Genomic DNA, 57,671 nt, shown 5'->3' with positions numbered 1-57,671 from the left:
GCGCCTCAAACGCCGGCGGGGCTGGAATTCGGGGCTCCGCCCCGGACCCCGGTCCTCAAGCGCCGGACAGGCTGGATGTTGGGCTCCGCCCCGGACCGCGGTCCTCAAGCGCCGGACGGGCTGGATGTTGGGCTCCGTCCTGGACCGTGGTCCTCAAGCGCCGGACGGGCTGGGGGTGCGGTGGGGATGGAATTCGGGGCTCCGTCCTGGACCGCGGGCATCAAGCGGTGGTGGGGCTGGAGGCGTGGGCCCGGGCTGGGTGGTGCCTGCCGGGGCGGATGTTGTACCGGCGGTAACTTTCTGGGCGGGGGATCTGGTCACGGGTGCCGAGCTGTTCTACGCTCCCGATCGTGCCAGTGATTGCTGGCAGGGTCGTGGGAGGGTGGCGGCAATGGACGAGCACGTGCGGGTGGCGGTGGTCGGGTCCGGGTTCGGAGGGCTCGGGGCTGCGGTGCGGCTGCGGAGGGAGGGGATCACCGACTTCGTGGTGCTGGAGCGGGCCGACTCCGTCGGCGGGACGTGGCGGGACAACAGCTACCCGGGCTGCGCCTGCGACGTGCCCTCGCACCTGTACTCGTTCTCCTTCGCACCCAACCCCGACTGGCCGCGCACCTTCTCCGGGCAGCGGCACATCCGCGCGTACCTGGAGCAGGTCGCCGACACCTTCGGGCTGCGCCGCCACCTCCGGCTGAACACCGAGGTCCGGCTGATGCGCTGGAACGCCGAGGAGCTGTACTGGGAGATCGAGACCAGCACCGGCACCCTCCGCGCCGACGTGGTCGTCTCCGCCACCGGGCCGCTCTCCGACCCCAAGATGCCCGACATCCCGGGCCTCGCCGACTTCCCCGGCAAGGTCTTCCACTCGGCCCGCTGGGACCACGACTACGACCTGCGCGGCAAGCGGGTCGCGATGGTCGGCACCGGCGCCTCCGCCATCCAGATCGTGCCCGCCATCGCCGGCGAGACCGCCCGCCTGACGCTCTTCCAGCGGACCCCGCCGTGGGTGCTGCCCCGCACCGACCGGGCCATCTCCGGCATCGAGCGCTGGCTGCACCGGCAGCTCCCCGCCACCCAGGCCGCCCGCCGCGGCCTCCTGTGGGGTCTGCGGGAACTCCAGGTCAGCGCCTTCACCAAGCGGCCCGGACAGCTCGGGCTGATCGAGTCGCTGGCCAAGTCCCACATGGCCCGCGCCATCAAGGACCCCGCGCTCCGCGCCAAGCTGACCCCCGACTACCGGATCGGCTGCAAGCGGATCCTGCTGTCCAACGAGTACTACCCGGCGCTGGCCCGCCCCGACGTCGACCTCGTCGCCTCCGGCCTCACCGAGGTCCGCGGGAACACCCTGGTCGCGGCCGACGGCACCGAGACCGAGGTCGACGCGATCATCTTCGGCACCGGCTTCCACGTCACCGACCTGCCGATCGCCGACCGGGTGATCGGCGCCGACGGCCAGAGCCTCGCCGGGACCTGGAAGGACGGCATGCAGGCGCTGCGCGGCGCCACCGCCGCCGGCTTCCCCAACTGGATGACGATCATCGGCCCCAACACCGGCCTCGGGAACAGCTCGATGATCCTGATGATCGAGTCCCAGCTGAACTACATGGCCGACTACCTCCGCCAGCTGGCCCTCCTCCAGAGCAGCAGCCTGGGGGGCCGGGCGGCGCTCGCGGCCCGCCCGTCCGCCGTGAACACCTGGAACCGGCGGGTCCAGGACCGGATGAGCCGCACCGTGTGGAGCAGCGGCGGCTGCGCCAGCTGGTACCTCGACGCGAACGGCCGCAACACCACGCTGTGGCCCGGCACCACCGGCGAGTTCCGGCGCGAGACCCGCACCGTCGACCTCACCGAGTACGAGGTCATCCGGCACCGCGACCGGGTCCGCACCGCCGTGGCCGCAGTACCCGCCGCAGCGCCGCAGCCCGTGGCCGCCGCCGGGACCGGAACCGCAACGGAACCCGGAGCCGTACCGGAGCCCGGAGCCGTACCGGAGCCCGCCGCGGAGGGCGCCGCGTGAGCCGCGCCGCGGCCGTGACCACCGGCCCCTACGCGCCGCCCGAGCCCCGCCGCACCCATGTGGCGGTCTCCGCCGACGGCGCCCGGCTGCACGTCGAGGAGCACGGGCCCGCGGACGCCCCGGCCGTGGTCCTCGCCCACGGCTGGACCTGCTCCACCGCCTTCTGGGCGGCCCAGGTCCGCGCCCTCTCAGCCGACCACCGGGTCATCGCCTACGACCAGCGCGGCCACGGCCGCAGCCCGGCGGCCGCCGCCCACAGCACCACCGCCCTCGCCGACGACCTGGTGGCCGTGCTCACCACCGTCCTCGCCCCCGGCGAACGCGCCGTGCTCGCCGGGCACTCCATGGGCGGCATGACCCTGATGGCCGCCGCCGGCCGCCCCGAGTTCGCCGAGCACGCCGCCGCCGCACTGCTGTGCAGCACCGGCAGCTCCCGGCTGACCGAGGAGGCGCGGGTGCTGCCGCTGCGCCCCGGCGGCCTGCGCACCCGGCTCACCCGGGCCGTCCTCGGCGCCCGCGCCCCGCTCGGGCCGGTCACGCCGGTGGCCCGGGCCGTCCTCAAGTACGCCACCATGGGCCCCGGCTCGGCCCCCGCCAAGGTGGAGGCCTGCGCCCGGATCGTGCACGCCTGCCCGACCGGGGTGCGGCACGCCTGGTCGCAGGTGCTGGCCGCGCTGGACCTGGACGCGGGCGTCCGCGCCCTGCGGGTGCCCACCGCCGTGATCGGCGGCACCGAGGACCGGCTCACGCCCGTCGTGCACGCCCGGCGGCTGGCCGCCGCCCTGCCGCACTGCGTCGGCCTGACCGAGCTGACCGGCATGGGGCACATGACCCCCGTCGAGGCGCCGGAGGCCGTCACCGCCCAGCTCACCGCACTCGTACGCATCCACCTGACCGGCCCGTCCGAGCGCTCCGGGACGCCGTCCGCGCAGGTGCCCGCCCAGGAGGAGACGCCGTGAACGCACGCCACAGTCTGGAAGGCCAGGTCGCCGTCGTCACCGGCGCCGCCCGCGGGGTCGGCGAGCTGCTGGCCCGCAAGCTGTCCGCCCGCGGCGCGAAGATCGCCCTCGTCGGCCTGGAGCCCGAGGCCCTCAAAGAGGTCTCCGAGCGCCTGCACACCGACAGCCACCACTGGCACGCCGACGTCACCGACCACGAGGCGATGGCGCGGGTGGCCGAGGAGGTCAAGCAGCGCTTCGGCAAGGTGGACGTGGTCGTCGCCAACGCGGGCGTGGCCGGCGGCGGCCCGTTCGCCGACTCCGACCCCGACACCTGGCGCCGGGTCATCGAGGTCAACCTGATCGGCGGCGCCGTCACCGCCCGCGCCTTCCTTCCCGTACTCGCCGAGAGCCGCGGCTACTTCCTCCAGATCGCCTCGCTCGCCGCGATCACCCCGGCCCCGATGATGACCGCGTACTGCGCTTCCAAGTCCGGCGTGGAGGCCTTCGCGCACTGCCTGCGCGCCGAGGTCGGCCACCAGGGCGTCAAGGTCGGCGTCGGCTACCTGTCCTGGACCGACACCGACATGGTGCGCGGCGCCGACGCGAACGACGTCATGCGCGAGCTGCGGCAGCGGCTGCCGTGGCCCGCGAACCGCACCTACCCGCTGGGCCCGGCCGTCGACCGCATCGTCGCCGGCATCGAGCGCCGCTCCGCCCACGTGTACGCGCAGTGGTGGCTGCGCGGCATGCAGGGCGTCCGCGGCTACCTGCCCGCGGTCATCGCCGTCGGCGGCCGCCGCGAGATGCGGCGGTTCGCGGGCCGGCTGGACGGGGCGCCCACCGGGCTGGTCGGCGCCGGCGGGGCCGCCGACGAGGCCGAACGCACCCGGCCGGCCCGCTCCTGAGGCGCGCCCGGCGCTGATCGACATGCGGCTCAGGAGGCCGCGTGCAAGGCTGGTCGGGGTCCCGTCCCCTACCCCGCCAGGAGTGACCGGCATGGGTCTCAAGGATCAGTTCCAGGACAAGGCGCGGCGGCTCGAAGAGCAGGCGCACAAGGCTGCCGGCCAGGAACGGGAGAAGTCGTCCCGGGCCGGGGACACGGCACCGCGGTCCCCACGGCAGCAGCCGCTGGACGACATCCGCGACCAGTTCGACGACCGGTAGCCCCGGCCGCCGGACCGGCAGGACGACCGGACCGCAGGAAACCGCAGGAAACAGGAAGTACCAGCAGTACCAGCAGTACCAGCAGTACTCAGGAAAGGCGCCACACCCGACTGCTACCGGGTACGCACACAGCGCCGAGGGGCGCATCCGCCGGGAACGGTGGATGCGCCCCTGCTGTTGTGCCGCACCTGTCGTGCCGCCCGGACCTACTGCCGGGGCGGCAGCTTCGGCCGCCGGCGGTCCGGTACGTCGCTGTAGCCGGGCGGCACCGCTGCCGCGTTGCGCTCCAGCAGCTCCAGCGCCAGCACGACCGCGTCGTCCAGCTGGGCGTGCCGGCCCTCCGCCCAGTCGAGCGGGGTGCGCAGCACCGCGAGGTCCGGCTCCACGCCGTGGTTCTCCACCGACCAGCCGTACTCGGGGAACCAGGCCGCGTTCATCGGCACGGTGATCACCGTGCCGTCGCCCAGGGTGTGCCGGCCCGTCATGCCGACCACCCCGCCCCAGGTGCGCTGGCCGACCACCGGACCCAGTCCGAGCAGCTTGAACGCGGCCGTGATCATGTCGCCGTCCGAGGAGGTCGCCTCGTCGGCGAGGGCCACGACCGGGCCGCGCGGCGCGTTCGACGCGTACGACACCGCCTGTGCGTTGCGGGTCAGGTCCCAGCCGAGGATCCGGCGGCTCAGCTTCTCCACGACCAGCTCGCTGATGTGTCCGCCCGCGTTGCCGCGCACGTCCACGATCAGGGCCGGGCGGGACACCTCCAGCCGCAGATCGCGGTTGAACTGCGCCCAGCCCGAGCCGCCCATGTCGGGGATGTGCAGGTAGCCGCACTTGCCGCCGCTGAGCTCGCGGACCACGGTGCGCCGCTTGGCCACCCAGTCCTGGTAGCGCAGCGGCCGCTCGTCGACGAGCGGGACGAGCGCGACCCGGCGGGGCGGGCCCTCGCCCTCGGCGGGCGTGAACGTCAGCTCCACCGTGGTGCCGCCGGCCGCGGCCAGCAGCGGGTACGGCCCGGCGACCGGGTCCACCGGCCGGCCGTCGACGTGGGTGAGCACGGCGCCCTCGCGGATGCCGGTGCCGGCCAGCGGGGAGCGGGCCTTGGAGTCGGAGGAGTCGCCGGGCAGGATCCGGCGGACCATCCACTGCCCGTCCCTCGGCACGAAGTTGGCGCCGAGCAGGCCCATGGCCCGCTGGTAGTGCGGTGGTCCCTCGTTGCGGCGGGCCGGGGCGACGTACGCGTGGGAGGTGCCGAGTTCGCCGAGGACCTCGCGCAGCAGGTCCGCGAACTCGTCGGGGGAGGCGACCCGTTCGACCAGCGGCCGGTACTGGGCGAGGACCCCGTCCCAGTCGATGCCGCACATCTGCGGCTCCCAGAAGTACGCCCGGATCAGCCGGCCGGCCTCGTCGAAGGCCTGCCGCCACTCGGCGGCCGGGTCCACCTCGTGCAGGATCCGGCGCATGTCCAGGTAGACGGTGGAGTCCCCGTCGCCGGACTCGGTGGCGGGCACCGCCCGCAGGTCGCCGTCGTCGTTGAGCACCAGCCTGCTGCCGTCGCCGCTGACCGCGAACCAGTCGAGCCCGGAGGCGAGTTCGGTGCGCCGGGCCTTGGTGATGTCGAAGTGCTCCAGGGTCGGCTTGCCGGAGGTGTCGGCCGGGTTGGCGAAGGTCTCGCCGAGCGCGCCCGAGATGGGCCAGCGCAGCCACACCAGACCGCCGCCGCTGACCGGGTGCAGCGCCGAGTACTTCGAGGCGGTCACCGGGAACGGGGTCACCCGGCTCTCCAGCCCCTCGGCCTCCACGGTCACCGCACCGCCGTCGGAGTCCGACTCCACCGGGTCCAGACCGCCCGCCGCGGGCCGCCCGTCGGGGGAGAGCGCGAACGGGGAGGGGGTGGCCGAGGACAGCGGCACCAGGTACGGGCGGCAGCCCAGCGGGAAGGACAGGTCCCCGGTGTGCACGTCGTACACCGGGTCGAAGCCGCGCCAGGACAGGAAGGCCAGGTAGCGGCCGTCCCGGGTGAAGACGGGGTTCTCGTCCTCGAAGCGGCCGTTGGTGACGTCCACGATGGTGCGGGCGCCGGGGCCGGAGATCCGGGCCATCTTGATCTGCCGCAGCGAGCGGCCGACGCCCGGGTGCGACCAGGTCAGCCAGTCGCCGTCGGGGGAGAACGCGAGGTCGGTCACCGGCCCGTTGGTGGACCGGATCAGCTCGGTGACCTCGCCGGCCTCCGTCGCTTCTCCCGCTTCTCCCGCTTCTCCCGCCTCTCCCTGATCTTCCGTCTCTTCCGGCTCCGCCGCCTCCGTGGCGTCCACCAGCAGCAGCCGGCCGTCGTGGGAGGCGACGGCGATCCGCTCGCCGTCCGGGTCGGCGACCATCTCCAGCACCCGGCCCAGCCGTCCGGCGGCCAGCCGGCGCGGGGACCGGGCGCCGCTGGCCCGGGGCAGGTAGGCGATCTCGATCGCGTCCTCGCCCTCCGCGTCGGTCACGTACGCGACCTGGCCGCCGCGGCCGAGCATCTCGGGCATCCGCACCCGCACGCCGGGGTCGTCCGCGAGGGCGCGGGCCGGGCCGTCGCGGTGGGTGAGCCAGTAGAGGCTGCCGCGGACGGCGACCGCGCTGGCCCGGCCGGTCGCGTCCACGGACAGGCCGTCCACGTGGGCGGCGGCAGGCACCGAGTAGGTGCGGCGGCCGGCGCGCGGGCCGCCGAGCCGGACGTCCAGCCGGCGCGGCCCGGCGTCCGTGTCGAGCGATTCCACCAGCCAGGCCTCGCCGGCGCACTGGTAGACGACGCGGGTGCCGTCGCTGGCGGCGTGTCGGGCGTAGAACTCCTCGTGGTCGGTGTGCCGGCGCAGGTCGGTGCCGTCGGGCCGGCAGGAGTACAGGTTGCCGACGCCCTCGTGGTCGGAGAGGAAGGCGATCCGGCCGCCGACGAACATCGGCGAGTCGAGGTGCCCGCCGAGGCCCTCCAGCAGCCGCTTCCCGTGCAGCCACAGCCGGCCGGTGGCACCGCCGCGGTAGCGCTTCCAGGCGGCCGGCTCGTGCGGCGGCTTGCCGGTCAGCAGCAGGGTGCGGCGCTCGCCGTCCTGCTCGTGCACGGCGATGTCGCTGACCGGACCCCACGGCAGCCGGCCGCCCGGGCTGCCGTCGGTGGGCTGGCTGTAGGCCCAGGAGTAGTACGAGAACGGCTGGCCGTGCGAGGACACGGCCAGGATGTCGCTGCGGCCGTCCTCGCCGGGCGGGGTCCAGCCGCAGACCCGGGTGTCGGTCGAGCCCCAGTAGCTGAGCCGGCGGGCCGGCCCGCCGTCCACGGGGGCGAGGTGGATCTCGGGGTCGAGGCTGCGCCAGGTCGTGAAGGCGATGTGCCGGCCGTCGGGCGAGAAGCGGGGGTGGCCGACCCGGGTGCGGTCGACGGTGATCCGCCACGCCCGGCCGGGCGTCACCCCCTCGGGTGCCAGGGGCGCCACCCACAGATCGTCTTCGGCGGCGAAGCACAGCAGGTCGTCGTGCAGGTGCGGGAACCGGAGGTACGCGACGTCGTGGCTCACCCCCCAATGCTTTCCGCGCCAGGGGGGCCCGGCAACTCGTACTGGTGAGCCAGATCACCCGCAGCAGCTGCCAAAGTCGAAACGAAACGGTTTCGTTTCGCATGGGCTCCGAGGTATCGTCTTCATCGGTACGAAACAGTTTCGTTCGGATGGGAGTCCGGAGATGGCCGACACGGTCACGTCCCGGCGCAGCCGGATCACCCCGGAGCGGGAGGCCGAGCTGCACGAGGCGGTCCTCGACCTCCTGCGGGAGGTCGGCTACGAGGCGCTGACCATGGATGCCGTCGCCGCCCGCACCAAGTCCAGCAAGGCCACCCTCTACCGCCAGTGGGGGAGCAAGCCCGAGCTGGTCGCCAGGGCGCTGCGCTGCACCCAGCCGGTCTCCCTCCGGGAGATCGACACGGGCAGCCTCCGCGGGGACCTCGGCCGCATGGTCGACCTGTCCGACGACGCGCAGATGGCGAAGGACACCGCGCTCATGCGGGGCCTGACCCATGCGGTGCACGAGAGCCCGGAACTCCACCGCGCGCTCCGGGAACTCCTCGTCGACCCCGAGATCACCGGCCTCCAGGCGATGCTCCAGCGGGCCGTGGACCGGGGCGAGGTGGCCCCGGACTGCCCGGCCCTCCGGTTCGTGCCGCACATGCTCATCGGGACGTTCATCGCGCTCCCGCTGATCGAGGACCGGTCCGTCGACCGGGCCTTCCTCTCCGACTTCATCGATTCCGTGGTCTTCCCCGCCCTCGGGATCTGAAAGATCCGAATGCTCCACCCCAGCAGGACCACCTGACACGCCGCTCTCGTCGTCGGGCCGGCTTCCGCATGCCCTTCCCAACCACGACCTGAACGGGAGTACCACCCCGTGGCAACCTTCCTGTACCGACTCGGCAGGGGCGCCTTCCGGCGCCGCGGCCTCGTCGCCCTCATATGGGTGGCACTGCTGGTGCTCGCCGGTGTCGGCGCGTCCTCCGCAGGCACCCCGAAGGCCGGTTCGTTCTCGATACCCGGCACGGAGGCCCAGCGCGCCTTCGACCTGATGGAAGAGCGGTTCCCCGGCCAGCGCGCCGACGGAGCCACCGCCCGCGTCGTCTTCAAGGCGCCCGAGGGCAAGAAGGTCACCGACCCCGCCGTGAAGGCCGAGGTCGAGAAGACCGTCAACGGCCTGCGCGGCGGCTCCGACCAGGTGGCCAACGTCGCCGACCCGTACCAGAGCAAGGCGATCAGCCAGAGCGGCGACACCGCCTACGCGTCCGTCTCGTACAAGGTCAGCTCGATGGAGCTGACCGAGGAGACCCGGGAGGCCCTGAAGGACTCCGGGGAGGCGGCCCAGGAGGCCGGCCTGACCGTCGAGATCGGCGGTGACGCGCTGATGACCATGCCGGAGCAGGGCTCCGGCGAGATCATCGGCGTCGCGGTCGCGGCGATCGTCCTCGTCATCACCTTCGGCTCGCTGGTGGCCGCCGGCCTGCCGCTGCTGACCGCGCTGATCGGCGTCGGCATCGGCATCTCCTCGATCACCGCGCTGGCCAACGTCCTGGACCTGGGCTCCACCACCTCGACGCTCGCGATGATGATCGGCCTCGCGGTCGGCATCGACTACGCGCTCTTCATCGTGTCCCGCTACCGGGCCGAGCTGGCCGACGGCCGGGACCAGGAAGAGGCGGCCGGCCGGGCCGTCGGCACCGCCGGCTCCGCCGTGGTGTTCGCCGGTCTGACCGTGGTCATCGCCCTGGTGGGCCTGGCCGTCGTCAACATCCCGATGCTCAGCAAGATGGGCTTCGCGGCCGCGGGCACCGTGGTCATCGCGGTCCTCGTCGCCCTGACGCTGGTCCCGGCCATGATCGGCTTCGCCCGCAAGCGGGTGCTGCCGGCCGGCACCAAGTCCCGCCTGTTCGGCAAGGGCAAGCCGGCCGGTGCGGCCGACAAGCCCAACGGCGGCACCCGCTGGGCCCGCTTCGTCCTGCGCCGCCCGCTCGTCGTGCTGCTCGTCGGCGTGATCGGCCTCGGCGCGATGGCCGTCCCGGTCTCCAAGCTGGAGATGGGCCTGCCGGACGAGGGCTCCCAGCCCACCTCCACCACCCAGCGCCGGGCGTACGACCTGCTCTCCGACGGCTTCGGCCCGGGCTTCAACGGCCCGCTGCTGATGATCGTCGACGGCAAGGACGCAAAGGACCTGGACCAGGCCGTACGGAAGGTCACCGACACGGTCAAGGGCATGGACGGGGTCGCGGCCGTGGTGCCCGGCATGCCGAACAAGGCCGGCAACACCTCGACCGTCACCGTGATCCCCAAGGACCGCCCGTCCTCGGAGAAGACCGAGGCGCTGGTCCACGAGATCCGCGACGCGGGTCCCGGCATCAAGAAGGACACCGGCGCCCAGGTGCTGGTCACCGGCCAGACCGCGATGAACATCGACTTCTCGCAGAAGATGAACGACGCGCTGCTGCCCTACCTGGCGCTCGTCGTCGGCCTCGCCTTCCTGCTGCTGATGCTCGTCTTCCGCTCGGTCCTGGTCCCGCTCAAGGCGGCCCTCGGCTTCCTGCTCTCCGTGGTCGCCGCCCTCGGCGCGGTCGTCGCGGTCTTCCAGTGGGGCTGGCTCGGCTCGCTCTTCGGGGTGGAGCAGACCGGTCCGATCATGAGCATGATGCCGATCTTCATGGTAGGCGTGGTCTTCGGCCTCGCGATGGACTACGAGGTCTTCCTCGTGACCCGGATGCGCGAGGCGTACGTCCACGGCGAGCGCCCCGGCCAGGCCATCGTGACCGGGTTCCACCACGGCGCCCGGGTGGTCACGGCCGCCGCGGTGATCATGATCGCGGTGTTCGCGGGCTTCATCGGCTCCAGCGAGCAGATGGTCAAGATGATCGGCTTCGGCCTGGCGATCGCCGTCTTCTTCGACGCGTTCGTCGTCCGCATGGCGATCGTGCCCGCGGTGCTGGCGCTGCTCGGCCACAAGGCCTGGTGGCTGCCGGGCTGGCTGGACAAGCTCCTGCCCAACGTGGACGTCGAGGGCGAGGGCCTGCGCAAGCACCTGGAGTCCGGCGAGGCCGGCCGCGGCCAGGACGACCCGGACACCGACCGCCGGCTGGTCAACGCCTGACGGCGCTCAGCGCCTCGCCCGCGGCATCCCCTGCGCGGAAACCGGCGGCCCGTCCGTACCCCCATCCGGGTGGTGCGGGCGGGCCGCCGCGTACGTACGGCGCAGGAAGCGGCGCAGCGCCGCGCTGTCGAACTGGACCACGGCGACCCCCTCCGGCGAGTGGAGTTCGACCACGGTCTGCACCCGCCCGGCCGGCCAGACCCGGACGTCCCCGCTGCCGGTCGGCGACTGCAGGCCGGTCTCCAGCAGGGTCAGGGAGAAGACCCACTCGTTCTCCGTGCCCTCGGGGGAGAGCCCGGGCGGGAAGACGATGCGTACGGCCAGCGGCTCGGCCGGGGCGAAGCGGAGGGCGACCGGTATCGCGCGGTAGAGCGGGTCGTCGGTGATCACGCGTGCGCGCACCCGTTCTTCGATCGGCGCAGAAGTCACGGCCCGCTCCTCTGGTCCTCGGCCCCCCACTCGATCCTCTTTGCATATAAATGTTGCATATTGAGGTGATTTTTACCTCCGCTTTTGTGCGCCTCCTGTGCCACCCCTCCTGCTTTTCGTGATGTGGACGCTCTTGCATGTGGTTTGCAGGTGAGCACTATTCTTGAGCGGTTAAAGGTCCTGTAAGCAGCGCAGACCTCCGACACCGCAGGAAGCGGAGCCCTCCCCATGCATGTGCCCGACGGATTCATCAACACACCCGTCTCCGTCGCCGCCGGCGTCGTGGCCGCCGGCGCCGTCGCCGTCAGCCTGCGCGGCGCGCGCCGCGAACTCGCCGGAGCGGGCAGCGGAGCCCTGGCCGGCGCCGACCGCACCGCACCGCTCGCCGGCCTGGTCGCCGCATTCGTCTTCGCCGTCCAGATGCTCAACTTCCCGGTCGCCGCCGGCACCAGCGGACACCTGCTCGGCGGAGCCCTCGCCGCGATACTCGTCGGCCCCTACACCGGCGTGCTCTGCATCTCCGTGGTCCTCCTGATGCAGGGCCTCCTCTTCGCCGACGGCGGCCTGACCGCCCTCGGCGTCAACATCTCCGTCATGGGCGTGGTCACCGTCCTCGTCGCATACGCCGTCTTCCGCGGCCTGCTCGCGGTGCTGCCCCGCACCCGCCGCTCGGTGACCGTGGCCTCCTTCGCCGGCGCCCTGGTCTCCGTACCGGCCGCGGCCGCCGCCTTCACCGCCCTCTACGCCGTCGGCGGCACCGCCGACGTCTCGCTGGGCAAGGTCCTCACCGCGATGGTCGGCGTCCACACCCTCATCGGCATCGGCGAGGCCGCCATCACCGCCGCCACCGTCGGCGCCGTCCTCGCCGTCCGCCCCGACCTCGTCCACGGAGCCCGCGGCCTGACCGCCCCGCTCCGGCTCCGCGTCGGCGGCGAGCTGGTCGAAGCGCCCGCCGCGGCGCCCGCGCCCGCCGCCGCCCGGTCCACCCGCACCTTCCTGGCCGCCGGCCTCGGCACCGCGCTCGTGCTCGCCGGCATCGTCTCCTTCTACGCCTCCGCCAGCCCCGACGGCCTGGAGAAGGTCGCCGCCGACCAGGGCATCGACGCCACCGTCGAGGAGCACGCCGCCAAGGACTCCCCGCTCGCCGACTACGGCGTCAAGGACGTCGACGACGCCCGCCTCTCCGGCGGCCTGGCCGGCGTGATCGGCGTCGGCGCCACCGTCGTCGTCGGCTCCGGGATCTTCTGGGCGGTCCGCCGCCGCTCCGCCGACGCCCCGGCGCCCGCCCCCGCCGCCACCTCCGGCGGAGCCGCCTGACATGGGCGCCGGCCACGCCCACCGGCTCTACCGGTCCGGCAACTCGCCCGTCCACCGGCTGCCGCCGCACTGCAAGCTCGCCGCGGTCTTCGCCTTCGTCGTGGTCGTCGTCTCCACCCCGCGCGAGGCCGTATGGGCCTTCGGCGGCTACGCCGTGCTGCTCGCGGGCGTCGCCGCCACCGCCCGGATCCCGGCCGGCTTCGTGCTGCGCCGGCTGCTCATCGAGATCCCGTTCGTGGCCTTCGCCGTGCTCATGCCGTTCGTCGCCGAAGGCGAGCGGACCGAGGTCCTCGGCCTCTCCCTCAGCGTCTCCGGGCTCTGGGGCGCCTGGAACGTCCTCGCCAAGGGCACCCTCGGCGTCGCCGCCTCGGTGCTGCTCGCCGGCACCACCGAACTGCGCGAACTGCTGCTCGGCCTCCAGCGGCTGCGGCTGCCCGCCCAGCTGGTGCAGATCGCCTCGTTCATGATCCGCTACGGCGACGTGATCACCGACGAGATGCGCCGGATGTCGATCGCCCGCCGCTCCCGCGGCTTCGAAGCACGCGGCGTCCGGCACTGGGGCGTCCTGGCCAAGACCGCCGGCGCCCTCTTCATCCGCTCGTACGAACGCGGCGAGCGGGTCCACCTGGCCATGGTCAGCCGCGGCTACACCGGCACCATGCCGGTGATCGACGACGTGACGGCCTCCCGTGCGCAGTGGGCGCACGCGGCCGCCCTGCCCGCGGCGGCCCTGGCCGTCTGCCTGATCGGACGGACCCTGTGACCAGCACGCCCCCGCCCTCGCTCGACGTGACCGGCCTCGCCTTCGCCTACCCGGACGGCCACCAGGCCCTGTTCGGCGTCGACCTGACCGTCGGCCGCGGCGAGCGGGTCGCCCTGCTCGGACCGAACGGCGCCGGCAAGACCACCCTCGTGCTGCACCTCAACGGCATCCTCGGCGGCGGCGTCGGCACCGTCCGCGTCGCCGGCCTGCCCGTAGACAAGCGGAACGTCGCCGAGATCCGCCGCAAGGTCGGCATCGTCTTCCAGGACCCCGACGACCAGCTGTTCATGCCGACCGTCCGCGAGGACGTCGCCTTCGGTCCGGCCGCCGCCGGACTGCGCGGCGCCGAGCTGGACGAGCGGGTGCGCACCGCCCTCGACCGGGTCGGCATGGCCGGCTTCGCCGACCGGCCGCCGCACCACCTGTCGTTCGGGCAGCGCCGCCGGGTGGCGGTCGCGACCGTCCTCGCGATGGAGCCGGAGATCCTGGTCCTCGACGAGCCGTCCTCGAACCTCGACCCCGCGTCCCGGCGCGAACTCGCCGACATCCTGCGCTCCCTGGACGTCACCGTCCTCATGGTCACGCACGACCTGCCGTACGCCCTGGAGCTGTGCCCGCGTTCAGTCGTCCTCAGCGAAGGCGTCATCGCCGCCGACGGTCCGACCCGCGACCTCCTGTGCGACGAGGAGCTGATGCGCGCCCACCGCCTGGAGCTGCCGTTCGGCTTCGACCCGCGGACGGTGCCGGCCATCTAGGACCGACTCCGGGGAGGCCGCTCCCGACCCCGGAAGCACACGGATCCGTTCCACGTTGCACCATGTGGGTCGGCGCCGCAGGGGCGCCGGAGCGGTATTCCGAGGAGCACGACGTGGACGTCCAGGGCAGCGTGGCGGCCGGATACGAGCCGGTCAGGGACGCCTTCGTCCGCAACTTCGCCGAGCGCGGCGACCGCGGCGCAGCCGTCGCCGTCTACCGCGACGGACACAAGGTCGTCGACCTGTGGGGCGGCATACGCGACGCCGACGGCGGCCCCGGCACCGCGCCCTGGGCCGAGGACACCGCCCAGATCGTCCGCTCCGCCACCAAGGGCGTCGCCGCCGCCGTCCCGCTGCTCCTGCACGAACGCGGCCTGCTCGACCTCGACGCGCCGGTCGGCTCGTACTGGCCCGAGTTCAAGGCCGGCGGCAAGGACCGGACCCTGGTCCGCCACCTGCTCGCGCACCGCGCCGGCGTGCCCGCCCTCGACACCGGACTGACCCCCGCCGAAGCCGCCGACGGCACCACCGGACCGCGCGCCGTCGCCGCCCAGCAGCCCGCCTGGGAGCCCGGCACCGACCACGGCTACCACGCCCAGACCTACGGCTGGCTGCTCGGCGAACTGGTCCTGCGGGTCACCGGCCGCTCCCTCGGCAGCTGGCTCGCCGACGAGATCACCGGCCCGCTCGGCCTCGACCTGTGGGTCGGACTGCCCGCCGACCGCGCCCACCGGGTCGGCCGGGTCGCCGCCGTCGCCGCCCCGCCGGCAGCTGCGGGCGCCCTCAAGACCCGCCCCCGGCGCAACGTCACCGCCGCCTGGGACGACCCCGCCTCCCTCACCCGGCAGGCCTTCGCCGCGATCGACCCGCTGCCCGACGAGAACGACCCGGCCTACCGGGCCGCCGAACTGCCCGCCTCCAACGGCATCGCCACCGCCCGCGCCCTGGCCCGCTTCTACGCCGCCACCTTCGGCCCCGTAGACGGCGGCCGCCGGCTCTTCGCCCCGCAGACCACCGCCCTCGCCGGCACCGAGCAGTCCGCCGGCCCGGACCGGGTCCTCGTCGTCAGCACCCGCTTCGGCCCCGGCTTCATGCTGCACGGCCCGGCCTCCCCGCTGCTCTCCCCAGCCTCGTACGGACACCCCGGCCGCGGCGGCTCCCTCGGCTTCGCCGACCCCGACTCCGGCCTGGCCTTCGGCTACGTCACCAACACGCTCGCCAAGTCGGTCACGGCCGACCCCCGCGCCCAGGCCCTGATCCGCGCGCTGAAGTCCGTACCGGCGTAGAGCGGTCCGGGGCGGCCCGTCCGTCCGGAGGCCGGGCATGAGGGCCCCGGCGTGGAGGCCCGGGCTCAGCCCGCCCTGAGGACCGCGGCGACCAGCGGGCCCGCCGCCTCCGCGCCGTGCCCGCCGCCCGCGACGAACGCCGCGGCGGCCAGGTCGCCGCTGTAGCCGGTGAACCAGCTGTCCGGGTTCACCGCGCCGTCGACCTCGGCCGAACCGGTCTTCGCCCCCTTCGGCCCCGGCACCCCGGCCATCGCCGCGGCCGCCGTCCCGGAGACGGCGGTCTGCCGGAGCATCTGCCGCAGCTGCGCCGCGACCGCCGGCTTCATCCGGCGCTCCGCCACCGCGACCTGCCGACCGCCCAGCTCCGCCGGCACCAGCAGCGGCTGCCGGAACACGCCCGTCTGCGCGGTCGCGAGCACCGAGGCGACGGTCAGCGGGTTCATCCGCACCCGGCCCTGCCCGATGTACGCGGCGGCCGACTCGGCGCCCGTCGACTCCGGCACGTCGCCGTCGAAGGTGGACACCCCGGTCTGCCACTCCAGGCCCAGCCCGAACACCTCGCGGGCCTCCCGCGGCAGCGCCGCGTCGTCGTCGACCTGCTTGATCTGCTTGATGAAGGCCGTGTTGCAGGACCGGGCGAAGGCCGTCCCGAACGTCGCCGACGCCGGCAGCGAGAAACCGCCCTGGTTGCGGAACGACTTCCCGTACCAGGACACCGTCTCCGGGCACGGCGCCGGCCGCCCGGCCGCCACCAGCCCCCGGTCCAGCAGCATCGCCGCCGTCACGATCTTCAGGGTGGAGCCGGACGGCGTGGTGCCGAGCAGCGCCGCGTCGAACCCGTCCGCACGGTGGTTCGCCACCGCCAGCACGTCCCCCGTGCTCGGCCGGAGCGCCACCACCGAGGCGTTCGCCCGCCCGGCGACCGCCCGCTCGGCCGCCGCCTGCACCCCCGCGTCCAGCCGGGTCGGGATCCGGCCCGGCCGGCCCGGGTCCAGCGTCAGCAGGTTCCGCCGGGGCGCGTCCGCGGCGGCCGGCTCGATCCACAGCTCGCTGCCGCCCGACCCGCCCGCCTGTGCCGCGTACCGGCTGCGCAGCTCGTCCAGCACCCGCCGCAGCGACGGGTACCGCTCGGCCGTGAGCACCTTCCCGTGCCGGTCCGTGATCTGCACCGGCGGACTGGCAGGAGAGCCCGCGCGCAGCGACTCACCGCGGCGCAGCTGCGGGTGGATCACGGACGGCTGCCAGTCGACCAGCGGCGCCCGCGTGGTCACGCCCCGCGCCACCGTCAGCTCCGACGCGTACGACAGCGGCTTCGTCTTCCCCCCGAACGACACCTGCGCGCGGACCGTGAACGGCACCCTGGTCCCCACCGGCCGCCCCGCGGTGATCACGGCCCCGGTGACGTGCGCCTCGTCGCGGAAACCGGCGACCGCCACCCGCGCCGCCTCCTGGTTGTTCGTCAGCCGCGCCGCCCGGTCCGCGTCACCCGCCGCCCAGGCCGCCAGGAACTCCGTCGCCGTGCGCCGCGTCTCGGCCGCGTCCGGCGGTCCCGACGCGAGCTCCGCCTGCGCCCCGGCCGACCCCAGCGGCTCGTCCCACAGGCTGTACACCCCGTACCCGGCCCCGCCGGCCATCGCGAGGAACACCCCGCCCACGATCGCGGCCTTCGCCCCACCCCGCACCGCACTGCCTCCCCGTATTTTGAACGCGCTCAAAAAGCATGCCCAAAATACGGGGCCCGGCCGCTCCTGTCGTGAGTAGAACTACTCAGAAGCCCCGCAATGGCCGGAAACGCACGCCCGCCCGGTCAGATCCAGGTGTCGAACCACATCCGGTTCCGCCAGGACTCCATGGGGAGGGTCTGGCCGGTGTAGATCGGATAGAAGTAGATGAAGTTCCACACGATCAGCAGGACCAGGACGCCCGAGGCGATGGCGCCGACCGCGCGCCGGCGTTCCGAGGAGCCTGCCGGCCCGAGCAGGGCGCCGATCATCATCGCCACCGCCAGGCACAGGTACGGGACGAACACCACCGCGTAGAAGTAGAAGATCGTCCGCTCCTGGTAGTTGAACCAGGGCAGGTACCCGGCGGCCAGGGCGCACAGCACCGCGCCCGCCCGCCAGTCGCGCCGGAACAGCCACCGCCACAGCACGTACAGGACCGCGAAACAGGCCGTCCACCACAGCAGCGGCGTGCCCAGCGCCAGCACCTCGCGGGCGCACTTGGCCGTCTCCGTGGCCGGGCAGCCGTCCGTGCCGGGCGCCGGGGACTCGTAGAAGTACGAGACCGGGCGGCCCAGGACCAGCCAGCTCCACGGGTTCGACTCGTACGTGTGGCCCGAGGTCAGGCCCACGTGGAACTGGTAGACCTCGTACTCGTAGTGCCACAGGCTGGTCAGCCAGTCCGGCAGCCACGACACCCCGCCCTGCTGCGCCGACCAGTCCCGGAAGTAGCCGCCCTTGCCGTTGTCCGGGCTGAGGATCCAGCCCGTCCACGAGGCCAGGTACACGCCGATCGCGACCGGGACCGTCGAGAGGAAGGCCGGCAGCACGTCCCGCAGGAACGTGAACAGGTACGGCTGGCCCGCCCCCGCCACCCGCCGCGCCGACGCGTCCCACAGCACGGTCAGGATGCCGAAGAACGCCAGCACCACCAGGCCGTTCCACTTCGTGCCGAACGCCAGCCCCAGGCACACCCCTGCCACCAGCCGCCACGGCCGCCACCCCAGCCGCAGCGTCTCCGCCACGTGCGCGTCCGGCCGGGCCCGCCCGTCCTCGTCGAGCGGCAGCGCCGCCGCCAGCCTCGCCCGCGCCTTGTCCCGGTCGACCAGCAGCGCCCCGAAGGCCGCCAGCACGAAGAACATCAGGACCAGGTCGAGCAGTGCGGTCCGGCTCATGACCAGGTGCAGGCCGTCCACCGCCAGCAGCGCGCCGGCCAGGCAGCCCAGGAACGTCGAACGGAACAGCCGGCGGCCGATCCGGCACAGCATCAGCACCGACAGCGTGCCCAGCAGCGCGGTCATGAACCGCCAGCCGAAGGGATCGAAGCCGAACATCCACTCGCCGAGGCCGATCACCCACTTGCCGACCGGCGGGTGCACCACGTACCCGGGGTCGGTCGGCAGCGCCACCCCGTCCGGGTTGGCGATGATCGCCTTGTCGATGTCCTTGGGCCAGCTCGCTTCGTAGCCCTGCCTGATCGTGGCCCAGGCGTCCTTGGCGTAGTACGTCTCGTCGAATATCACCGCCTTCGGGCTGCCCAGGTTCACGAACCGGAGCACCCCCGCGACCAGCGCGACCAGCAGCGGACCCGCCCACGCCAGCACCCGCAGCAGCGGGGCCGCGGCCGTCGGAGAGACCCCGAACGCCGCCCACAGCTGCGGCGACGGCTTCGCATACGGCGGCACCAGGCGCGTGCGCACGTCCGCGCGCCCCGCCGCGGACGGGGTGTAGCCGAAGCGGCGGAGCCGGTCCGGCCACGAGGACGGCCCGTCGGCGCCCGGGGGGCCGGGCGGAGCCCCGGTGGGGCCGGTCGGGGGAGTCGCGGTTCTGGTCACCGGGTCATCGTAGGGAACGCGTCTGTGCGGGACAGGTGATCGGGGCTGCGAGGATGGACGGGTGACAGATCAGCAGCCTTCCCCCGTACCCGCCGCAGGCTCCGCCGGCGTGCTCGTCCTGGCCGGGACGCCCATCGGCGAGATCTCCGACGCGCCGCCGCGGCTGGCCGCCGAGCTGGAGACCGCCGACGTCGTCGCCGCCGAGGACACCCGGCGGCTGCGCGGCCTGACCCGGGCGCTGGGCATCCACACCTCGGGCCGGGTCGTCTCCTACTTCGAGGGCAACGAGTCGGCCCGTACGCCCGAACTCGTCGAGGCGCTGGAGAACGGGCAGCGGGTCCTGCTGGTCACCGACGCCGGCATGCCGTCCGTCTCCGACCCCGGCTACCGGCTGGTCGCCGCCGCCGTCGAGAAGGACATCAAGGTCACCGCCGTGCCCGGCCCGTCCGCCGTGCTGACCGCGCTGGCGCTGTCCGGCCTGCCCGTCGACCGGTTCTGCTTCGAGGGCTTCCTGCCCCGCAAGGCCGGCGAGCGGCTCGGCCGGCTCCGCGAGGTCGCCGCCGAGCGCCGCACCCTCGTCTACTTCGAGGCTCCGCACCGGCTCGACGACACCCTCGCCGCCATGGCCGAGGTGTTCGGCGCCGACCGCCGGGCCGCCGTCTGCCGCGAACTGACCAAGACGTACGAGGAGGTCAAGCGCGGCGGACTCGGCGAGCTGGCCGCCTGGGCCGCCGAGGGCGTGCGCGGCGAGATCACGGTCGTCGTCGAGGGCGCCCCGGAGGCCGGCCCGGCGGAACTGGACGCGGCGGAGCTGGTGCGCCGGGTGCGGGTGCGGGAGGAGGCAGGGGAGCGCCGCAAGGAGGCGATCGCGGCCGTGGCTGCGGATGCAGGCCTACCCAAGCGCGAGGTGTTCGACGCCGTCGTGGCGGCAAAGAACGCGGAGCAAAAGGTGCCATAGGCCGGTAAAGAGCTAATCTGAAGAGCAAAGATTAGGCCGCGCACCGGGCGCTTTGGGCATGAACTGTCCAAAGGCGGCTCAATACTCGACAGGGCCTGATGCGCTCCCGCCGGAACAGGCGTCCACTGGCAGCAGACTCCAGCGGACCGAAGGAGCTGGCATGAGTGAGATCGCAGAACCCCCCGTCCCGGCGCCGGCCGCCCCCCTCGACGCAGCGGTACACACCGTGCGCGAGGCCTATGCCTTCGCGTGCATGAAGTGCGGATACGGCTGGGAGCAGTCGTACGAGATCGAGCACCACGTGGACGGCAAGGGCCGGCCGTTCATCATGTACACCGTCAAGGGCGAACGGGTGCCGTCCCCGCTGTCCAGCCCCACCTGCATGAACTGCGGCGGGCACGTGGTGCGGATCATGCGGGAGGGTCAGGTCTCCTCGGTGCTCGGCGTGGTCGACCAGCTCTTCCACCACCGGATCGCGCCCGGCATCGCCGGCCCGGTGCCGTCCACCGGCGACGACCACGAGGGCCGGCGCAGGGCGCCGAAGCACGCCGTGCCCGCGCACGACTCGCCCGGACCGGTGGCCGTGGCGCAGGCGCCGCGCGAGGGTCTGCTCGCCCGGCTGCGACGGGTCCTGCGCGGCGGCTGAGCCGTTCCCGATCCTCATAAGATCGGATCCATGAGCTCTTCGAAGGACGCCCCGCCGCCGCTGCCCGAACCCCTGCGGGTGGCGGTGGCCGACTCCCACACCCACCTCGACATGCAGGCCGGCACGGTCGAAGAGGGCCTGCGGAAGGCCGCCTCGGTGGGCGTGACCACCGTCGTCCAGGTGGGCTGCGACGTGAAGGGCTCGCTGTGGGCCGCCGAGACCGCGGCGCAGTACGAGAACGTCCACGCGGCGGTCGCGCTGCACCCGAACGAGGCGCCGCGGATCGTGCACGGCGACCCAGGGGGCACCTCCCAGCCCCTTGGGGCTGGGGGAGGATGGTCGCGGCAGGGGGCGCGGGTCGCCGGCGGGCAGGCCGCGCTCGACGAGGCGCTCGCGGAGATCGAACGGCTCGCCGCACTGCCGCACGTCAAGGCCGTCGGCGAGACCGGGCTCGACTACTTCCGCACCGGGCCGGAGGGCATGGCCGCGCAGGAGATGTCCTTCCGGGCACACATCGAGATCGCCAAGCGGCAGGGGAAGGCGCTCGTCATCCACGACCGGGACGCGCACGCGGACGTGCTGCGCATCCTGCGGGAGGAGGGGGCGCCGGAGCGGACGGTGTTCCACTGCTACTCCGGGGACGCGGAGATGGCGCGGGAGTGTGCGGCGGCGGGGTACTACCTGTCCTTCGCCGGGACCGTCACCTTCAAGAACGCGCAGGCGCTGCGGGAGGCGCTGGCGGTGACCCCGCTCGAACGGGTCCTGGTGGAGACCGACGCGCCCTACCTGACGCCCGCGCCGTACCGCGGACGGCCCAACGCGCCATATCTCATTCCCGTCACGGTGCGCGCGATGGCGGCGACCCTCGGCCTCCCCGAAGACACCCTCTGCACGGCCCTGGCCGCCAACACGGCCCGCGCCTTCGCGTACTGACCCCGACCGCGCCCCCCTGCTGCGGGGGCCCCGCCGGGCGACGGCGCGCCCGACGGACGACACGCTCGGTAGCCGGGCGACTTTGGTCGGTGACGGTTGCTCCGCTAGTGTCCCCTGCCCGAAAGGCGGCCGGCCGGAGCAGGGAGCAACCGTCGTGAGCGAAAAGCAGCGCAGTCACCGGGCTTCCGGCCGACGACGCGCCGTCCCCGGCCAGTCCGGCCCCGCCGAACCGGCACCCCCCGGCACCGGCCGGCGCCGCGCCGACCCGCTCCCGCCGCCCGCCCCGCCCACCGCCCTCCTCGACGGCATCCCGGGCCCGCCCGGGCCCCCGTACCCGGACGACACTGCGTACGCGGAGCCCGGTTACGGCGGGGCCTGGGCCCCCGAGGCGTACGCGGCAACCGGGCACCCCGAGCCCGCCCACGCGGACCCCGCCCACGCGGACCCCGGGTACGCCGACCCCGGATACGCCGGGACCGGGTACGCCGACCCCGCCCACGCCGACCCCGGGTACGGCGGGACCGGCACCCCCGCACCCGGGTACGCAGGAACGGAGTACGAGCCCACCGGGTACGCCGGGCTTGGGCGGGCCGGGACCTGGCCCCCCGGCCCCGGGTACGGCGGGACCGAGTACCCGGAGGCCGGTCACGGCGGCGGCGAGGACCCCGAGGCCGACTACGGAGCGGCCGGTTCCGCCGAGGCGGGGCCGGCGCCCGGGCGGGCCGCCGGCCGGCGGGGGCGGCGGAAGCGGGGGAGCGGCCGGGGCGAGTGGCGGCGGATCGTGCCGCAGGCACTCGTGGTGGCGTTCCTCGCCGGCGGGACGTCCGCGTTCGTGGCCACCGACAAGGCCGTCCGCCTGACCGTGGACGGCGTGCCCCGCACCCTGCACACCTTCGCCGACGACGTCGGCGAACTCCTCGCCGCCGAGCACATCGCCGCCGGCGCCCACGACCTCGTCGCCCCCGCCCCCGGCGCCGGACTCGCGGACGGCGACGAGATCGTCGTCCGCTACGGCCGCCCCGTCCTCCTCACCCTCGACGGCCGCAGCCGCCGGGTGTGGACCACAGCCCGCACCGTGGACGGCGCCCTGCGCCAGCTCGGCGTCCGCGCCGAGGGCGCCTACCTCTCCACCTCCCGGTCCGCCCCCATCTCCCGCCGGGGCCTGACCCTCAGCGTCCGCACCGAACGCACCGTCACCTTCATGGCCGACGGCCGCGAACGGACCATCCGCACCAACTCCGCGACCGTCCGCGAAGCCCTCGAACAGGCCGGCATCAGCCTGCACGGCCAGGACACCACCTCCGTACCGCCCGAGACCTTCCCCCGCGACGGTCAGACCGTCACCGTGCTCCGCATCACCGGCAGCCGCGAGGTCCGCGAGGAGCAGATCCCCTACGACATCGAACGCATCCGGGACCCCGAGCTGTTCGCCGGCACCGAAGTCGTCGAGCGCGCCGGCCGCCCCGGCGCCCGCCGCGTCACGTACGCCCTGCGGACCGTCAACGGCGTACGGCAGAAGCCCCGCCGCATCACCGAGGAGGTCGTCCGCGACCCCGTCACCCAGGTCGTCAAGGTCGGCACCCGCCCGCTGCCGACCTCCGTGGCCGGCGCCGACGGCCTCGACTGGGGCGCCCTCGCCCAGTGCGAGTCCGGCGGCCGTCCCGGCGCGGTCGACCCGTCCGGCACGTACGGCGGCCTCTACCAGTTCGACGTCGGCACCTGGCGCAGCCTCGGCGGCAGCGGCCGCGCCCAGGACGCCAGTGCGAGCGAGCAGACGTACCGGGCCAAGAAGCTCTACGTGCAGCGGGGGGCGAGTCCGTGGCCGCACTGCGGCCGTAGGCTTTACCGGTGAGCACCGCAGAGCAGCACGACGCCCCCGACGCCCTTCTCGGCCCCGCCGACATCCGAGAGCTGGCCGCCGCCCTCGGCGTACGCCCGACGAAGCAGAAGGGCCAGAACTTCGTCATCGATGCCAACACGGTGCGCCGCATCGTGCGCACCGCCGAGGTGCGGCCCGAGGACGTGGTCGTCGAGGTCGGCCCCGGCCTCGGCTCCCTGACCCTGGCGCTGCTGGAGGCGGCCGACCACGTCACGGCCGTCGAGATCGACGACATCCTCGCCGCCGCGCTGCCCGCCACCATCGAGGCCCGGCTGCCCGCGAAGAAGGACCGCTTCGCGCTGGTGCACTCCGACGCCATGCTCGTCCGGGAGCTGCCCGGGCCGGCCCCGACCGCGCTCGTCGCCAACCTGCCGTACAACGTGGCCGTGCCGGTGCTCCTGCACATGCTCGACCGGTTCCCGACCATCGAGCGGACCCTCGTCATGGTCCAGGCCGAGGTCGCCGACCGGCTCGCCGCCCGCCCCGGCAACAAGGTGTACGGGGTCCCCTCCGTCAAGGCGAACTGGTACGCCGACGTCAAGCGGGCCGGTGCCATCGGGCGCAACGTGTTCTGGCCCGCGCCCAACGTGGACTCCGGCCTGGTCTCCCTGGTCCGCCGGACCGAGCCGGTCGCGACCACCGCCACCAAGGCCGAGGTGTTCGCCGTCGTCGACGCCGCGTTCGCGCAGCGCCGCAAGACGCTGCGGGCCGCGCTCGCCGGCTGGGCCGGGTCCGCCGCGGGCGCCGAGGCCGCGCTGGTCGCCGCCGGGATCTCCCCGCAGGCGCGGGGCGAGGCACTGACCGTCGAGGAGTTCGCCCGGATCGCCGAGCACAAGCCCGCACCCGAGAAGGCCGCCCTGTGAGCGTCACCGTCCGCGTCCCCGCCAAGGTCAACGTCCAGCTCGCGGTCGGGGCGGCCCGGCCGGACGGGTTCCACGACCTCGCCAACGTCTTCCTCGCCGTGTCCCTCCACGACGAGGTGACCGCCACGCCGGCCGACGAGCTGCGGATCACGTGCAGCGGGCCGGACGCGGCGCAGGTGCCGCTCGACCGGACCAACCTGGCGGCCCGGGCCGCCGAACTGCTCGCCGCGCGGTACGGGCTCGAACCGCGGGTCCACCTGCACATCGCCAAGGACATCCCGGTGGCCGGCGGCATGGCCGGCGGCAGCGCGGACGGGGCGGCGGCGCTGCTGGCCTGCGACGCGCTGTGGGGTACGGGTGCCAGTCGCGCGGAGCTGCTGGAGATCTGCGCGGAGCTGGGCAGCGACGTGCCGTTCTCGCTGGTCGGGGGAGCGGCGCTGGGGACCGGGCGGGGCGAGGTCCTGACCCCGCTGCCGACCGGGGGGACGTTCCACTGGGTGTTCGCCATGGCCGACGGGGGCCTGTCCACGCCGGCCGTCTTCCGCGAGTTCGACCGGCTGGCGGCGGGGACGGACGTGCCGGTGCCGGAGGCGTCGGAGGCGCTGCTCGCGGCGCTTGCGGCCGGGGACGGGGCCGCGCTGGCCGGGGCCCTCGTCAACGACCTCCAGCCCGCGGCGCTCTCCCTGCGGCCGCAGCTGGCGGCCACGCTGGACGCGGGGCTCGGTGCCGGTGCCCTGGCGGCACTCGTCTCCGGCTCCGGTCCCACGACGGCCTTCCTGGCGGCCGACCCCGAATCCGCCGAGAAGATCGCCGCGTCCCTCCTCGCTTCCGGCACGTGCCGCACCGCCCGCACCGCCACCTCCCCCGCCCCGGGCGCCACCGTCCTCTGACCGGGCCCGCCTCAAACGCCGGCGGGGCTTGGTCCGCCCGCCGTATCCAGCCCGCAGGCAAGGTCCGGGCAGGGGAAAATCCAGCCCGTCCGGCGTTTGAGGATCGGGGCCCGGGGCGGAGCCCCGATCTTCGGGCCCCGCCAGGGGGCACCTCCCAGCCCTCTGGGGCTGGGGGAGATTGAGGCGCGGGGTACGCGGGGCGGAGCCCCGGGGGCCGGAAGGATAGGCTGAGGGGCTGATCCACACCCGCAACCTGGAGCGCGTCTGATGGCCGTCAATCTGGTCAACGTAGAGGCAGTCAGCAAGGTGTACGGCACCCGCACCCTGCTCGACGGCATCTCCCTCGGCGTGTCCGAAGGAGACCGGATCGGCGTCGTCGGCCGCAACGGCGACGGCAAGACCACCCTCATCCGGATGCTCGCCAGGCTGGAGGAGCCCGACACCGGCCGCGTCACCCACACCGGCGGCGCCCGCATCGGCATCCTCACCCAGCACGACTCCCTCGACCCCGCCGCCACCATCCGCCACGAGATCATCGGCGACATGGCCGACCACGAGTGGGCGGGCAGCGCCAAGATCCGCGACGTGCTGACCGGCCTCTTCGGCGGCCTCGACCTGCCCGGCTTCGACCAGGGCCTCGACACCGTCATCGGCCCGCTCTCCGGCGGCGAGCGCCGCCGCATCGCCCTCGCCCGGCTGCTCATCGCCGACCAGGACCTCCTCGTCCTCGACGAGCCCACCAACCACCTCGACGTCGAGGGCATCTCCTGGCTCGCCGCCCACCTCCAGGAACGCCGCTCCGCCCTCGTCTGCGTCACCCACGACCGCTGGTTCCTCGACCAGGTCTGCACCCGCATGTGGGACGTCCAGCGCGGCGACGTGCACGAGTACGAGGGCGGCTACAGCGACTACGTGTTCGCCCGCGCCGAGCGCGAGCGGATCGCCGCCACCGAGGAGACCAAGCGGCAGAACCTCGTCCGCAAGGAGCTGGCCTGGCTGCGCCGCGGCGCCCCCGCCCGCACCTCCAAGCCCCGCTTCCGCATCGAGGCCGCCAACGCCCTCATCGCGGACGTCCCGCCGCCGCGCGACACCTCCGAGCTGATGCGCTTCGCCAACTCCCGGCTCGGCAAGACCGTGTTCGAGCTGGAGGACGTCAGCGTCCAGGCCGGCCCCAAGAGCCTGCTCAAGCACCTCACCTGGCAGCTCGGCCCCGGCGACCGGATCGGCCTGGTCGGCGTCAACGGCGCCGGCAAGACCTCCCTGCTGCGCGCCCTCGCCGAGGCCGCCCGCACGCAGGGCGACGTACAGCCCGCGGCCGGCACCATCACCGTCGGCAAGACCGTCAAGCTCGCCTACCTCTCCCAGGAGGTCGGCGAACTCGACCCGTCGCTGCGCGTCCTGGAAGCCGTCCAGCGGGTCCGCGACCGGGTCGACCTCGGCAAGGGCCGCGAGATGACCGCGGGCCAGCTGTGCGAGCAGTTCGGCTTCACCAAGGAGAAGCAGTGGACGCCCGTCGGCGACCTCTCCGGCGGCGAGCGGCGCCGGCTGCAGATCCTGCGCCTGCTGATGGACGAGCCCAACGTGCTCTTCCTCGACGAGCCCACCAACGACCTCGACATCGAGACCCTCACCCAGCTGGAGGACCTCCTCGACGGCTGGCCCGGCTCGATGATCGTCATCAGCCACGACCGCTTCTTCATCGAGCGCACCACCGACACCGTGATGGCCCTGCTCGGCGACCAGACGCTGCGGATGCTGCCGCGCGGCCTGGACGAGTACCTGGAGCGCCGCCGCCGGATGATCGAGACGGCCGCCCCGGCCCCCGCCCCGGCCGCCGCCGCGCCCGCCAAGGAGAAGTCCGCGGGTGACGCGCGCGCCCAGAAGAAGGAACTCCAGAAGATCGAGCGGCAGCTCAACAAGATCTCCGACCGCGAGACCAACCTGCACGCGCAGATCGCCGACAACGCCACCGACTTCGCGAAGGTCGCCACCCTCGACGCAGAGCTCCGGGAACTCATCTCCGAGCGCGACGAGTTGGAGATGCGCTGGCTGGAACTGGCCGAGGACGTGTAACCGTCCCCGCCGCCGGCCGTCCAACTGGCCGGATCACAGCGGTGTCACGGGCCGGTCCACCCTTGGGAACAGGGGCTGGACCGGCCCGTTCTGCGTCGTCCCCGAGTGATAGAAAGAACGTCCTTGCCGTCCGACAGGGGCGGCGGACCGCCCGAATCGCCGACGAAGCAAAGGTACCGAGCTGTGACTCAGCCGCCGAACGAGCCGACGAACCAGCCTCCCGTACCTCCCGGTTACGGCCACCTGCCCGGCCCCCCGCCGCAGCCCGGGTACGGCTACCCCCAGCAGCAGGGCCCCAACCCGTACGCCCAGGCCCCGCAGCAGGCCCCCGGCCCGTACGCCCAGCAGCCCCAGGGCTTCAACCCCTATGCCCAGCAGGGCCCCGGCGGCTTCCCGCCCGCGCCCCCCGGCGCCCCCGGACCGCAGCCGGGCGGCAAGGGCGGCGGCCGCAAGCCGCTCGTGCTCGGCGCGGCCGTCCTCGCCGGCGTCCTCGTCCTCGGGGGCGGCGGCTGGTTCGCGTACGCCGCCCTCACCGAGGACGACCCGAAGAAGCCCGTGGCCCAGCCCACCGCCGACCCGAAGCCGGCCGGCAGCCCGACCGTCGACGACGGCGACGGCAGCGGCGACGGCCGCAAGGAGCCCGGCCTCAACGACAACCGCAAGCCCGGCGAGGACCGGGCCCTGTGGCTCAAGATGAACGAGACCGACGTCCCCGGCAGCGGCGCCACCATCAGCGGCATGTGGGTCGCCGGCGACACCGTCGCCAAGGTCGGCTACAAGAGCATCACCGGCTACGGCGTCGCGGACGGCAAGCCGAAGTGGACCGTCCCGCTCGGCGGCGAACTGTGCGGCGCGACCCGCAAGGCCAGCACCACCGGCAAGATCGTCGTCGCCTGGGAGAAGGGCGCCGGCAGCAACGCCGAGTGCAACCAGCTCAAGCAGGTCGACCTCAAGACCGGCACCGTCGGCTGGGACCAGGAAGTGGCCAAGGAAGGCCTCTTCGACATCATGACCAACCTCCGCATGACGATCAGCGGGGACACCCTCGTGATCGCCCGCACCGGCCCCACCACCGCCGTCAAGGTCAGCGACGGCAAGAAGCTGTGGAAGCAGGAGGGCAATGCGCAGTGCTCCCCGTACGAGTACGCGGGCGGCAGCCGGCTGCTCACCGTCACCACCTGCTTCAAGGCCGAGACCGAGCAGCTGGAGGGCGTCGACCCGAAGACCGGCAAGATCCAGTGGTCGTACAAGTTCGGCAAGACCTGGAAGATCAACCGGGTCTACTCGGTCGACCCGATCATCGTGGACGCCTCCAGCGAGGAGCAGAGCAAGCGCGCCGTGGTCGTGCTGAACCCCAACGGCACCGAGAAGCTCCGCCTGCACGGCCAGGGCAAGTTCGCCGCGAGCTGCGCCTGGGACGCGTGGGGCCGCGGCATCGAGGGCTGTGACGGCGCCTTCGTGGACGGGAACACCTTCCACTTCATGACCGAGGGCAAGACGGCGATGCGCAACAACGAGATCGTCGACTTCAGCCTCACCACCGGCAAGGTCATCCGCCGCACCCCGGTCCCCAAGGACCGCTTCGTCACTCCGCTGAAGGCCGAGGGCGGCCGGGTGTACGGCTACCTCGACGCCAGCGTCAACGGCCTGCCCGGCGGCATCGTCTCCTGGCCGTCGAACGGCCCCGGCGCCATGAAGCACGAGCTCCGCTTCCCGACCCCCGCCGCCGCGGTGGAGCGGACCTTCTACAGCGCCCAGTTCGCCTACGAGGACGGCCGCTTCTTCATGGGCTCCACCTCGCTCTTCGGCAAGGACGGGGCCAAGGAGAAGCTGATCATGGCCTTCGGCAAGTAGCCCCCGCCGGCACCCCCGTCCCCTCCCCCCACCCGCCCCGAGAGGCAGAGACCACCCCATGACCACCCCGCCGCCACCGCCGCCCAACCAGCCCCCGCAGGGCGGCTTCGGCGCACCCCAGGAGCCCGAGCCGCCCCAGCAGCCCCAGCAGCCCGGCCAGGACCCCCGGTCCGCCGGCTTCGGCGCCCCCCAGCAGCCCCCCGCGGGCGGCTTCGGTGCCCCGCAGGAGCCCCCGGCCGGCGGCTTCGGCGCCCCCCAGGACCCCCGGTCCGGCGGCTTCGGCGCGCCCCAGCCGCCGCCGGCCGCCCCGTACGGTGCCCCCCAGCAGCCGCCGGCCGCCCCCTACGGCGCCCCGCAGCCGTCGGCCGCCCCGCAGGGCTACGGCTACCCGCAGGCCCAGCCGCCCGGCTACGGCTACCCCCAGCCGCCCACCGCGCCCATGTACGGCCCCGGTGCGCCCGCCCCGCAGCCGCCCGGCGGCGGCAAGGCCAAGCGCAACCAGCTGCTGATCCTGGCGAGCGCGTTCCTGGCGATCGCGCTGATCGTCGTGGGCGGCTTCTGGTACGCCTCCCGCCCCGCCGACCCGGACGCACCGAAGAAGCCGGTCGCCGAGGGCAAGAACGGCGGCTCCACCGGCTCCACCGGCGGCTCCGGCACTGCCGAGCCCGCCCCGGTGGCCTCCGAGAAGGCCCCGTCGAACCCGAAGTCCACGAAGCTGGTCAGCGTCCCCCAGCCCAAGATCGAGCGGCTCCACAACGTCGCCGGCTCCTGGCTGACGGACTCGGTGTACGTCAAGAGCGACATCCTCAAGGTCGTCGGCTACGACCTGGCCACCGGCAAGTCCAAGTGGTCGATCCCGCTCCCGGGCCAGGTCTGCGCCGCCACCAAGCGCAGCAGCGGCGACAAGGCCGCCATCGTGTACGAGCCGGCCAAGCGCACCGGCAAGTACGCCCACCAGCCCTGCACCGAGGTCGCCGTGATCGACCTCAACGCGGGCCGGCTGCTGTGGCAGGGCTCCGCGAAGAGCAGCGCCGGCGGCGACGAGAAGGTCGAGTTCAAGGAGATCACGCTGGCCGGCCAGACCGTGGCCGCGGCCGGTCTCCAGGGCGGCGCCGCCTGGGACCTCGCCACCGGCAAGTCCCGCTGGATCCCGAAGGTCGACTCCGAATCCTGCTACGACGCCGGGTACGCGGGCGGGGCCGGCCTCGCCGTCATCCGCAAGTGCGGCGAGTACAACGACCGCTACCTGATGGCCCAGGCCCTCGACCCGGTCACCGGCGCCCCGCTGTCCTCGTACAAGCTGCCCCAGGGCATCCAGTACGCCAGCATCATCTCGGCGAAGCCGCTCGTGGTCACCACCGACCTGGACAACGGCGGCGGCATCACCGACATCTTCTCCGTCGACGAGAAGACCGGCACGCTCAAGGCCCGCATCGGCCTGCCCAAGGACACCTACGCGCCGAACTGCTCCACCAGCACCGGCGTCGAGGTCTGCGACAAGGTCGTCGTCGGCAACGGCCGCGTCTACCTGCCGTCCGAGGAGCACGAGGACACCGCGGGCGAGAAGTACGACGAGACCAACGAGATCGTCTCCTTCGACCTCGCCACCGGCAAGCAGACCACCGACCGCTTCGACGCGGGCAGCCGCTTCACGATGTTCCCGCTGCGCATGGACGGGCCGAACATCATCGCGTACAAGTGGCCGCCGTACGACAAGGGCGGCCAGGTCGTCAGCATCGACACCAAGACCGGCAAGCAGACCCTGCTGATGGACAACCCCGGCGACGAGGCCAGCCGGAACGTGGAGACCAGCTTCTCCTCGAACTTCTCCGAGATCCGCTACCACAACGGCCGGTTGTTCGCCTCCGAGGTCCTGATCGACAAGCCGTTCCGTCCCGAGGACGCGAAGCGGGACTTCCTGTTCGCGGGCTTTGCCGCCAACTGACCGAACAGGCACTGCATATGCCCGAAGGGGGCGCCATCCGGCAACGGAAGGTGCCCCCTTCGGCCTTACGAATGGCTTCTCCCCGGTAACCCGCCCACGGTGTCGAACAAGCGTGTAGCTTGCCGGGGCAGTGAGGGAGCGGCGTTGGGGGCCTGATGGGCGTACGGGTCATGGTGGTCGACGAGCACCGGCTGCTGGCCGAGGCACTGGCGTCCGCGCTGAAACTGCGCGGGCACCGGGTGCTGGCCGCGGCCGCACCGGCCGCGGGCGCGGCCGAACTCGTGATCAGCCGCGCCCCCGAGGTGTGCCTCATGGGCACCGCCTCCCCGGCCGAGCCCGGTGTCTTCGAGCCCATCGTCCGGATCAAGAAGGAGCGGCCGCAGATCGCCGTCGTGGTGCTCGGCCCGGTGCCCAGCCCGCGCGGGATCGCCGCCGCCTTCGCCGCCGGCGCCTCCGGGTACGTGCGGCACGACGAGCGCATCGAGGGCGTCGAGCGGGCCCTGGCCAAGGCGCGGGCCGGAGAGGCCGCGGTCTCCCCGCAGCTGCTCCAGGGCGCCTTCGCCGAGCTGCTCAACCCGGCCGCCCAGCCCGACGACGAGGGCACCCGGCTGCTCCAGCTGCTCACCCCGCGCGAGGTCGAGGTGCTGGTGCGGGTCGCCGAGGGCGAGGACACCCGGCTGATCGCGGCCGGCATGAGCATCGCGCCGAGCACAGCGCGCACACATGTCCAGCGGGTACTCATGAAGCTGGGCGTCGGCTCCCGGCTGGAGGCGGCCGCGCTGGCCGCCCGTACCGGACTGCTGGACCGTGCGGTGATCCCCGCCCAGCCCGGGCCCCGGGAGTAGGGCGCGCGAGCGCACGTTCCCCCGGGTGCGGACTTCACCGGACCGCGGGTTTGCGGCAAGGTGCTGTTCGCCGGGCCCACCGGATCCGGTAAGAGCGTGTCATCCACAGACCTGGACAAGGCGAGCGAGGCGGCAAGTGAACAAGTACCTGGTGACCGGCGGAGCCGGATACGTCGGCAGCGTCGTGGCGGCGCACCTCCTGGAAGCCGGGCACGAGGTGACCATCCTCGACGACCTCTCCACCGGCTTCCGCAAGGGCGTCCCGGCCGGTGCCGCGCTCATCGACGGCCGGATCCAGGACGCGGCCCGCCACCTGGACCCGTCCTACGACGCCGTCCTGCACTTCGCCGCCTCCTCGCAGGTCGGCGAGTCCGTCGCCGACCCCGGCAAGTACTGGGCGAACAACGTCGGCGGCACCCTGGAGCTGCTCACCGCCATGCGCACGGCGGGCGTCCGCAAGCTGGTCTTCTCCTCCACCGCCGCCACCTACGGCGAGCCCGTCGACGGCCGCCTCACCGAGACCTCCGTCACCGCGCCCACCAACCCGTACGGGGCGTCCAAGCTGGCCGTCGACCACATGATCGCGGGAGAGTGCTCGGCGCACGGCCTGGCGGCGGTCTCGCTGCGCTACTTCAACGTGGCCGGCGCGTACGGGGAGTTCGGCGAGCGTCACGACCCCGAGACGCACCTCATCCCGCTCGTGCTCCAAGTCGCCTTGGGGCAGCGGGAGTCCATCTCGGTGTTCGGAGACGACTACCCGACCCCGGACGGCACCTGCGTGCGCGACTACATCCACGTGGCCGACCTCGCCGAGGCCCACCTGGCCGCCCTCGGTGCCGCCGCGGCCGGCGAGCACCTGGTGTGCAACCTCGGCAACGGCAACGGCTTCTCGGTCCGCGAGGTCATCGAGACGGTCCGCAAGGTCACCGGCCGGGAGATCCCCGAGGTGACCGCCGCCCGCCGGCCCGGCGACCCGGCCGTGCTCGTCGCCTCCGCGGAGACCGCCCGGCAGCGGCTGGGCTGGACCCCGACCCGGTCCGACCTCGCGGGCATCGTCACCGACGCCTGGCAGTTCGCCCTGCGCCGGGAGGCGGAGAAGAACGACGGGGCGTGAGCCGCGCGCGGTGACCGAACGGCTCCGGAGGGGATGGTTCCGGGCAGGCGTTTTCCGGCCATGCGCCGCGGGCGCCGGACCGCTCGTTCCATCCCCATACCGTGCGGTACGCGGGAGTTGCCGAGGTCGCGGAAGAAAACCGCGGGGAAAACTTCTGAGATTCGGCCAACCGCGGTGCACCAACCCCCGTACGCTGATGCTCGACACCGGTGGGGGCCGGTGTTGATTCAGGGGTCGAGACAGTCGGATACGACGTCCGGACCGGGGTAGCAGTCCAGTTGCGGCGGCGGCCGCGGCCGCTGCCGATCCCACTCCGATCCGGGCGTCGTGTCACGGCCGTCCGTTCCCCGACCCTTGGGGGTGTCTGTGGTTCGTATCCGGGTTCTCGTGGTCGACGATCACCGCATTTTCGCCGAGTCGCTGGCCGCGGCGCTCGCCGCCGAGCCCGATGTGGAAGTGTCCGCGGCGGGCAGCGGGCCGGCCGCGCTGCGCTGTCTCGAACGAGGCGCGGCGGAAGGCCGCAAGTACGACGTCCTGCTGGTCGACGCCGATCTCGGGGTGGCGGGCGGGGCGGGTTCCGGCGGTGCGTCCGGGGCCGGCCGGATCCCCGAGCAGCCCTTCGGCTCCGGGGCACCGGCGGCCGGGGTGCCCGCCGACGGGATCGCCCTGGTGGCCGGGGTCCGGGCGGGCCGCCATCCGGTCCGTACGGTGGTCCTGGCCGAGCGGGACGATCCGCGCCGGGCCGCGCTGGCCCTCCAGGCGGGGGCCTCCGGCTGGGTCGCCAAGGACTGTTCGCTGTCCCGGCTGCTCGCCGTGATCCGAGGCGTGCTCCGCGAGGAGACGCACCTGCCGCCGGCCCTGCTCACCGGCGTGCTGAGGGAGTTGACGGCGGCCCGCAAGAACCGCACCGACAGCGAACGGCTCGTGGAGTCCCTGACCCCGCGCGAGCACGAGGTGCTGCGCTGCATGGTGGCCGGGCTCAACCGCAAGGACGTGGCCGCCCGGCTGTTCCTCTCCCCGCACACCGTCCGGACCCACATGCAGAACGTGCTGGGCAAGCTGGGCGTGCACTCCACCCTGGCCGCCGTGGCACTGGCCCGCCGGGCCGGGGTCCGCCCGGTGGACCTGGGGCCCGCCCTACCCGGGGATGTTGTCGAACGGAGCGGTCAGCTGGCGTAGCAGCTGGGCCAGCTCCGTGCGCTGGGCGCGCGGCAGCCGGCCCAGGATCGCCCGCTCCTGGTCGAGCAGGCCCGCGAGCGCCTGGTCGGCCCGGTCGCGGCCCTCCGGGGTGAGGCGCACCAGCACGCCGCGGCGGTCGTTCGGGTCGGGGAGCCGCTCGACCAGGCCCTTCTTGGTGAGCCGGTCGATGCGGTTGGTCATGGTGCCGGAGGTGACGAGCGTCTGCGTCAGCAGCTGGCCGGGGGAGAGCTGGTACGGGTCGCCGGCCCGGCGCAGCGACGTCAGGACGTCGAACTCCCAGGGCTCCAGGCTGTGCTCGGAGAAGGCGAGTCGGCGGGCCCGGTCGAGGTGGCGCGCGAGCCTGCTGACCCGGCTCAGCACTTCGAGCGGTTCCACGTCGAGGTCAGGGCGCTCCCGCCGCCATGCCGCGACCAGTCGGTCGACCTCGTCCTCCATGCCGATCAGTGTAAGGGGTCTGTCGACATGAAGTCTCTTGACGTCAAGATACTTATGGGCGGATCATGGCAGCAGAGCACGGAAGAACTGCCGGGCCGGCGTGCTCCGCCGTGCCCGCGCACGCTTGCAGAAAGGCTCGGCCATGCACGACACCACTCCGCGCTGGGACCCCGGCCAGTACCTGCGGCACGCAGGCCACCGCACCCGCCCGTTCCTGGAGCTGCTCGCCCGGATCCCGGACCCGGCCGGGGCCGCCGGCGCCGCCCCGCGCGTCGCCGACCTCGGCTGCGGCGCCGGGAACGTCACCGCGCTGCTCGCCGACCGCTGGCCGGACGCCCGGATCACCGGCTACGACCTGTCCGAGGAGATGCTCGACCGGGCCCGCCGGGACCACGCCGGCCCCACCCCCGGCGGCGGCAGCCTCGATTTCCATCCCGCCGACCTGGCCGACTGGCGGCCGGACGAGCCGTACGACGTGATCGTCTCCAACGCCGCCTTCCAATGGCTGCCCGGGCACGCGGACTCCTTCGCCGCCTGGACCCGGACCCTGCGGCCCGGCGGCGCCTTCGCCTTCCAGGTGCCCGGGAACTTCTCCGCCCCGAGCCACCGGCTGCTCGCCGACCTGTGCAACGGCCCGCGCTGGCGCGGCCGCCTCGCCGGGTACGGCGAGCGGGCCGCCGCCGTCCTGGAGCCCGCCGGCTACCTGGAGCGGCTCGGGGCGCTCGGCCTCACCGCCGACGTGTGGGAGACCACCTACCAGCAGCTGCTGACCGGCCCCGACGCCGTCCTCGACTGGGTGAAGGGCACCGCCCTGCGGCCGGTGCTCACCGCGCTCGCGGGGGACCCGGAGGCCGCCGACGCCTTCCTCGCCGAGTACCGCGGGCTGCTGCGCGAGGCGTATCCCGCGGGCCCGCACGGCACCGTCTTCCCGTTCCGCCGCATCTTCGCCGTCGCCGCCAAGGAGGCCTGACCCGATGCTCGTATCCGTCGACCACGTCCAGCTCGCCGCCCCGCCCGGATCGGAGGACCTGCTGCGCGGCTACTACACGGCCGTCCTCGGCATGACCGAGATCCCCAAGCCGCCGGTGCTCGCGGCCCGCGGCGGCTGCTGGTTCGCGGCCGGGCCGGTGCAGCTGCACCTCGGCGTCGAGGCGGACTTCCGCCCCGCAGCCAAGGCCCACCCGGGCCTGCGGGTCCGCGGGATCGAGGCGTACGCGGCCCGCCTGGAGTCCCACGGCGCCAAGGTCGTCTGGGACGACAACCTCCCCGGCCACCGCCGCTTCTACTCGCAGGACCCGGTCGGCAACCGCCTGGAGTTCCTGGAACCGTCGCCCTGACCGGGGGGCAGGACGACGACGGCGCCCCGCCACCGGATTCCGGTGACGGGGCGCCGCTGTGTGCGATCCGTGTCAGGCCGTGGCCTAGTACAGGTTCTTGTAGATGCCCCAGCCGTTGCCCAGCGAGACCCGCTTGGACAGGGTGGCGGAGCCGCCCAGACCGGTCGCGGAGTAGCGCCAGAGGTTGCCCGCGGAGTCCGTGCCCACCAGGTCGGCACGGCCGTCGCCGGTCATGTCGCCGGCGGCCGCCATCTTGTTGTAGATGCCGAAGCCGGTGCCGATCTTCACGCGGGTCTTGAAGGGGGCCTTCGCAACGCCGGTGCCCGGGTACAGGTAGAGGGTGCCGCCGGAGGTGCGGGCGATCAGGTCCGCCCGGCCGTCACCGGTGAAGTCACCGGCGCCCAGCAGCTTGTTGTACGCGCCCCAGCCCGCGCCGATGCCGGTCTTGCTGCCGAGCGCGGTGCCGGCGCCGTTGCCGTGGTACAGGTACAGGGTGCCGCCGGAGGTGCGGGCCAGCAGGTCGCCCTTGCCGTCACCGGTCAGGTCGCCCACGCCGACGAGGGCGTTGAAGCCGCCCCAGCCCGCGCCCAGGTCGGACTCACCGTGGTACAGGCGGCCCTGGTAGACGTACATGAAGGAGCCGAACGGGTTGTCCGTCAGCGAGGACGCGAAGGTGATCGGGGCGAAGTCCGGCCAGCCGCCGTCGTCGCTCCACTTGTAGCGGGAGTAGAACTTGCCGTCCGCCTTGCTCACGTACCGGAACAGCGTGTTGCCGGTGCTCCGGGCCGCGATGCCCGCCTTGCCGTGGTCGGCGATGCCGCCCTGGCCGGCGAACAGGTCGGTGTGCTGCCAGTTCGTGCCGGACTTCAGGCGGCCGGCGACGGTGCCGCCGGACTTGCCGGGGTAGAACCAGTTGGTGCCGGACAGGTCGCGGGCCAGGTAGTCCGCGAAGCCGTCACCGTTGGCGTCGCCCACGGCCAGCATCTGGTTGTAGACCTGGTAGCCGTAGCCGATCTTCGCCGCGGCGCGGAACGGGGCGGAGGCGTTGCCGGTGCCCGTGTAGCGGTACAGGTTGCCGCTCGGGGTGCGGGCCAGCAGGTCGCCGATGCCGTCACCCGTGACGTCCGAACCGCCGACGAGCTGGTCGTACGCACCCCAGCCGGCGCCGATCTTCACGGCCGCGCGGTACGGCGCGTACAGGTTGCCGGTGGCCGCGTACAGGTACAGCTCGCCGTTGTGCTTGCGGGCCAGCAGGTCCGGGCGGCCGTCACCGGTCAGGTCGCCGGCGCCGACGACCTTGTTGTAGATCGTCCAGCCGCGGCCGCGCCAGTTCGAGGACCAGACGCCGTCGGTGGAGGAGACCTCGTGCAGCGACAGCTCGCCGGTGACGCTCAGCGTGAGCAGCTCCGGGTTGGCGTTGCCGTCCATGTCACCGGCGGGGATGACGTCCTTGTACGCGGAGTCCTCGCCGATCTGGAGGGAGAACTCGGCGTCGTCGTCCTGGAAGTCCTTCAGGTAGTGCTTGGTGCCCGACCGGTACAGCAGGTCGTGCGTGCCGTCGTGGTTCACGTCGAAGAGCGGCGGGGCGACGTCCTTGACGCCGGCGGTGGCCAGACCGGTCCGGGTACCGCCGGGAATGACACCGGTCGGCTGGGGCGCGGCGGGCTGGACGTTCTCGCTCGGCGCCTTCGGCGCGACGGGAGCGTCGGCCGAGGCCGGGCCCGCGAGGGCCATGCCGGCGGTCAGGGCGATGGCGGTGCAGGCCGCGATACGGCCGAGGCGCTTGTGGCGCACGATGTTCAAGGTCCCCCCTGGGACGGAAGAAGTGCTGCGCGGGGACACGGGGTCGCGGGCTCGGGCGCGCATCAGGGGCGCGGAGCGGCGTCATCCCCCCCGGGAATTGTCCGTGCAGAGTACATCTGCAAACCGGAGTGAGGGAAGTGGTTAACCGTCATGTCCAGGATGGGTTGCTTCAGCACATCTGGAGCCCATCTGGCACGGTGTAAGGGAGTAAACGGAAGCGCCCCGGCACCCTCCGCTGAGGGTTCCGGGGCGTCGTGCGCCGTCTGCCCGTCAGTACAGGTCCGGATAGATCTGCCAGCTCGTGCCGATCTTTGCGCGGGCCGTGAGTTTGCCCGGGCCGTAGGACGTGTAGCGCCAGAGGTTGCCTGCGGAGTCGGTGGCGACCAGGTCGGCCCGGCTGTCGCCCGTGAGGTCGCCGGTGGCGACGAGGTTGCGGTAGATGCCGTAACCAGTGCCGATCTTCACGCGGGGCTTGAAGGGGGCGGCGGAGCTGCCCGTACCGGGGTAGAGGTACAGGTTGCCGGAGCCGTCGCGGGCGATCAGGTCCGCGCGGCCGTCGCCGGTGAAGTCCCCGGCGCCGGTCAGCTTGTTGTACGTGCCCCAGCCGGTGCCGATCTTCTGGCGGGCGGCGAAGCCGGTGGCGGCGCCGTTGCCGCGGTAGAGGTACAGCGTGCCGGAGGTGTCGCGGGCCAGCAGGTCGCCCTTGCCGTCACCGGACAGGTCGCCGGGGCCCACCAGCGCGTTGTACGCGCCCCAGCCCGCGCCGATGTCCCGGCCGCGCAGGAACAGGTGGTTCTGGAAGACCTCCAGGCTCTCCGCGTAGCTGTTCGCGTCCAGCGAGGACGAGCGGATGTACCGGAAGCCCTTCCAGTCGCCCACCGGGCTGATCCGGGTGCGGGCGCTGAGCGTGCCGTCGTTCTTCGACCAGTACCACCACAGCGTGCCCGCCGTGTCCCGGCCGACCACGTCGCTGCGGTCCCAGGCCGGCAGGCCGCCCTGCGCGCCCAGCAGCAGGGCGTAGTTCCAGCCGGGCGAGGAGGTCACGCGCGGCTTGAAGCCGCCCGTGCCGTCCGCCTTGTACAGGTACAGCCGGCCCGCCGGGTCGCGGGCGATCATGTCGCCGCGGCCGTCCCGGTCGATGTCGTCGGCACCGGCGAGCTGGTTGTAGACCTGGTAGCCGAAGCCGATCTGCCGGCGCTCCTTGAACGGCGCCGCCGGCTGCCCGGTCCCCAGGTACGCGTACAGCCGTCCCGAGCCGTCCCGGGCCGCCAGGTCCGCCCGGCCGTCGCCGTCGGTGTCGTTCAGGCCCACCAGCTGGTCGTACGCCTGCCAGCCCGACCCGATCCGCACCCGGGCCCCGTACGGGCTCGCCGCCGAGGGCCCGCTCGGGTACAGGTACAGCACCCCGTCGTAGGTGCGCGCCAGCACGTCGACCCGCCCGTCGCCGGTCAGGTCGCCGGGCGCGAGGAGCTTGTTGTAGACCTGCCAGCCGCGCCCGGACCAGCTCGGGTTGTACGACGTGCCCGTGCCGTCGGCCCCGTTGAACAGGGCGAGGGTGCCGTCGGCGGTCAGGGCCAGCAGGTTGCTGCGGCCGTCCCGGTCGAAGTCGCCGACCGGGAGCACGTCCTTGTAGGCGAAGGACCCGTCCTCGGTGGCCTGGCCGACGCCGTACTCGAAGTGCTCGTCGGCGCCGCCCGGGTTCACGAAGTACTTGCCGTTGACGGCCTGGTACAGGGTGTCGGCGATGCCGTCGGCGTCGCCGTCGAAGCGGGGCGCGAGGGCGGCCGCCGCGGCCTGCCCGCTGCGCGCGCCCTGCGGCAGCACCGGCCCCGGCCGCCCGGCGGACGGCGGCGCGGCCTGCTCCGGCTGCACCCGCGGCCGCCCGTCGGCCGCTGCGGGCACGGACATCAGGGTCCCCGCGGCGAGGGCGGCGACGGCGGTGCAGGCGGCGAGACGCCCGAGGCGCCGGTCACGTGAACGCGAACTGTTCAAGGTCCCCCCTGGGACAGAGAGCTGCACGGGGGCGACACGGCCGCACCCGCACCCACTCCGACCACACCGACGGCGCGCAGCGGCGTCATCCCCCCGGGACGTGTCCCAGCAGCGTATCCCCGAGCCGCGAACCCCAGAAGTGCTTCTCCGTCACTTCCCGCCCGGATCGGGCCACATGACCGGAAGGGCGTGCGGAGAGCTGCGTGTTTCGGATAGGCATAGGGGGACTGTGTTGCATACGGGGGTGGTGGGGCGTGAAGAAGCGGACCGTCGGAGCCCTGTTCGTTGCCGGAGCACTGGTGCTGGGAACCGGTTGCTCGTCCGGCGGGGACGGGCCGGAGTCCGAGCGGGCGGCGGTGGACGCCTACGTCGAGGCGCTCAACTCCCGCGACGCCGACGCCATGGCGGACCTGGTGACGCCCGGGAACGAGGCCGGTGACGAGATCGCCACCCTCATCAAGGGGCACGGCGGCCTCGGGCTCAAGGTGGCCAAGGCCGACATCCGGCACGAGTTCGGGCCCGACTTCGCCAGCGCCGATGTGGTGGCGCGCGGTAAGGGCGGCAAGGAGTACAAGGCGAAGCTGACCCTCGACCGCGAGGGCGGCAGCTGGTACGTCGCCCTGGGCGAGGCCCCGGGCGGGGCCTCGCCGAAGCCCACCTCGGCCTGACGGCACGGGGCGGACGACGGCCCCGCCGGGCGGCCCGGACGCGCCGATGCCCCCGGCACGCCGAGGCGGCCGGGGGCATCGTCAGGTGGTGACCGGTACGGGTGGTGACTAGTACAGGTTGCCGTAGATCTGGTAGCCCGTGCCGATCTTGGCGCGGGCGGTGAGCTTGCCCGAGCCGTACGAGGTGTAGCGCCAGAGGTTGCCCGAGGAGTCGGTGGCGACCAGGTCGGCGCGGCTGTCGCCGTTCAGGTCGCCGGTGACGACGAGCTGGCGGTAGGCGCCGTAGCCGGTGCCGATCTTCACGCGGCCGGCGAAGGGGGCCTTCGCGTTGCCGGTGCCCGGGTACAGGTACAGGTTGCCGCGGCCGTCGCGGGCCACCAGGTCCGCGCGCCCGTCGCCGGTCATGTCGCCGGCGCCGGCCAGCTTGTTGTAACCGCCCCAGCCCGCGCCCACCTTGATGCGCGGGGCCAGCTTGCCGCCCTGCGTCTTGTACAGGTAGAGGTTGCCGCTGCGGTCGCGGGCGAGCAGGTCGCCGCGGCCGTCGCCGGACAGGTCGCCGACACCGGCGAGCGCGTTGTACACGCCCCAGCCGGCACCCATGTCCGTGGCCTCCTTGAACAGGTGGCCGTTCCAGATCTCCACCAGATCGCCGTCGCTGTCGTTGTCCAGCGAGGAGACGTAGTTGACGTTGGCGCCCAGCCAGCCGCCGTCCTTGCTCAGCTTCTGCCGGGCGCCCAGCGTGCCGTTGTTCTTGGAGAAGTACCACCACAGCGTGCCCGCACCGTCGCGGCCCACGAGGTCGTTGCGGCCGAAGCCGGGAACGGCGCCCTGGGCGGCGAAGTTGGTGGACACGTTCCAGCGGTCGCCGGCGTAGGAGCGGGCCTTGAAGCCGCCCTTGCCGTCCGAGTGGTACAGGTAGGCCGAGCCGCCGACGGTACGGGCCATCAGGTCGCCCAGGCCGTCGCCGTTGCGGTCGTCCACACCGACGAGCTGGTTGTACGTCTGGTAGCCGAAGCCGACCTTCTTGCGGGCCCCGAAGGGCTCGGAGGCCTTGCCCGTGCCCGGGTAGCGGTACAGGTCGCCGCCGGGCGTGCGGACCACGAGGTCGGCCCTGCCGTCCCCGTCGGTGTCGCCCGCGCCCACCAGCTGGTCGAACGCCTGCCAGCCGGCGCCGACCTTCACCGGAGCCTTGAACGGGTCCGAGGCGTTCCCGGTGCTCGGGTACAGGTACAGCACGCCCGAGTGGGTGCGCGCCAGCAGGTCGGCCTTGCCGTCGCCGGTCAGGTCGCCGGGCGCGATGATCTTGTTGTACATCGTCCAGCCGCGGCCCGACCAGCGGGCGGTGGTGGACGTGCCGGTGCGGCCCGCGCCCGGGTAGAGCGTCAGGGCGCCGTCCGGGCTGAGCGTCAGGAGCTCGGTGGACTTGTCGCCGGTCAGGTTGCCGACCGGGATGACGTCCTTGTACTCGAAGTTCGTCGCCGGGCGGCCCACCTTGTAGGTGAACGGGCTGGACCCGCTGCCCGGGTTCACGAAGTACCGGCCGTCGATGGCCCGGTAGAGCACGTCGGCCTTGCCGTCGCCGTCCGCGTCGAAGCGCGGGGCGGTACGGGCGCCGGCCGCGGCGGCGAAGGTGCCGCGCGGCGCGGCGGCCTCCGGAAGCGGGCCGGGCTGCACGACCTGCTGCTGCGGGCCGAGGTGCTCCGTGGTGTCGAACCCGCGGTCCGGCCGGTCGCCCGCGGCGGACGCCGGGCCCGCCAGCAGGGTGCCCGCGGCCAGTGCCACGGCGGTGCAGGCCGCGATGCGGCCCAGAGTCTTATGGTGCGTCTGCGTCTTCTGTGACACGTGAATCCCCCAGTGGTTTCCCCCGAGAACACGAAGAGGCGCCCCGTTCCGGTTCCGTTCCGGATCAGGTCCGGAACCGCGAACGGGGCACCCCCGAGAAATTAGTACAGGTTCGAGTAGATCTGGTAACCCGTTCCGATCTTCGTGCGGGCGGTCAGCTTGGCGTTGCCGTACGAGTCGTAGCGCCACAGGGTGCCCGCGGCGTCGGTCGCGAGCACGTCGGCGCGGCCGTCACCGGTCAGGTCCCCGGCCACGACCAGCTGCTTGTAGATGCCGTAGCCGGTGCCCGCCTTGATGCCCTTCTTGAACGGGTAGCCCGCCTGCCCGGTGCCCGGGTAGACGTACAGGTCGCCGTTGGCGGCCCGGGCCAGCAGGTCGCCGCGGCCGTCACCGGTCAGGTCCCCGGCGCCGGTGATCTTGGTGAAGCCGTTCCAGCCCGCGCCCACCTTCACCCGGGTCTTGAAGCCGGTGCCCGCGCCGTTGCCCTGGTACAGGTACAGGACCCCGTTCTTGTCGCGGGCCAGCAGGTCGCCCTTGCCGTCACCGGAGACGTCGCCCGGGCCGACCAGGTGGTTGTAGATGTTCCAGCCGGAGGTGAGCGCGTCACCGTTCACGTACAGCTTGTCGTTGGCGATCTGCAGCAGGTCGCCGCTGTTGTTGTGGGCGAGCGCGGAGGCGAACGTGATCCGCGCGTCCTTCCAGCCGCCGGTCTTGCTGATCTGCTCGCGCTTGCTCAGCGTGCCGTTGTTCTTGGAGTAGTACCAGAACAGGGTGCCCGCGGTGTCGCGCGCCAGCAGCTCGGTGCGGCCGAAGTCCGGGACCCCGCCCTGGGCGGCGAACTGGGTGATGTAGTTGAAGCCGGTGGCGCCCGCCAGACGGGCCTTGAAGCCGCCCGAGCCGTTGGCCGCGTACGAGTAGATCTGGCCGGAGGTGGTCCGGGCCATCAGGTCGCCCAGGCCGTCGCCGCTGATGTCCTCGACGCCGACGATCTGGTTGTAGATGCCGAAGCCGGTACCGGTCTTCAGGGCGGGCTTGAAAGGCGCCGCGGCCTGGCCGGTGCCCAGGTACGTGAAGAGGTTGCCGGTGGTGTCGCGGGCCACCATGTCGGCGATCTTGTCGCCGTTGACGTCGTTGGTGCCGACCAGGTGGTCGTAGTACTGCCAGCCCCCGCCGATCTTCAGCGCGGTCTTGAACGGCGTGGTGAGGCTGCCGGTGCCCTGGTACAGGTACAGCACGCCGTCGTGGGTGCGCGCCAGCACGTCGGCCTTGCCGTCGCCGGTCAGGTCGCCGGGCGAGAGCACCTTGTTGAAGCCGTGCCAGCCGCCGCCCGACCACACCGGGGTGAAGTCCGTGTTCGCGGCGGACTTGCCGCGGTACAGGGACAGCCGGCCGTCCGTGGTCAGGGTCAGCAGGTCGCCGTAGCGGTCGGCGTCCACCCGGCCGACCGGGATGACGTCCTTGTAGTCCACGTTCTCGTTCTCGCCGAGGGTGAGCTCGACGTCGTCGATCCCGAGGTGGGGACGCGCGATGTAGTAGTGGCCGTCGATGGCCCGGTACAGGATGTCGGCCTGCCCGTCGGCGTCGAAGTCGTACCGCGGGGCGGCCCCGTCCGCGCCGGCGGCGAAGGTGCCGCGCGCGGCCCCCTGCGGCAGCTCCAGCTTCGGCCGGGCGTCGAGCGAGGGCACCGACCGGTCGGCCGCGGCGTGCGGCCGGTCCGCGGACCCGGCCGCGGTGGCCGGCCCGGCGAGCAGGGCACCGGCGGCGAGAGCGACGGCAGTGCAGGCCGCGATGCGACGGAGCTGCGCGGGACGCGAAGTGTTCAAGGTTCCCCCTGGAGACGGCGTACGGAGATGGAGCAGCGTGCGGAGCGGAAGAGAGAGGAAAGAGCAGGGCGGTACGGGGGCACGCCGGCGGCGCGCCCCCGTACACCCGTGCGGGTGAGGCTCAGCGCAGGTACTTGACCGGCCAGTCGCCGGCCAGCTTGACCGGGGCGGAGAGCAGCGCGGTGCCGGTCAGGCCGGTGGACGTCACGCGGTACATGACGCCGTCCTTGGCGGTCACCAGGTCCGCGCGGCCGTCGCCGTTGATGTCACCGGGGGCCGCGAGGCTGCCGGTCCAGTTCGTGGCGATCTGGACGCGCGGCGCGAACGGCGTGGCGGCCGTGCCGGTGCCCTTGTACAGGAACAGGTTGTTCGACTTGTCGACGGCGACCACGTCGGCACGGCCGTCACCGGTCAGGTCACCGGAGCCGGCGATGCCGCGGTAGATGCTCCAGCCGCTGCCGACCTTGACGGTCTGCGTCATCCGGGTGCCGGTGCCGTCGCCCGCGAACAGGTAGAGCACCCCGCTGTGGACCTGGAGGACGTCGCCCTTGCCGTCGCCGGTCAGGTCGCCCGGACCGAGCTGCCGCTCGCCCGACATCATCACGCCGTCCTCGCCGGGGATGAGGATCGTGCCGCTGCCCGGGACGCTGGCGTTGAACAGGGAGTCGTTGTCGATGAGTGCGTGCGGGGTGTTCGTGTCGTCGAGGCCGGAGGCGTACGCGACGAAGCCCACTCCGTCCACGTGGCCGGTGGTGATCGACTCCTCGGCGGGCAGGAACTCGCCGTTGGTCAGCGCGAGGTGCGTGAACAGCTGGGTGGTCTTCCCGTCGTCGCCGCCTTCGCTGGTCTCGACGGAGTACGCCAGCGCGCCCTTGCCGTAGTCCGGGACACCGCCCTGGCCCACCATCAGGTTCACGAACTCCATGCCGGTCGCCAGCTCGCTGCGCGCGCCGAACAGGCCGCCGCCCTTGGACGGGTACAGGTAGAGCTTCCCCGCGTGGGTGCGGCCCGCGATGTCCGCGCGGCCGTCACCGGTGACGTCGTCGAGCGCGGTGACCTGGTTGAACATGTTCCAGCCGGCGCCGACCTTCAGCCGCGGCTTGTACGGGGTGGCTGCGACGCCGGAGCCCTTGTACGAGTACAGGTAGCCCTTGACGTCCTTGGCCACGAGGTCGCCGAGGCCGTCGCCGTCCATGTCGCCGGTGCCGACGATCTGGTCGTAGATGTGCCAGCCGGTGCCGACCTTCACCCGCGCCTCGAACGGCTTGCCGGACAGCTGCCCGGTGCCCTTGTACAGGTACAGGTCACCTGAGGGGGTACGGGCCAGCAGGTCGGGGCGGCCGTCCTTGGTGAGGTCGCCCGGGGAGACCACCTTGTTGTAGATGCTCCAGCCGTTGCCCGACCAGGTGGCCGCGCCGGTGCCGGCCGGGCCGTTGCCCGAGACCAGCGAGAGACGGCCCGACGCGGTCAGCGTCAGCAGCTCGGGACGGGCGTCGCCGCCGAGCTGGCCGACCGGGATGACGTCCTTGAACCCGGGCGTCGCCGAACCGGCGATCAGGAACTCGGACTCCTCGCCGTCGTTGCCCGGCAGCACCGCCAGCGAGCCGTCGACGTAGCGGTACAGCATGTCGTTCTTGCCGTCGGCGTCGAAGTCCAGCCGCGGCTTGGCCTTGACCAGCGCGTACGAGGCCGGCTGCGCGGCCTTGGGCCGGGTGACCTCGGGCTGCGGCAGGGACTTCCCGGCAGCGGACGCGGGAACGGCCGACAGCAGGGTGCCGGCGGCGAGCGCAACGGCGGTGCAGGCGGCGACGCGGCCCAGGCCGCGGCGCGTGGCACGGGTGGAGTGCAAGATTCCCCCAGGGAAATCGGTCTCGGCGGGGGAGTGCCGTGTGCTGGCAGGAACGCGCGCGTGGCGTCAGCGCGCGTGAGGAGTCCCCCGGAACGTATTCCGAGGTTAGCCAGCCGGAACCGGAAAAAAGAAGATCAGCCGCGTACAACCTTTCGGCCACTCGGGCATCCGGCCGCCGGAGCCGGCCGGGGCCCGGCGGCGCACCGCCGCGGCCGGAAAAACGGAGGGCGGCCCCGGGCCCGCCGGGACCCGGGGCCGCCCCCGTCGTGCACGCTCCGCTCAGTTCTTGCGGTGCCCCACCAGCCGCGGCTTCGCCTCCAGGCCGTCCAGCCCGTGCCACGCCAGGTTCACCAGGTGAGCGGCCACCTCGGCCTTCTTCGGGCGCCGGGTCTCCAGCCACCACTGGCCGGTCAGCGCCACCATCCCCACCAGCGCCTGCGCGTACAGCGGCGCCAGCTTCGGGTCGAAGCCGCGGGCCTTGAACTCCAGGCCCAGGATGTCCTCGACCTGCGTGGCGATGTCACTGATCAGCGAGGCGAACGTGCCCGTGGACTGGGCCACCGGCGAATCCCGGACCAGGATCCGGAAGCCGTCCGTGTAGTTCTCGATGTAGTCCAGCAGAGCGAACGCCGCCTGCTCCAGCAGCTCCCGCGGATGCCCCGCGGTCAGCGCCCCGGTCACACCCTCCAGCAGCTGGCGCATCTCCCGGTCGACGACGACCGCGTAGAGGCCCTCCTTGCCGCCGAAGTGCTCGTACACCACCGGCTTCGACACCCCGGCCTTGGCCGCGATCTCCTCCACCGACGTGCCTTCGAAGCCCTTCTCCGCGAACAGCGTGCGACCGATGTCGAGAAGCTGCTGGCGCCGCTCGGCGCCCGTCATCCGCACCCGGCGGCCCCGCCGCGGTTTGTCACTGCCTGGATTGCTGCTGCCGTCGATCGCCACGTCACCCATCATGCCGCGTTCGCGGCTTTCTCCTTGCGCCGGGCATCGATCCGCGCGTCCGACGGCCACCGCACGTCAGAGGCCCAGCCCGCCAGCTCGAACCAGCGGATCAGCCGGGCGCTGGAGTCGATCTGCCCGCGCAGCACCCCGTGCCGCGCCGACGTCGGGTCCGCGTGGTGCAGGTTGTGCCAGGACTCCCCGCACGACAGCACCGCCAGCCACCACACGTTGCCCGACCGGTCCCGCGACTTGAACGGCCGCTTGCCCACCGCGTGGCAGATCGAGTTGATCGACCAGGTCACGTGGTGCAGCAGCGCCACCCGGACCAGCGAGCCCCAGAAGAACGCCGTGAACGCGCCCCACCACGACATGGTCACCAGACCGCCCACCAGCGGGGGGATCGCCAGCGACAGCATCGTCCAGTAGATGAAGTCCCGGGAGATCCGGCGGATCGCCGGGTCCTTGATCAGGTCTGGCGCGTACTTCTGCTGGTCGGTCTGCTCCTCGTCGAACAGCCAGCCGATGTGGGCCCACCACAGGCCCTTCAGCAGCGCCGGCACCGTCTCGCCGAACCGCCACGGCGAGTGCGGGTCACCCTCCGCGTCCGAGAACTTGTGGTGCTTGCGGTGGTCCGCCACCCACCGCACCAGCGGCCCCTCCACCGCCATCGACCCCGCGACCGCCAGCGCGATCCGCAGCGGCCGCTTCGCCTTGAACGAACCGTGCGTGAAGTACCGGTGGAACCCGATGGTGATGCCGTGGCACGCCAGGAAGTACATGAACACCATCAGGCCCAGATCCAGCCAGCTCACCCCCCAGCCCCACGCCAGCGGCACCGCCGCCAGCACTGCCAGGAACGGCACGATGATGAAGATCAGCAGCGCGATCTGCTCGATCGACCGCTTGCTCTCACCACCCAGCGTGGCGGACGCCGGCGTATCGCCGGCTCCCTCCGGGGTCTCTTCGAGCACGTCGGGGCTGATGGTCATGAGGTGTCCCCTGAGGGTGAGGGAATCGGCAGGCGCCGAGGCTACGGATCCGTAACCTACGGCATCGTAAGTATCCCAGCGTCACTCCCTCCGGCAAAGGGACCCGTCCGCACCCCGAGACATGCGACCGGTCCGCGAGCGACGACACCTATCCTTGGACCCGTCGGACAGCGCGGTCCGCACGGGCAGCCCGGGGCTGCGCGCACGGGGAACCCCCGGACAGCCGTCCGGAGGCCGCCGCCGTACGCCCGCACCCGGAAGCCCACCTCCCAGTAGCGCTCGAAACACTGCAAGGAGCCGCACCTGTGAGCAGTGCCGACCAGACTCCCGCCACCCGGGGCACCGACGCCCCGGCCCAGGCCGCCAACGCAGAGCTGCGCGCGGACATCCGCCGCCTCGGCGACCTCCTCGGCGAGACCCTCGTACGCCAGGAGGGCCAGCACCTCCTCGACCTCGTCGAACAGGTCCGCGCACTCACGCGCACCGACGGCGAGGCCGCCGCCGAGCTCCTCGGCGCCACCGACCTGGAGACGGCGGCCAAGCTGGTCCGCGCCTTCTCCACGTACTTCCACCTCGCGAACGTCACCGAGCAGGTGCACCGCGGCCGCGAGCTGCGCGCCCACCGCGCCGCCGAGGGCGGCCTGCTCGCCCGCACCGCCGACATGCTCAAGGACGCCGACCCCGAGCACCTGCGCGAGACGGTCAGGAACCTCAACGTCCGCCCGGTCTTCACCGCGCACCCCACCGAGGCCGCCCGCCGCAGCGTCCTCAACAAGCTGCGCCGCATCGCCGCCCTCCTCGAAGAGCCCGTCTCCGGTGCCGACCGCCGTCGCCACGACCTGCGGCTCGCCGAGAACATCGACCTCGTCTGGCAGACCGACGAACTGCGCGTCACCCGCCCCGAGCCCGCCGACGAGGCCCGCAACGCCATCTACTACCTCGACGAACTCCACGCCGGAGCCGTCGGAGACGTCCTGGAGGACCTCTCCGCCGAACTCCAGCGCGTCGGCGTCGAACTGCCCCCCGGCACCCGCCCCCTCACCTTCGGCACCTGGATCGGCGGCGACCGCGACGGCAACCCGAACGTCACCCCCGAGGTCACCCGCGAAGTCCTGATCCTCCAGCACGAGCACGGCATCACCGACGCCCTCGAACTGGTCGACTTCCTGCGCAGCCTGCTCTCCAACTCCATCCGCTACGCCGGCGCCACCGAGGAACTCCTTACCTCCCTCCAGGCCGACCTGGAGCGCCTCCCGGAGATCAGCCCCCGCTACAAGCGCCTCAACTCCGAGGAGCCGTACCGCCTCAAGGCCACCTGCATCCGGCAGAAGCTCGTCAACACCCGCGAGCGCCTCGCCAAGGGCACCCCCCACGAGGACGGCCGCGACTACCTCGGCACCGCCGAGCTGCTCGCCGACCTCACCCTCATCCAGACCTCGCTGCGCGAGCACCGCGGCGCCCTCTTCGCCGACGGCCGGATGGACCGCACCATCCGCACCCTCGCCGCCTTCGGCCTCCAGCTCGCCACCATGGACGTACGCGAGCACGCCGACGCCCACCACCACGCCCTCGGCCAGCTCTTCGACCGCCTGGGCGAGGAGTCCTGGCGGTACGCCGACATGCCGCGCGAGTACCGGCAGAAGCTCCTCGCCAAGGAGCTGCGCTCCCGCCGGCCGCTGGCTCCCGTCCCGCCGCCGCTGGACGCCGCCGGCCTCAAGACCCTCGGCGTCTTCAGCACGATCAAGGACGCCTTCGAGAAGTTCGGCCCCGAAGTCATCGAGTCCTACATCATCTCGATGTGCCAGGGCGCCGACGACGTCTTCGCCGCCGCCCTCCTCGCCCGCGAGGCCGGCCTCCTCGACCTGCACGCCGGCTGGGCCAAGATCGGCATCGTCCCGCTCCTGGAGACCACCGACGAGCTGCGCGCCGCCGACGTCATCCTCGACGAGATGCTCGCGGACCCCTCCTACCGCCGCCTCGTCTCGCTCCGCGGCGACGTCCAGGAGGTCATGCTCGGCTACTCCGACTCCAGCAAGTTCGGCGGCATCACCACCAGCCAGTGGGAGATCCACCGCGCCCAGCGCCGGCTCCGCGACGTCGCCCACCGCTACGGCGTCCGGCTGCGCCTCTTCCACGGCCGCGGCGGCACCGTCGGCCGCGGCGGCGGCCCCTCGCACGACGCGATCCTCGCCCAGCCCTGGGGCACCCTCGAAGGCGAGATCAAGGTCACCGAGCAGGGCGAGGTCATCTCCGACAAGTACCTCGTGCCGTCCCTGGCCCGCGAGAACCTCGAACTGACCGTCGCCGCCACCCTGCAGGCCTCCGCCCTGCACACCGCGCCGCGCCAGTCCGAAGAGGCCCTCACCCTCTGGGACGGGGCCATGGAGATCGTCTCCGACGCCGCCCACGCCACCTACCGACGCCTGGTCGAGGACCCGGACCTGCCCGCGTACTTCTTCGCGGCCACCCCCGTCGACCAGCTCGCCGACCTGCACCTGGGCTCCCGGCCCTCCCGCCGTCCCGACTCCGGCGCCGGCCTCGACGGCCTGCGCGCCATCCCGTGGGTGTTCGGCTGGACCCAGTCCCGGCAGATCGTCCCCGGCTGGTTCGGCGTCGGCTCCGGCCTCAAGGCCCTGCGCGAGGCCGGCCAGGAGGACGTGCTCACCGAGATGGGCGAGCGCTGGCACTTCTTCCGCAACTTCCTCTCCAACGTCGAGATGACGCTGGCCAAGACGGACCTGCGGATCGCCCGCCACTACGTCGACACCCTCGTCCCCGACGAGCTCAAGCACGTCTTCGCCACCATCGAGGCCGAGCACGAGCTGACCGTCCGCGAGGTCCTGCGGATCACCGGTGGCGAGCAGCTGCTCGACTCCCAGCCGGTGCTCCAGCAGACCTTCGCGGTCCGCGACGCCTACCTGGACCCCATCTCCTACCTCCAGGTCTCCCTGCTGGCCCGGCAGCGGGCCGCCGCCGCCCGCGGCGAGGACCCCGACCCGCTGCTCTCCCGGGCCCTGCTGCTCACCGTGAACGGCGTGGCCGCCGGCCTGCGCAACACCGGCTGACCCGGCGCCCGCAGCGTGACGGAGGCCCCCGCACCGTGCCGGTGCGGGGGCCTTCGTCGTGCCGTACGGCTGCGGTGCCGGGCGGGATCAGCCCTCGGTGCCGGTCCGGCGGCGGCGGATCACCAGGACCGCACCGGCGGTGATCAGCGCACCGGCCATCGCGGCCAGCAGCCCCACCGGGGTGCTCGAACCGGTCTCGGCCAGGTCGCCGCCGCCGGTGCCGCCCGTGGAGCCGGCCGTGGCGGCTGTACCCGAGGGGGAGGCGGAGGCGGAGGCGGAGACCGACGAGGACGGCTCGGTCGACGTGCTCGCGGACACCGTGCCCGACGGCGTCGCGCTCGCCGAACCGCTCGCGGTCGTCGACGGGGTGCCCGACGGGGTCTGGCTCGCCGTCCGGGACGGCGTGCTGCTCGGCGTACCGCTGGGCGTGGCCGACGGGGACTGGCTCGGCTTCACCGTGGCCGGGCAGGTGTGGGACAGGTTGAACCACTTCACGCTGCCGCCCTCCACCTCGGCGGAGGCGGCCGTCAGCGTGGCACCCGGCGCGGAGGCCGCGTACGCGTGCTTCTCGGTCGGCGGCCCGAAGACGGTGATCTCCTGGGTGCCGCCGGGCTGGAAGGTGACCGTCAGCTTCACGAACTCGGTGGAGTTGCCGGGCAGCACGAAGTGCCAGCCGTCCTGGTTCGCGGGGATGTCGGCACACTTCGGCTCGTGCGAGACGCCGGCCGAGGTGGCCGTGACGGGGAGCGCCTGGTGCATGGGGACGGTGTACGTGTCGGCGGCGGCGGCGGGGGCGGCGCCGGCGGCGAGGAACAGGGAGGCCGCGAGGGGAAGGGCGGCCACGGCCCGACGGTTCCGGGACATGGGCATGGTGTACCTCTGGCAGAGAGCGGGGGGATGTGCCGTGGGAGGTGGCGGCTCAGCATGCTGAGCCCGACTGTCCACGGTCAAGAGGTACGCGTCAGTATTCGTACGGGAATGCCGTCTCCCGCACCCTTTGTCCGGTGTAACGATCCGGAACGGCGGCGACCGGTTAGGCCGCCGCCGCCCGCAGTTCACGCGAGGTGCGCCGTCACGCGACGTGCGCCGTCACGAGTTGTACGTGGACTGGGCCCGCTCCAGGCCCTCCAGGACCAGGCACTCGACGGCGTCCGCCGAACGGTCCACGAACCAGTCCAGCTCCTTGCGCTCCGTCGACGAGAAGTCCTTCAGCACGAAGTCCGCGACCTGCATCCGGCCCGGCGGACGCCCGATCCCGCACCGCACCCGGTGGTACTCCGCGCCCATCGACTTCGTCATCGACTTCAGGCCGTTGTGCCCGTTGTCCCCGCCGCCCAGCTTCAGCCGCAGGGTCGCGTAGTCGATGTCCAGCTCGTCGTGCACGGCGATGATCCGCTCCACCGGCACCTTGTAGAAGTCCCGCAGCGCCGTCACCGGGCCGCCCGACAGGTTCATGAACGACATCGGCTTGGCCAGCACCACCCGCCGGTTCGCCGGCCCCGGCGGGCCGATCCGGCCCTCCAGCACCTGCGCCCGCGCCTTGTGCGCCTTGAACTTGCCGCCCATCCGCTCGGCCAGCAGGTCCACCACCATGAAGCCGATGTTGTGGCGATTGCCCGCGTACTCACCGCCCGGATTGCCCAGGCCCACGACCAGCCACGGCGTCGTCGCGTCGTCCGCCATCAGAAAAAGCTCCTTCAATGGGACGACCGCCGTCCCGCTCCAGTGGAGCAGGACGGCGGTCGGTCGGCAAAAGCCAGGGGGCAGAGGCTCAGGCCTCGGCGCCGGCCTCGGCCTCGGCGGCCGGCTCCTCGGCCTGCGCGGCCAGGACCTGCAGGACGACGGCGTCGGCGTCGGTCGCCAGGGAGACACCGGCGGGCAGGGCGATGTCCTTGGCGTGCACGGACGCGCCGGCCTCCAGGCCCTCGACCGAGACGGTGATGTTCTCGGGCAGGTGGGTGGCCTCGGCCTCGACCGACAGGGTGCTCAGGACGTGCTCGAGCAGGTTGCCGCCGGCGGCCAGCTCGCCCTCGGCGATGACCGGGACCTCGACGGTGACCTTCTCGCCCTTCTTGACGACCAGGAAGTCGACGTGCGAGATGGTGCGCTTCAGCGGGTGACGCTGGATGGCCTTCGGGAGGACCAGCTCGACGCCGTCGCCCTTGATGTCCAGGGAGATGAGGGCGTTCGCGGTCTTCAGGGCCATCATCAGGCCGTGGGCCTCGACGTTGACGTGCTTCGGGTCCTGGCCGTGGCCGTAGATGACCGCGGGGGTCAGGGCGTCGCGACGGGCCTGGCGGGCGGAGCCCTTGCCGAAGGTGGTGCGGAGCTCGGCGGAAAGCTTGATCTCGGACATGCTCACTCCTCGTGGGGTGACGGAACGGACAGGGTCACCCGGCCAACCAAACGGCCTGCTACGAAGAGCGCGTCGATAACGGAGCCCCGCACGCAAAAGTGCGGCCTCCCTCGCCGAGCAACTTGATGAGTCTACCCGGCGCGGAGGCCGCACCTCAAAACGATCTAGCGGACCGTTTCCGCGACTACTGCTGCTCCTCGAACAGCGAGGTCACGGAGCCGTCCTCGAACACCTCGCGGACCGCGCGGGCGATCGTCGGCGCGATCGACAGCACCGTGATCTTGTCCAGCTCCAGGTCCGACGGGTCCGGCAGCGTGTTCGTGAACACGAACTCGCTCACCTTCGAGTTCTTCAGGCGGTCCGCGGCGGGGCCCGACAGGATGCCGTGCGTCGCCGTCACGATCACGTCCTCCGCGCCGTGCGCGAACAGCGCCTCGGCCGCGGCGCAGATCGTGCCGCCGGTGTCGATCATGTCGTCGACCAGGACGCAGACCCGGCCCTTGACCTCACCGACGACCTCGTGGACGGTCACCTGGTTGGCGACGTCCTTGTCGCGGCGCTTGTGCACGATCGCCAGCGGCGCGTCCAGGCGGTCGCACCAGCGGTCGGCGACGCGCACGCGGCCGGCGTCCGGGGAGACGACGGTCAGCTTCGTGCGGTCCACCTTCGCGCCCACGTAGTCCGCGAGGACCGGCAGCGCCGAGAGGTGGTCCACCGGGCCGTCGAAGAAGCCCTGGATCTGGTCCGTGTGCAGGTCGACCGTCAGGATGCGGTCCGCACCGGCCGTCTTCAGCAGGTCGGCCACCAGGCGGGCCGAGATCGGCTCGCGGCCCTTGTGCTTCTTGTCCTGGCGGGCGTACCCGTAGGACGGGATGATCACGGTGATCGAGCGGGCCGACGCGCGCTTCAGCGCGTCGATCATGATCAGCTGCTCCATGATCCACTTGTTGATCGGAGCCGTGTGGCTCTGGATCAGGAAGCAGTCCGCGCCACGCGCCGACTCCTGGAAGCGGACGTAGATCTCACCGTTGGCGAAGTCGAAAGCCTTGGTCGGCACGAGGCCGACACCCAGCTGGTGCGCGACCTCCTCGGCCAGCTCGGGGTGGGCGCGGCCGGAGAAGAGCATCAGCTTCTTCTCGCCGGTCGTCTTGATCCCGGTCACAGCACTGTCTCCTCAGACGTGTTGATTGCTGCTGCGCCCCCGTACGCGTCCGTCCCGCGCACGGTGAGCCAGCCGAATTGCGTGCACCTATCACGGTACGCCGTCGCCGGCGTACCTGTTTCCGGTCAGACTTCGTCGGCGGCAGGCTGAACCGCCGACTGAGCCGCCTGCGCGGCGGCGCTTCCCGGACGCTTGCGGGCCACCCAGCCCTCGATATTCCGCTGCTGGCCCCGGGCGACGGCCAGGGCGCCCGCCGGTACGTCCTTCGTGATCACCGAGCCGGCCGCCGTGTAGGCGCCGTCCCCGATGGTGACGGGTGCCACAAACATGTTGTCCGAACCGGTCCGGCAGTGCGAGCCGACCGTCGTGTGGTGCTTGTGCTCACCGTCGTAGTTCACGAAGACGCTGGCAGCGCCGATGTTGGAGTACTCGCCGATCGTGGCGTCGCCCACGTACGACAGGTGCGGGACCTTCGAGCCCTCGCCCACCGTCGCGTTCTTCATCTCCACGTACGCGCCGGCCTTCGACTTCGCGCCGAGGTTCGTGCCCGGCCGCAGGTAGGCGAACGGGCCGACGTTCGCCGCCTCGCCGATCACCGCGCTGTCCGCCACCGTGTTGTCCACGCGCGCCCGCGCACCCACCGAGGTGTCCTTCAGACGCGTGTTCGGACCCACCTCGGCGCCTTCGGCGACACGGGTGGCGCCGAGCAGCTGCGTACCCGGGTGGACGACCGCGTCCTGCCCGAACGTCACCGTCACGTCCACGAACGTCGACGCCGGGTCCACCACCGTCACGCCCGCCAGCATCGCCTGCTCCAGCAGCCGCGCGTTCAGCAGGCCCCGGGCCTCCGCGAGCTGCACCCGGTTGTTGATCCCCAGGATCTCCCGGTGGTCCCCGCCGACCGCGGCACCCACCCGGTGCCCGGCCTCGCGCAGGATCCCCAGCACGTCCGTGAGGTACTCCTCGCCCTGGCTGTTGTCCGTACGCACCCTCTTCAGCGCGTCCGCCAGCAGCGCCCCGTCGAACGCGAACACGCCGGAGTTGATCTCGCGGACCGCGCGCTGCGCCTCGGTGGCGTCCTTGTGCTCGACGATCGCCGTGACGGCGCCGGTGGCCTCGTCGCGGATGATCCGGCCGTAGCCCGTGGAGTCCGGCACCTCGGCGGTCAGCACGGTCACGGCGTTGCCGTCGGCCTCGTGGGTCCCGGTCAGCTGCCGCAGGGTCGCGCCGGTCAGCAGCGGGGTGTCGCCGCAGACCACGACCACGGTCCCGGCGACCGTGCCGCCGAGCTCCTCCAGGGCCATGCGGACGGCGTGGCCGGTGCCGTTCTGCTCGTACTGGACGGCGGTGCGGACCTTGGCGTCGATCTGCGCGAGGTGCGCGGCGACCTGCTCGCGGGCGTGGCCCACGACGACGACCAGGTGCTGCGGCTCCAGCTCGCGGGAGGCCGCGACGACGTGTCCGACGAGCGACCGCCCGCAGATCTCGTGGAGGACCTTGGGAGTGGCCGACTTCATGCGGGTGCCCTCACCCGCTGCGAGTACGACGACGGCTGCCGGGCGGTTGGCGCTCACGGGTGTGCCCTTCGGCTTCGGGGGTGGACCACCGAAGGATACCGGGGGGTTAAGCGGCGGAAACGAGCACGGGTCCCGACCGTGGTGGTCGGGACCCGTGCTCGAATATTTGTTTGGCTCCCGGAGAAGGATTCGAACCCTCATTCAACGGACCAAAACCGTTTGTCCTGCCCTTAGACGATCCGGGATGGATTGTCGTGCGTGTCCGGATCCGAAAAGCCGGGGTCGAAGACCCGGCTTCTGAAGATCAGATGCGGACGCAGCCCCTACTATGCCGCACCACCTGCCTTGGATGCGACGGTCTGCCCGGGGCCTTTCCTGCGCCGCGAATTCGGAGAGAGCCGGAGGAGGGGGCGATCGTAGGGTGGGTGGTATGACCGGTACGGGGGAACAGCAGGGCGGGGCGGGACGGGACGGGCCGTTGTGGTGGGGGCGGCGGCGGGGGGCGGTGCTCGACGTCGCGCTGGCCGCCGTGTCGGCGGCGGAGTGCGCGTTCGAAGGGGTGGGGTTCGCCCGGCAGGCGTCCGTGCCCGTGCCGGTGGGGGTGGTGTTCGGGCTGCTGGTGGGCTCGACGCTGGTGCTGCGGCGGCGCCGGCCGGTGCTCGTCGTGCTGGTGGGCATCGCCGTCACGCCGGCCGTGATGGGGTTCCTGCTGGCCGTGGTGGGGCTGTACACGCTGGCCGCCTCCGAGGTGCCGCGGCGGATCACCGCGGTGCTGACGTCGATGTCGCTCGTGGGCACGTTCGTCGTCACGTACGTGCAGACCCGGGGCGATCTGACCGGGGACCGGACGTGGGTCGTCGTCCTCTCGCTGTTCATGGCCGTCGCGCTGACCGCACCGCCGGTCCTGCTGGGCCTGTACATAGGAGCGCGGCGGCGGCTCATGGAGAGCCTGCAGGAGCGGGCGGACTCGCTGGAACGGGAACTGTCGCTGCTGGCCGACCGGGCCGAGGAGCGGGCTGAGTGGGCCCGTACGGAGGAGCGCACGCGGATCGCGCGGGAGATGCACGACGTGGTGGCGCACCGGGTGAGCCTGATGGTGGTGCACGCGGCGGCGCTGGAGGCGGTGGCCGCGAAGGACCCCGCGAAGGCGGCGAAGAACGCGCGGCTGGTGGGGGACATGGGCCGGCAGGCGCTGACCGAGCTGCGGGAGATGCTCGGGGTGCTGCGGGCGGTGCCGGTGCCGGTGCCCGTGCCGTTGGCGGTGGCGGTGGCGGTGGCCGAGGAGGGCGGGCCGGCGCTGGGGGAGATCGAGGCGCTGGTGGGCGAGTCGCGGGCGGCCGGGATGGTGGTCGAGCTGGACGTACGGGGCGAGGTGCGGGGGTACGCGGCGGAGGTGGAGCAGACGGCGTACCGGGTGGTGCAGGAGGCGTTGACGAACTGCCACAAGCATGCGCCGGGGGCGCGGGTGGTGGTGCGGTTGGCGCACCGGGGGGACGAGGTGGCGATGCAGGTGGAGAACGGGGTGGGGGAGGGGCCGGGGGCGAGCCTGCCCAGTGGCGGGAACGGGCTGGTCGGCATGCGGGAGCGGGTCGTGGCGCTGGGTGGGGTCTTCGTCTCCGGCCCCACGGATGCGGGCGGCTTCCGCGTCTCCGCCGTCCTCCCCGCGTCCCCGTCCTGACCCCCCGGGGCTCCGCCCCGGACCCCCGGTCCTCAGGCTCCCCCAGCCCCAGGGGGCTGGGGCCCCTCGACGGGCCGGAGTCTGCCCCTGCTCGGACTTGCCTGCGGGCGGCCTGCTGCTGCCGGGCAAAATCCAGCCCC

General features: G+C 72.8%; 44 protein-coding genes and 1 tRNA gene. 27 read left to right on the top strand and 18 right to left on the bottom strand.

Annotated elements, in window-relative coordinates; genetic code table 11:
* The first annotated feature begins 391 nt into the window (after nt 1–391).
* The 4 genes from LG634_RS24390 (at nt 392) to LG634_RS24375 (ending at nt 4,119) form a co-directional block, all read left to right on the top strand.
* The gene (locus LG634_RS24390) at nt 392–2,014 is read left to right on the top strand and encodes a flavin-containing monooxygenase (RefSeq protein WP_226736272.1); all 1,623 of its coding nucleotides are present in this window, start codon (nt 392–394) and stop codon (nt 2,012–2,014) included.
* Complete coding sequence (locus LG634_RS24385; RefSeq protein WP_226736269.1) at nt 2,011–2,973, top strand: alpha/beta fold hydrolase; 963 nt, start codon at nt 2,011–2,013, stop codon at nt 2,971–2,973. Before LG634_RS24390 ends, LG634_RS24385 begins: the two co-directional genes overlap by 4 nt.
* Entirely contained in the window at nt 2,970–3,860 is an 891-nt protein-coding gene (locus tag LG634_RS24380) for an SDR family oxidoreductase (RefSeq protein WP_226736267.1), read from the top strand. Before LG634_RS24385 ends, LG634_RS24380 begins: the two co-directional genes overlap by 4 nt.
* Nucleotides 3,861–3,951: 91 nt before the next feature.
* A complete protein-coding gene (locus LG634_RS24375) occupies nt 3,952–4,119 on the top strand; it encodes a hypothetical protein (protein ID WP_226736265.1) in 168 nt (55 codons plus the stop codon).
* 206 nt (nt 4,120–4,325) lie between these two features.
* Here LG634_RS24375 and LG634_RS24370 read toward each other — a convergent pair whose 3' ends face one another.
* Nucleotides 4,326–7,664, bottom strand: a complete 3,339-nt coding sequence (locus LG634_RS24370; protein WP_226736263.1) for a S41 family peptidase — start codon at nt 7,662–7,664, stop codon at nt 4,326–4,328.
* Nucleotides 7,665–7,827: 163 nt separating this feature from the next.
* Here LG634_RS24370 and LG634_RS24365 point away from each other — a divergent pair, with 163 nt between their 5' ends.
* Nucleotides 7,828–8,418, top strand: coding sequence for a TetR/AcrR family transcriptional regulator (locus LG634_RS24365; protein ID WP_226736261.1), 591 nt, complete (start codon nt 7,828–7,830; stop codon nt 8,416–8,418).
* 108 nt (nt 8,419–8,526) lie between these two features.
* Nucleotides 8,527–10,764, top strand: a complete 2,238-nt coding sequence (locus LG634_RS24360; RefSeq protein ID WP_226736259.1) for an MMPL family transporter — start codon at nt 8,527–8,529, stop codon at nt 10,762–10,764.
* Between the two features lie 6 nt (nt 10,765–10,770).
* On the opposite strand, the gene LG634_RS24355 is transcribed toward LG634_RS24360, so the two are convergent.
* Nucleotides 10,771–11,193 carry an SsgA family sporulation/cell division regulator gene (locus LG634_RS24355; protein WP_226736257.1) on the bottom strand — a complete coding sequence of 141 codons (423 nt, stop codon included), beginning with the start codon at nt 11,191–11,193 and terminating at the stop codon, nt 10,771–10,773.
* A gap of 228 nt (nt 11,194–11,421) precedes the next feature.
* Here LG634_RS24355 and LG634_RS24350 point away from each other — a divergent pair, with 228 nt between their 5' ends.
* From LG634_RS24350 to LG634_RS24335, 4 genes are all read left to right on the top strand, one after another.
* Nucleotides 11,422–12,510: an energy-coupling factor ABC transporter permease gene (locus LG634_RS24350; RefSeq protein WP_226736255.1), complete on the top strand. Its 1,089-nt coding sequence runs from the start codon at nt 11,422–11,424 to the stop codon at nt 12,508–12,510.
* Nucleotide 12,511: 1 nt separating this feature from the next.
* Complete coding sequence (cbiQ, locus tag LG634_RS24345) at nt 12,512–13,273, top strand: cobalt ECF transporter T component CbiQ (RefSeq protein WP_226736254.1); 762 nt, start codon at nt 12,512–12,514, stop codon at nt 13,271–13,273.
* The gene (locus tag LG634_RS24340; RefSeq protein WP_308072654.1) at nt 13,270–14,028 is read left to right on the top strand and encodes an energy-coupling factor ABC transporter ATP-binding protein; all 759 of its coding nucleotides are present in this window, start codon (nt 13,270–13,272) and stop codon (nt 14,026–14,028) included. Before cbiQ ends, LG634_RS24340 begins: the two co-directional genes overlap by 4 nt.
* 62 nt (nt 14,029–14,090) lie before the next feature.
* Complete coding sequence (locus LG634_RS24335; protein ID WP_226736252.1) at nt 14,091–15,314, top strand: serine hydrolase domain-containing protein; 1,224 nt, start codon at nt 14,091–14,093, stop codon at nt 15,312–15,314.
* A gap of 65 nt (nt 15,315–15,379) precedes the next feature.
* Here the strand turns inward: LG634_RS24335 and LG634_RS24330 are convergent, their stop codons facing one another.
* Together LG634_RS24330 and LG634_RS24325 are read right to left on the bottom strand one after the other, a co-directional pair.
* Nucleotides 15,380–16,996 carry a penicillin-binding transpeptidase domain-containing protein gene (locus LG634_RS24330; RefSeq protein ID WP_226736250.1) on the bottom strand — a complete coding sequence of 539 codons (1,617 nt, stop codon included), beginning with the start codon at nt 16,994–16,996 and terminating at the stop codon, nt 15,380–15,382.
* A gap of 125 nt (nt 16,997–17,121) precedes the next feature.
* Complete coding sequence (locus LG634_RS24325; RefSeq protein ID WP_372482483.1) at nt 17,122–18,870, bottom strand: dolichyl-phosphate-mannose--protein mannosyltransferase; 1,749 nt, start codon at nt 18,868–18,870, stop codon at nt 17,122–17,124.
* Nucleotides 18,871–18,931: 61 nt separating this feature from the next.
* On the opposite strand from LG634_RS24325, the gene rsmI reads away from it, so the two are divergent.
* The 12 genes from rsmI (at nt 18,932) to LG634_RS24265 (ending at nt 34,049) form a co-directional block, all read left to right on the top strand.
* Entirely contained in the window at nt 18,932–19,828 is an 897-nt protein-coding gene (gene rsmI, locus LG634_RS24320; RefSeq protein WP_226736248.1) for a 16S rRNA (cytidine(1402)-2'-O)-methyltransferase, read from the top strand.
* A 160-nt stretch (nt 19,829–19,988) separates the two neighbouring features.
* Nucleotides 19,989–20,474: a hypothetical protein gene (locus tag LG634_RS24315; RefSeq protein ID WP_372482482.1), complete on the top strand. Its 486-nt coding sequence runs from the start codon at nt 19,989–19,991 to the stop codon at nt 20,472–20,474.
* Nucleotides 20,475–20,504: 30 nt separating this feature from the next.
* The gene (locus tag LG634_RS24310; protein ID WP_226736247.1) at nt 20,505–21,407 is read left to right on the top strand and encodes a TatD family hydrolase; all 903 of its coding nucleotides are present in this window, start codon (nt 20,505–20,507) and stop codon (nt 21,405–21,407) included.
* Between the two features lie 307 nt (nt 21,408–21,714).
* Nucleotides 21,715–23,259 (top strand): resuscitation-promoting factor, encoded by a 1,545-nt coding sequence (locus tag LG634_RS24305; protein ID WP_372482484.1) that lies wholly within the window; start codon nt 21,715–21,717, stop codon nt 23,257–23,259.
* The gene (rsmA, locus tag LG634_RS24300; protein WP_226736243.1) at nt 23,256–24,149 is read left to right on the top strand and encodes a 16S rRNA (adenine(1518)-N(6)/adenine(1519)-N(6))-dimethyltransferase RsmA; all 894 of its coding nucleotides are present in this window, start codon (nt 23,256–23,258) and stop codon (nt 24,147–24,149) included. The genes LG634_RS24305 and rsmA overlap by 4 nt, the downstream gene beginning before the upstream one ends.
* Nucleotides 24,146–25,039 carry a 4-(cytidine 5'-diphospho)-2-C-methyl-D-erythritol kinase gene (locus LG634_RS24295; protein WP_226736242.1) on the top strand — a complete coding sequence of 298 codons (894 nt, stop codon included), beginning with the start codon at nt 24,146–24,148 and terminating at the stop codon, nt 25,037–25,039. The genes rsmA and LG634_RS24295 overlap by 4 nt, the downstream gene beginning before the upstream one ends.
* A 267-nt stretch (nt 25,040–25,306) precedes the next feature.
* Nucleotides 25,307–27,112, top strand: a complete 1,806-nt coding sequence (locus LG634_RS24290) for an ABC-F family ATP-binding cassette domain-containing protein (protein WP_226736240.1) — start codon at nt 25,307–25,309, stop codon at nt 27,110–27,112.
* Nucleotides 27,113–27,295: 183 nt separating this feature from the next.
* Nucleotides 27,296–28,966 (top strand): outer membrane protein assembly factor BamB family protein, encoded by a 1,671-nt coding sequence (locus LG634_RS24285; RefSeq protein WP_226736238.1) that lies wholly within the window; start codon nt 27,296–27,298, stop codon nt 28,964–28,966.
* Between the two features lie 58 nt (nt 28,967–29,024).
* On the top strand, nt 29,025–30,911 hold the full coding sequence (locus LG634_RS24280; protein ID WP_226736236.1) for an outer membrane protein assembly factor BamB family protein: 1,887 nt from the start codon (nt 29,025–29,027) through the stop codon (nt 30,909–30,911).
* A gap of 155 nt (nt 30,912–31,066) precedes the next feature.
* Entirely contained in the window at nt 31,067–31,756 is a 690-nt protein-coding gene (locus tag LG634_RS24275; RefSeq protein ID WP_226736235.1) for a response regulator transcription factor, read from the top strand.
* A gap of 136 nt (nt 31,757–31,892) precedes the next feature.
* The gene (gene galE / locus LG634_RS24270) at nt 31,893–32,870 is read left to right on the top strand and encodes a UDP-glucose 4-epimerase GalE (RefSeq protein ID WP_226736233.1); all 978 of its coding nucleotides are present in this window, start codon (nt 31,893–31,895) and stop codon (nt 32,868–32,870) included.
* 354 nt (nt 32,871–33,224) lie between these two features.
* Entirely contained in the window at nt 33,225–34,049 is an 825-nt protein-coding gene (locus tag LG634_RS24265; RefSeq protein ID WP_226736231.1) for a response regulator transcription factor, read from the top strand.
* On the opposite strand, the gene LG634_RS24260 is transcribed toward LG634_RS24265, so the two are convergent.
* Nucleotides 34,008–34,505: a MarR family winged helix-turn-helix transcriptional regulator gene (locus tag LG634_RS24260; RefSeq protein ID WP_226736229.1), complete on the bottom strand. Its 498-nt coding sequence runs from the start codon at nt 34,503–34,505 to the stop codon at nt 34,008–34,010. The two genes, LG634_RS24265 and LG634_RS24260, sit on opposite strands and share 42 nt — an antisense overlap.
* Nucleotides 34,506–34,647: 142 nt before the next feature.
* On the opposite strand from LG634_RS24260, the gene LG634_RS24255 reads away from it, so the two are divergent.
* Nucleotides 34,648–35,475 carry a trans-aconitate 2-methyltransferase gene (locus tag LG634_RS24255; protein ID WP_226736227.1) on the top strand — a complete coding sequence of 276 codons (828 nt, stop codon included), beginning with the start codon at nt 34,648–34,650 and terminating at the stop codon, nt 35,473–35,475.
* A gap of 4 nt (nt 35,476–35,479) precedes the next feature.
* Nucleotides 35,480–35,842: a VOC family protein gene (locus LG634_RS24250; protein WP_226736225.1), complete on the top strand. Its 363-nt coding sequence runs from the start codon at nt 35,480–35,482 to the stop codon at nt 35,840–35,842.
* Nucleotides 35,843–35,926: 84 nt separating this feature from the next.
* Here LG634_RS24250 and LG634_RS24245 read toward each other — a convergent pair whose 3' ends face one another.
* Nucleotides 35,927–37,636, bottom strand: a complete 1,710-nt coding sequence (locus tag LG634_RS24245) for an FG-GAP repeat domain-containing protein (RefSeq protein WP_226736308.1) — start codon at nt 37,634–37,636, stop codon at nt 35,927–35,929.
* A gap of 279 nt (nt 37,637–37,915) precedes the next feature.
* Complete coding sequence (locus tag LG634_RS24240) at nt 37,916–39,637, bottom strand: FG-GAP repeat domain-containing protein (protein ID WP_226736223.1); 1,722 nt, start codon at nt 39,635–39,637, stop codon at nt 37,916–37,918.
* Nucleotides 39,638–39,891: 254 nt separating this feature from the next.
* On the opposite strand from LG634_RS24240, the gene LG634_RS24235 reads away from it, so the two are divergent.
* Nucleotides 39,892–40,305, top strand: coding sequence for a nuclear transport factor 2 family protein (locus LG634_RS24235; protein WP_226736221.1), 414 nt, complete (start codon nt 39,892–39,894; stop codon nt 40,303–40,305).
* A gap of 108 nt (nt 40,306–40,413) precedes the next feature.
* Here LG634_RS24235 and LG634_RS24230 read toward each other — a convergent pair whose 3' ends face one another.
* The 5 genes from LG634_RS24230 to LG634_RS24210 form a co-directional block, all read right to left on the bottom strand.
* Nucleotides 40,414–42,147, bottom strand: coding sequence for an FG-GAP repeat domain-containing protein (locus LG634_RS24230; protein WP_226736219.1), 1,734 nt, complete (start codon nt 42,145–42,147; stop codon nt 40,414–40,416).
* 101 nt (nt 42,148–42,248) lie between these two features.
* Nucleotides 42,249–43,970: an FG-GAP repeat domain-containing protein gene (locus tag LG634_RS24225; RefSeq protein WP_226736218.1), complete on the bottom strand. Its 1,722-nt coding sequence runs from the start codon at nt 43,968–43,970 to the stop codon at nt 42,249–42,251.
* Between the two features lie 121 nt (nt 43,971–44,091).
* Nucleotides 44,092–45,819 (bottom strand): FG-GAP repeat domain-containing protein, encoded by a 1,728-nt coding sequence (locus LG634_RS24220; protein WP_226736216.1) that lies wholly within the window; start codon nt 45,817–45,819, stop codon nt 44,092–44,094.
* Between the two features lie 279 nt (nt 45,820–46,098).
* Nucleotides 46,099–46,776, bottom strand: a complete 678-nt coding sequence (locus tag LG634_RS24215) for a TetR/AcrR family transcriptional regulator (RefSeq protein ID WP_226736213.1) — start codon at nt 46,774–46,776, stop codon at nt 46,099–46,101.
* Nucleotides 46,773–47,753: an acyl-CoA desaturase gene (locus LG634_RS24210; protein ID WP_226736211.1), complete on the bottom strand. Its 981-nt coding sequence runs from the start codon at nt 47,751–47,753 to the stop codon at nt 46,773–46,775. The genes LG634_RS24215 and LG634_RS24210 overlap by 4 nt, the downstream gene beginning before the upstream one ends.
* Nucleotides 47,754–48,058: 305 nt before the next feature.
* On the opposite strand from LG634_RS24210, the gene ppc reads away from it, so the two are divergent.
* Nucleotides 48,059–50,818, top strand: a complete 2,760-nt coding sequence (gene ppc / locus LG634_RS24205; RefSeq protein WP_372482481.1) for a phosphoenolpyruvate carboxylase — start codon at nt 48,059–48,061, stop codon at nt 50,816–50,818.
* A gap of 87 nt (nt 50,819–50,905) precedes the next feature.
* Here the strand turns inward: ppc and LG634_RS24200 are convergent, their stop codons facing one another.
* The 6 genes from LG634_RS24200 to LG634_RS24175 all read right to left on the bottom strand — a co-directional run bounded on the left by LG634_RS24200 (nt 50,906) and on the right by LG634_RS24175 (nt 56,098).
* Nucleotides 50,906–51,682: an LAVTG motif-containing sortase-dependent surface protein gene (locus LG634_RS24200; RefSeq protein ID WP_226736209.1), complete on the bottom strand. Its 777-nt coding sequence runs from the start codon at nt 51,680–51,682 to the stop codon at nt 50,906–50,908.
* A 225-nt stretch (nt 51,683–51,907) separates the two neighbouring features.
* On the bottom strand, nt 51,908–52,501 hold the full coding sequence (gene pth / locus LG634_RS24195; RefSeq protein ID WP_226736207.1) for an aminoacyl-tRNA hydrolase: 594 nt from the start codon (nt 52,499–52,501) through the stop codon (nt 51,908–51,910).
* Between the two features lie 88 nt (nt 52,502–52,589).
* Nucleotides 52,590–53,174: a 50S ribosomal protein L25/general stress protein Ctc gene (locus LG634_RS24190; RefSeq protein WP_226736205.1), complete on the bottom strand. Its 585-nt coding sequence runs from the start codon at nt 53,172–53,174 to the stop codon at nt 52,590–52,592.
* Between the two features lie 184 nt (nt 53,175–53,358).
* Nucleotides 53,359–54,336 carry a ribose-phosphate diphosphokinase gene (locus tag LG634_RS24185; protein WP_226736203.1) on the bottom strand — a complete coding sequence of 326 codons (978 nt, stop codon included), beginning with the start codon at nt 54,334–54,336 and terminating at the stop codon, nt 53,359–53,361.
* 125 nt (nt 54,337–54,461) lie between these two features.
* Nucleotides 54,462–55,910, bottom strand: coding sequence for a bifunctional UDP-N-acetylglucosamine diphosphorylase/glucosamine-1-phosphate N-acetyltransferase GlmU (gene glmU, locus LG634_RS24180; RefSeq protein ID WP_226736201.1), 1,449 nt, complete (start codon nt 55,908–55,910; stop codon nt 54,462–54,464).
* A 114-nt stretch (nt 55,911–56,024) separates the two neighbouring features.
* A tRNA-Gln gene (locus LG634_RS24175) sits at nt 56,025–56,098 on the bottom strand.
* A gap of 185 nt (nt 56,099–56,283) precedes the next feature.
* Between LG634_RS24175 and LG634_RS24170 the strand changes: the two genes are divergently transcribed.
* A complete protein-coding gene (locus LG634_RS24170) occupies nt 56,284–57,531 on the top strand; it encodes a sensor histidine kinase (protein ID WP_226736199.1) in 1,248 nt (415 codons plus the stop codon).
* Nucleotides 57,532–57,671 lie beyond the last annotated feature (140 nt).

The organism is Streptomyces bambusae (genome assembly GCF_020532645.1).
Taxonomy (GTDB): Bacteria; Actinomycetota; Actinomycetes; order Streptomycetales; family Streptomycetaceae; genus Streptomyces; species Streptomyces bambusae.
Note: the sequence above shows the minus strand (reverse complement) of the source record. Positions and strands in the feature narration are given on the sequence as shown.

What these genes read in the sequence shown, in the direction of transcription:
- LG634_RS24390 (WP_226736272.1), top strand. Translation starts at nt 392, where the DNA reads ATGGACGAGCACGTGCGGGTGGCGGTGGTCGGGTCCGGGTTCGGAGGG.
- LG634_RS24375 (WP_226736265.1), top strand. Translation starts at nt 3,952, where the DNA reads ATGGGTCTCAAGGATCAGTTCCAGGACAAGGCGCGGCGGCTCGAAGAG.
- LG634_RS24365 (WP_226736261.1), top strand. Translation starts at nt 7,828, where the DNA reads ATGGCCGACACGGTCACGTCCCGGCGCAGCCGGATCACCCCGGAGCGG.
- LG634_RS24350 (WP_226736255.1), top strand. Translation starts at nt 11,422, where the DNA reads ATGCATGTGCCCGACGGATTCATCAACACACCCGTCTCCGTCGCCGCC.
- cbiQ (WP_226736254.1), top strand. Translation starts at nt 12,512, where the DNA reads ATGGGCGCCGGCCACGCCCACCGGCTCTACCGGTCCGGCAACTCGCCC.
- LG634_RS24335 (WP_226736252.1), top strand. Translation starts at nt 14,091, where the DNA reads ATGTGGGTCGGCGCCGCAGGGGCGCCGGAGCGGTATTCCGAGGAGCAC.
- LG634_RS24315 (WP_372482482.1), top strand. Translation starts at nt 19,989, where the DNA reads ATGAGTGAGATCGCAGAACCCCCCGTCCCGGCGCCGGCCGCCCCCCTC.
- LG634_RS24310 (WP_226736247.1), top strand. Translation starts at nt 20,505, where the DNA reads ATGAGCTCTTCGAAGGACGCCCCGCCGCCGCTGCCCGAACCCCTGCGG.
- LG634_RS24290 (WP_226736240.1), top strand. Translation starts at nt 25,307, where the DNA reads ATGGCCGTCAATCTGGTCAACGTAGAGGCAGTCAGCAAGGTGTACGGC.
- LG634_RS24280 (WP_226736236.1), top strand. Translation starts at nt 29,025, where the DNA reads ATGACCACCCCGCCGCCACCGCCGCCCAACCAGCCCCCGCAGGGCGGC.
- LG634_RS24275 (WP_226736235.1), top strand. Translation starts at nt 31,067, where the DNA reads ATGGGCGTACGGGTCATGGTGGTCGACGAGCACCGGCTGCTGGCCGAG.
- LG634_RS24260 (WP_226736229.1), bottom strand. Translation starts at nt 34,505, where the DNA reads ATGGAGGACGAGGTCGACCGACTGGTCGCGGCATGGCGGCGGGAGCGC.
- LG634_RS24255 (WP_226736227.1), top strand. Translation starts at nt 34,648, where the DNA reads ATGCACGACACCACTCCGCGCTGGGACCCCGGCCAGTACCTGCGGCAC.
- LG634_RS24250 (WP_226736225.1), top strand. Translation starts at nt 35,480, where the DNA reads ATGCTCGTATCCGTCGACCACGTCCAGCTCGCCGCCCCGCCCGGATCG.
- LG634_RS24215 (WP_226736213.1), bottom strand. Translation starts at nt 46,776, where the DNA reads ATGATGGGTGACGTGGCGATCGACGGCAGCAGCAATCCAGGCAGTGAC.
- LG634_RS24210 (WP_226736211.1), bottom strand. Translation starts at nt 47,753, where the DNA reads ATGACCATCAGCCCCGACGTGCTCGAAGAGACCCCGGAGGGAGCCGGC.
- LG634_RS24200 (WP_226736209.1), bottom strand. Translation starts at nt 51,682, where the DNA reads ATGTCCCGGAACCGTCGGGCCGTGGCCGCCCTTCCCCTCGCGGCCTCC.
- pth (WP_226736207.1), bottom strand. Translation starts at nt 52,501, where the DNA reads ATGGCGGACGACGCGACGACGCCGTGGCTGGTCGTGGGCCTGGGCAAT.
- LG634_RS24190 (WP_226736205.1), bottom strand. Translation starts at nt 53,174, where the DNA reads ATGTCCGAGATCAAGCTTTCCGCCGAGCTCCGCACCACCTTCGGCAAG.
- LG634_RS24170 (WP_226736199.1), top strand. Translation starts at nt 56,284, where the DNA reads ATGACCGGTACGGGGGAACAGCAGGGCGGGGCGGGACGGGACGGGCCG.